This is a genomic window from Alsobacter soli (genome assembly GCF_003004785.1).
Classification (GTDB): Bacteria; Pseudomonadota; Alphaproteobacteria; order Rhizobiales; family Beijerinckiaceae; genus Alsobacter; species Alsobacter soli.
In genome coordinates this window covers 1-55,234 of the sequence record NZ_PVZS01000005.1, presented here as the reverse complement: position 1 = coordinate 55,234, position 55,234 = coordinate 1, and the positions used below count along the sequence as shown (strand labels likewise).

Genomic DNA, 55,234 nt, shown 5'->3' with positions numbered 1-55,234 from the left:
TCGATTACCCGGACAACGACCCCGGGCCGCACACGCTGACCTCCGGGGCGCAGGCATCCGAAAACCTGGACAAGCTGTTCTGGGTCATGAGCCGCTTCAGCGGCTATGTCGGCGTCATGAACCACATGGGCGCCAAGTTCACCTCCAGCGAGCAGGCGCTCACGCCGGTCCTGAAGGAACTCGCGGCCCGCGGCTTGATCGTACTCGACGACGGGTCATCCGCCCGGTCGCTTGTGCCGGCCGTGGCGGGAAGCCTGAAGCTTCCGGCCGCGCGCGCAGACGCCGTGGTGGATGCGTCTCCCAAGGCCTCTTCCATAGACGACCAATTGGCCCGCCTCGAATCGATCGCGCGTGAACGTGGCGTGGCGATCGGCGTGGCCAGCGCGTTGCCCGTCAGCATCGAGCGCATCGCCCAATGGGCGAAGACCCTGGAGGCCAGAGGCCTGGTCCTGGCGCCCCTCAGCGCCGTGGTCGCCAAACCCGGCCGGGTCTGACAAGCTCGGATGCCAACAAAGCCAGAGCGCCGCGACATGAACCTTGCCAAGTTGCCCTACCGCCCCTGCGTCGGCGTCATGTTGCTGAACCGGGAAGGGCTGGTCTTCATCGGCCGCCGCAAGAAGGACGCCGGCCCGGAGCACGTCGAGGGGGTCTACGCGTGGCAGATGCCTCAGGGCGGCATCGACAAGGGCGAGGATCCCTACCGGGCTGCCCTTCGGGAGCTGCAGGAAGAGACCAACGTCACCTCCGTGTCGCTCCTGGCCGAGGCGCCGGACTGGTTCTCCTACGACCTGCCGAACGCCGTGGTGGGCCAGGCCTGGAAAGGGAAATACCGCGGCCAGACGCAGCGCTGGTTCGCGTTGCGCTTCGAGGGCGACGAGTCGGAGATCGACATCCACGCGCCCGCCGGGGGCCACAAGGCGGAGTTCGACGCGTGGCGCTGGGAGCGCATGGAGCGCCTGCCGGAGCTGATCATTCCCTTCAAGCGCCCGGTCTACGAGCGCGTGGTGGACGCGTTCCGGCCCTACGGCGCCTGAAAGCTGGCGGCCGAAACAGCCCGTTCGCGTCAGCGGGTCCGCGGGCGGAGGTTCAGCACGGGCAGCGGCGCCGTGGGGACCAGAAGCCCGCCCCCGCCTCCGCCCTGCGCGTTCGAGGACGTCCCGGCATTCTGGCCGGAGCCGATCCCGACCATGACGTCGACGTTCACGGAGGCCGCGGGCCGTTGCCCCGGCAGGTCCGGGCATCCCGGCAGCGATTCGGCGGTGATCCGACCGCGTCCGCCCCCGGGCGGGTCCACCACCGCGAAGGAGCCGTAGTCGGGACAGGCCGGCGTGGCTGGCGCGCGCGGCGCCATGCCGTCGGCCCAAGCGGGCGAGGCGGCGAGCAGAGGCAGACAGGCCAGAACGGGCGCCAGGCGAGGAAAATGCATTCCCCAGCATCGCCCTTAAGTGCTTAACGCATGAACAACGGCGACGCCAAAAAAGGAGCCCGTCCCGGCGACGCCGGGCGGGCTCCAGAACCCACTTGGGCGCGGGCCGTCAGTCGCAGGACTGCTTCGTGGTGGTCTTCGTGTCGCCGAACTCGTTTTGCTTCTGCACCGTCTTGGTGGAGCAATTCGAGATCGTGCCGGTCTCGACGCCACGCTGCTCGACGATGACCTTGTCGCGGTTCGGCCCGGTCGCCGCGCCGCCGACAACGGCTCCGGCGCCCGCGCCGACCGCTGCGCCGACGGGGCCGCCGACCACGCCGCCGGCGATCGCACCCGTGGTGGCGCCGGCCGCCGCGCCGCTGTCGTCGGCGAAGGCGGGCTGGGCCAGGAAGGCCGCGGCCAGGGCGGCTGCTCCAAGAACAAGTTTCTGCATGGGTTGTCCTCCTTTGATGAGGCGTCAACGCGGCCCCGCCCGCGCTTGTTCCTGAACTCCGGTTCGAACGATCCCAGGGGCGGCGCGTTGCCGGGTGCGAAAGGCTCAGCATGGCGTCCTCGCTTCAAGGCACCGACCCCTCCCTCCCCCGCATGGACGAGGCCGGCTTCGCGCGCCGCGTGACCATTGCGGCCCTCATTGTCGCGGCCATCGCGGTGCTGCTCGCCGTGCTGTACGCCCTGCTGGACGTGCTCCTGCTTGGTTTCGCCGCCGCGCTCATCGCCGTGATTCTGCGCGCCATCGCCGACCCGCTGAACCGTCACACCCCGCTCACACCTGGCCTGGCCCTGCTCGCCGCCGGCCTGCTGGTGTTCGGCGCCGCAGTCGGCGCCCTCTGGCTGTTTCAGTCCCAGGTGGCGGGGCAATTGTCGACCACCGGAAAGGCCGTGACCGAAGCCCTGAACGCCTTGAGCCAGCGCCTGGGCGCGCCCGGCCTGGGCATCGACGTCGACCAGATGGCGAAGGACGTGCTGTCCGGGCAGGCCATGCTGGGCAAGGTCACCACCTACGGGGTGACCGCCCTCGGGGCCATCACCAATCTGGTCCTGGTGATCTTCGGGGGCGTGTATTTCGCCCTGGATCCCGCCGTGTATCGCCGCGGCGTGGTGATGCTGTTCCCGGCTCAGGCGCGGCCCCACGTGGAGGACACGCTGGGTGTCGCCGGCCGGGCGCTCCGGCTCTGGCTCCTCGGCCAGCTCCTGGCCATGGTGGTGACCGGGACGCTCACCTGGCTCGCCCTGATGCTGATTGGGCTGCCGAGCGCCGCGGCGTTGGGCCTGATCGCCGGCCTGCTCGAGTTCATCCCCCTCGTCGGCCCCTTCGCGGGCGCCGCGCCGGCGCTCCTCGTCGCTTCGTCGCTGGGGTGGACCACCGTGGTCTGGACCGCCGTCGCCTTCCTGGCGATCCAGCAGGTCGAATCGAACATGATTCAGCCGCTGGTCACCCGGCGCTCCGTCGCCATCCCGCCGGCGCTGCTGCTGTTCGCCGTGATCGCCTTCGGCGCCCTGTTCGGCGTGCTCGGCGTTCTACTGGCGGCCCCGCTGGCGGTGGTCGCCTTCGTGGCGATCAAGAAGCTCTATGTCCGCGAAACGCTTGGGGAATCCACGCCCGTGCCGGGCGAGAAAGGCGCCCGGACGTCCGGCGCCGCGCCGGGCGACATCGGCCAGCCCGTTGCAGGCGATTGACCTTCGACGCCCGCTCGCTATAGTCCGCGCCGCCTCCCGCGAGGGTGGGCCCCTGTGGCGGAACTGGTAGACGCGACCGACTCAAAATCGGTTTCCGCAAGGAGTGCTGGTTCGATTCCGGCCAGGGGCACCAACTTCCGCCAGCCGGGTTCGGCCTAACCTTCAGCCTTCGAAAGCTTCGCCCGTACGCGCTCGCGATGCGCCGTATAGAGGCCGCTCGCCGCGATGATGAGGCCCCCCAACACCGTCGCGGCGCCCGGAACGGAGCCGAACACCAGGAAGCCGAATGCGCTCGCGAACACGAGCTGCGTGTAGCTGAAAGGCGCGAGCACGGAAGCGGCGGCCTTACGGTAGCCCAGCACCAGCATGGAATGGCCGATGGTCGAGCCGACGCCCATCAGCAGTCCCCACAGCATCTCGGTCCCCGTGGGCGTCACCCAGCCATAGGGCACGGCCACCGTCAGGACCGCGAGTCCGACGACGCCCGACCACCCAAGGGTCACCTCGGGCTTCTCGCTGCTCATCATGCGGGTCAGGATGGCCGTCACCGCCCAGATCGCCGCCGAGGCGGCCGGCAGGAGCGCCGCGATCTGGAAGGAAGAACCGCCCGGCTGGACCACGATCACCACGCCCGCGAGTCCGACCGCGGCGGCGATCCAGCGGCGCATACCCACCTTCTCGCCCAGCATCGGGATGGACAGGGCCGTGATGAAGATCGGCGAAACGAAGTTGATGGCGGTCGCCTCGGCCGCCGGCATATGCGCCAGCGCCACGATGAACACCACGGACGAGCTCACCATGCCGAGCCCGCGCAGCGCCTGCTGGGGCAGCCTGCGAGTCGCCAGGCCCCTGGCGCCGCCCAGCCAGAACAGGGGCGGCAGCACCATGGCGCAGAACACCACGTAGCGCATCCAGGCGATCTCGACCGCCGGGATCGTCGAGGTCAGCATCTTGGCCGCGACGTCGCCCGTGGCGAAGAACAGGGTCGACCCCACGATATAGGCGATCCCGATCGCGGGATTGTCTTTCGCCGCAGCCGTCGCCTGGGAGGCGCGCGCGAGGGCGCGCGGCGCGATCGTCAGGGTGCGGGGCTCGACGGCGTCAGCGATGACGGGCGGGGGGCTCACGGCGGGCTCGTAGGTTCGAGGAGACGCTGTTCCTTTGCGCCCATCTGCAGAAGATCAGAAGCGCGATGTTGGAAGTATAGGCATGCAATGTTGCAGGACCGTTTCCAACGGCGCGCCAATTTCTCGTCCAAATGCGGCATTCCGGGCAGAATCGGCCCTAATCCCGACGCACCTGTTGCCGAAAGGTAAAGATCTGGGCCGTTTCAGGCCCCGGCGGGCAGGCCGAACGCTTCAGCCAGCAACCTGAACGAGTGCTTGCGCGCCTGATGGTCATGCACCGCCGCGGTGAGCATGATCTCGTCGGCCTGCACGCTGCCAGCCAGTTCGAGCAGCTGGTCGCGCACCGAATCGGGCGTGCCCACGAACAGCCGCGCCCGGTTGCGCCGAATAAAGGCGAGGTCCTGCGGGCCATACTCCTGCGCGGCCGCTTCCTCGGGGCTCGGCAGCGGGCCGTACACGCCCCGGCTTCGGCGCAGGGCGCTCAGGTCCGCGCTGGAGGCCAGCCGCTGCGCTTCCTCGTCCGTCTCGGCGCAGATGGCGGCCGTGGCCAGGATCGCGTGCGGCTTGGCCAGAGCGCCGGGCGCGAATCGGTTGCGGTAAGTGAGCAGCGCGTCCGCTGCGTCATGACTGGCGAAATGGTGCGCGAACGCGAAGCCGACGCCGATCTGCGCGGCCAGTTTGCCGCCATAGTCGCTGGACCCCAGCATCCAGAGCGGCGGCAGCGGGACATCCGAAGGCATCACGGTGATGCGGCTGAACGGGTGGTTCGGAGGAAACGCCCCTGCCCCGAACGCCATCAGCTCTTCCAGTCGCTGGGGAAAATCGTCCGCCTGCACGTCGCCCTGGAGCCGCCGGAGCGCATACGACGCGACCGGATCGGTGCCGGGCGCCCGGCCGATGCCCAGGTCCACCCGGCCGGGAAACAGCGCCTCCAGCATCTTGAACCGCTCGGCTACCATGAGGGGCGCGTGGTTGGGGAGCATCACCCCGCCGGACCCGACCCGGATGCGCCCGGTGACGCTTCCGATCTGGCTGATCATGATCTCGGGGGCCGGGCTCGCCACGGAGGGCAGGTTGTGGTGCTCGGCGACCCAAAAACGTGTGAACCCGATGGCGTCAGCCATGACCGCGAGGTCGATGGTGTTGCGCAACGACTGCGCGCAGGACGCTCCGGTGGTGGCGAACGAGAGATCGAGAATGGACAGGGGAAGCATGGCGGGCGCTCCAGGGCGATCAGGGTAATCTGCAGCCCGGGCGCCCGCGTTCAACCCCGGGGGCCGCAGGGCAGGCCCACGCACAAAAAAGCCCCGGACGAAGCGTCCGGGGCTTTTCGCCGAAATGAACTCAGGCGGCTTTCTTGTTCACCTGCTGCTCGGCGATCTTGGTGAGCAGGTCATCGGTCTTCTTCTCTTCCTGCAGGGTCTGCTCCAGGAGCTTGACCGCGTCCTGCATGCCGAGCTGCTGGGCCCAGGTGCGCAGGGTGCCGTAGCGGGAGATCTCGTAGTGCTCCACGGCCTGCGCGGCCGCCAGCAGCCCGGCGTCCAGGGCGTCGGACTCCTTGAAGTCCTCGATCACTTCCTGGCTCTCCTCGACGATGCCCACGATGGCTTGGCAGGTCTTGCCGCGAGCCGGCTTGCCGAGCTGCTCGAAGATCTGCTCGAGGCGTTCCACCTGGCCCTCGGTCTCTTCGCGGTGCTGCTCGAAGGCCTGCTTCAGCTCGTTAGTCTTCGCAGCCTTGGCCATCTTGGGCAGGTTCCGGAGAATCTGCTTCTCGGCGTAGTAGATGTCCTTCAGGGTCTCGAGAAAAAGGTCGTCCAAGGTCTTCTGTTTCGCGGCCATCGGCGCCTCCAAGAATTCGAACTCCGGTGGCGTCACAACCCAAGCCAGGGCCGAGAGTTCCCGAGCCTTTCAGGCTCGCGGGCCACGTCCCCGCCAGCTCTCGCTGCGCCGCTCGGCTTCTCCCAATTGCCGCAGCAGATGCTCCCAGCCTGGCGGCAGAGGCTCCAGGAGAGTGCGCCCCAGTTCGCCGCGCAAACCGCGGGCAACCCGCTCCATGGGCGAGTCTCCGCGCGCCGGCACAACTTGATGGAGGCCGCGCCGGGGTGGCCCGGCCCAGCCGTCGTCGTCCTTGAAATCCATGTCAGATGGCACCTCGCTTGGGAGTTTAATTCACGAGCGTGCTCAATGTTCTTGCTCTGGCCTCAAAAAAAGCGCGATCGGTGAGGAAGACATCCAGCCGGAACTTCGCGCAAAACGTGTATTGACCACCGGCTCGGGCAGGTCTGAGCTGACATGTCCTCCCGGGACGGGTCAGCATTGCATCAGGCGCAAAACTCGGAAGCTTTCAGGCCCCGGCCTTTTCCCATCGCGGCTGCGGCGGCGGCGCTGGGGGCCTGCGTTGTGCTTGCCCCGCCTAGCGCGACGGCTCAGCCCGCCGAATGCCGGCCGGGCGCCGGGGAACCCGTGGCGGAACTCGCCGTGACAGCGGAGGGCGACCTGGCCGCGCCAGACGGCCGGATCTGGACGCCCGCCGGAATCGCCTGGAGCGCGGCGGCTTCGGAGCCGAGCCGCCGGGCGCGGCTGTCGGACTTCAGCCGGCGGGGCCCCTTTCGGGCTGCTCCCCTGGCTGGCCGCCCGGACCGCTGGGGTCGCATGCCGGCCTGGATCACGGGCGCCGACGGAGAACTCTCGGCCATGCTCGTCGGCGAGGGACTCGCCGCCGCGCGTCCCGGGGAGGTGCCCGCCGGATGCGTCCGCAGGCTGCTCGCCCTGGAGGAGGAAGCGAGGCGCGCCGGTCGCGGCGCCTGGTCGGATCCTGGCGCGAAGCTTGACGCCGCCGAGCCCCAGGCCATCCTCGCGCAGGCTGGCCGCTACGCCCTCGTCGAGGGCCTGGTGCTCGGGACGTCCGAGCGCAAAACGCGCGCCTATCTGAATTTCGGGCCTGTGTGGAGCGAGGACTTCACCGTCACTGTTTCGAAACGAACCTTGAACAGGATCGAAGCTTCGGGCATGAGGTGGTCATCCCTGCGGGGGCGGCGCATCAGGGTCCGCGGCGTGGTCGCCGAAAGCGGCGGGCCATTGATCGAACTGAACGCCCCCGAGGACATCGAGCGGATCGACTGATGGAAGGGTCGATCCGGAATTTCGGGAGCGGCGGCTCGAAAGGGCGATTGCGGCGCCGAATGCGCCGGGGTTGCGGCCAATCGCGGGTATGTCGGCTGTGGAAGCAAGTCAGGGCGCGCAGGCCCACCGTCTAGGCCCGCTTCGGCGTTTGGCCGCGTTCGCCTGCGCCCTCGCGCTGGGCGCGGTTGTCGCGGGCTGCGCCTCCGACCGCATCGGCTTCGGGGCTGGCACGTCCCCGACCCTGCCGGCGTCGGCCCCGAAGGTCACCGGCGTCGAGCCGCTCAGCGCCCGCGAACACAAGAAACTGGTGAGCAACTTCGGCGGCGAGTATCGCTCGCCGGTGGCGGAGCGCCTCCTCAACGACGTGATGAAGCGCGTGGCGGGGGCGACCGACAGGCCCGACCAGCAGTACCAGGTCACCATCCTGAACTCGCCCGTGGTCAACGCCTTCGCGCTGCCGAGCGGCAACCTCTACGTGACCCGCGGCCTGCTCGCCCTCGCCAACGACACCTCCGAGGTGGCGGCCGTCATGGCGCACGAGGTGGCCCACGTCACCCTCAACCACGCCATGCAGCGGGCCGAGCTGGAGCGGCGCTCCGAAATCGTCAGCCGCGTGGTGGCCGAAGTCCTGAACGACTCCGACGCCCAGCAGGTGGTGCAGGCCCGCGGCAAGCTCACCCTGGCGAGCTTCTCCCGCGCCCAGGAGCTGGAGGCCGACCAGATCGGGGTGCGCACCATCGCCAAGGCCGGCTTTGACCCGTTCGGCGCCGCGCGTTTCCTGGCCTCCCTGGGCCGGCAGTCGTCGATGCGCGCCACAATGCTCGGCGAGAAGCCCAACCAAGGCCCCAACTTCCTGTCCACGCACCCGTCCACCCCCGAACGCGTCGCCCAGGCTCTGGCGGCGGCGCGCCAGATCCGGGCGCCGGGAATCGGCGAGACGGACCGCGACCACTATCTGCAGGCGATCGCCGGGATGACCTTCGGCGACGACCCGTCCGAAGGCGTCGTGCGCGGCAACCGCTTCCTCCATCCGCAGCTCGGATTCGCCTTCAGCGCGCCGGCAAGCTTCGTGCTCGAGAATTCCTCCTCCGCGGTCCTGGGCCTGGCGCCCGGAGGGGCCCAGGCCTTGCGCTTCGACAGCGTGAAGATGCCGGACGGCATGACGCTGCAGTCCTACATCGTGTCGGGCTGGATCGAGGGCGTCGAGGTCGGCCCAGTGGAGAGCATCACCGTCAACGGCCTGCCGGCCGTGACGGCCGTCGCCAAGGGCGATGAATGGACCTTCCGCCTCGCCGCCGTGCAGTCGGGCCAATCCACCTATCGCTTCATTCTGGCGGCCAAGAACTACACGCCGGATATGGACCGGCAGTTCCGGGACGCTGTCGAGAGCTTCCACCTGATGAGCTCTGGGGAGTCCGCGGCCGTGAAGCCGCTCAGGATCGGGCTCGTGACGGCCCAGGCGGGAGACACCGTCGAGACCCTGGCGGAGCGCATGGCGACGGATCGCCCGGTCGAGCGTTTCCAGCTGCTCAATGGAATCGAACGCAACGGGCCCGTGCGGCCGGGCTCGACGTACAAGGTGATCGTGGAGTAGGCCTCCGCGCCGCCGCCCGGCTCAGATCAAAACCGTGTTCGGCTCCGGGTGGCGCTCCAGGAGCGCCCGCCGAAGTTTCTCCATGGCCCGACTCTCGATCTGGCGGACGCGCTCCTTCGAGATTCCCAGGCGGTCGCCGAGGGATTCCAGCGTGGCCGATTCCTCCGACAGCCGGCGCTCCCGCAGGATGTTGAGCTCACGCTCGGACAGCACGGTCAGGGCCGAACGCAGCCACTTCACCCGCCTTTCGGAGTCGATCGCCTCGCCCACCGCCTCGTCGGGCAATGGGGCGTCGTCGACCAGGAAGTCGACCCGCTCGGCGGCGCCCGACTCGCTTTCGGTCAGGGGAGCGTTGAGCGACATGTCGGACCCGGACAGCCGCGCCTCCATCAGGGCGACGTCGCTGCGCGACACCCCCACGGCCGTCGCGATCTCCTGGTGCACGTCGATCGTCTGGTCCGCGGCGGCGCTCTGCGACAACTTCGCCCGCAGCCGGCGCAGGTTGAAGAACAGGGCCTTCTGGGCCGAGCTCGTGCCGCCGCGAACGATGGACCAGTTGCGCAGGATGTAATCCTGGATGGAGGCCCGGATCCACCACGTCGCGTAGGTGGAGAACCGCACTTCCCGTTCGGGCTCGAAGCGCGCGCCCGCCTCGAGCAGGCCCACGTGCCCTTCCTGGATCAGGTCCGCCATGGGCAGCCCATAGTGCCGGAAGCGGGCCGCGATGGCTATCACCAGGCGCATGTGCGCGGCCGCCAGCTTGTGAAGGGCGACCTGGTCCTTCTCGTCTTTCCAGCGCAGGGCGAGACCGTGCTCCTCCTCCCTCGAAAGGAAGGGAGCGTCCATGGCCGCCCTCACAAAGGTGCGTCGCACACCTGAGATCTCACCCATGCCGGCCTCCGTGTCGGAATCCTGAAACGAATACGCAGTCGTGATCGGGCCGGATCACCCGCCGCTCGCCACCCCACTTGAGATCCGATGGCCGCGTCATCACGATGACGCGCGGTTTCGCTGGGGTCCAAGGGGTCCAAGTCAACCGGAGGTCGCCGATGGCGCTCGATCAACGGATTATCGATCTCTACGACGAGTACACCCACAAGCCCCTCGCTCGCAGAACGTTCCTGGAGCGCCTGTCGGTTCTCGCTGGCTCACCGGTCGCAGTGGCCGCCGCCCTCGCCGCGTTGGAGCCGAACTACGCCCGGGCGGCTCTGGTTCCCGAGAACGACCCGAGGATCGTGACCGAACGGGTCCAAAAGGCCGTCGACAGCGTCGAAATCGCCGGATACCTGGCCTATCCGAAGGATGGCGGCCGGTGGCCGGCCGTGATCGTATTTCACGAGAACCGTGGCCTGAACCCGCACATCGAGGATGTCGCGCGGCGGCTGGCCGCATCCGGCTTTCTTGCCTTGGCCGGAGACTTTCTGCTGCCGCTCGGGGGAACGCCCCGCGACAGCGACGCGGCGCGCGAACTCGTCGCCAAGCTGCCTGGTGAGACCGTCGTCCGCCAGGCCTCCGCCATGCTCACCTTCCTGCAGGGGAACGAACACAGTAACGGCAAGGTGGGCGCGGTGGGCTTCTGTTGGGGCGGAGGGATGGTCAACATCTTCGCCGTGAGGGAGCCCCGCCTGGGGACGGGCGTCGCATTCTACGGCGTGGCGCCGCCAGTGGACGCCGTCCCCCGCATCAAGGCCCCCATGCTGCTCCACTACGCCGGCCTGGACACGCGCGTGAACGCCGGCATTTCGGCCTACGATGCGGCCTTGAGGGCAGCCGGGACGCCTCACGAGATCTACGTGTACGAAGGCGTGAACCACGCCTTCCACAACGACACCAGCGCCGAGCGCTACGACAAGGCCGCCGCCGCGCTCGCCTATGACCGGACCGTCGCCTTCCTGAACAGATACCTGGGCGGTTGAGCCCGCATCTCCGTGCGGTTGAACGAGAAAGAGCCCGGCGGAGGCCGGGCTCTTGAACTCTGGGGCGGGCTTTCTGCGCCGATCAGGCGGCCTCTTCCTGCTCCTCGTCCGCCTCGTTGGCGGCCTCGACATCGTTGGGCTTGGCGCGCTTGGGCGACTTCGCCAGCTGCGTCTCGATCAGCTTCAGGGCCTCCGTCTCATGGAGACGGTTCACAGCCGCGACCTCGCGGGCCATGCGGTCCAGGGCCGCCTCGTAGAGCTGGCGCTCGGAATAGGACTGCTCGGGCTGGGCGTCGGAGCGATGCAGGTCGCGCACGACCTCGGCGATCGCGATCAGGTCGCCCGAATTGATCTTCGCCTCGTACTCCTGGGCGCGGCGCGACCACATGGTGCGCTTGATGCGGGCGCGACCCGTGATCGTCTCGAGCGCCTTCGCGACCAGCGCGTTCTCGGCCAGCTTGCGCATGCCCACCGAAGCCGCCTTGGCTGTCGGGACGCGCAGCGTCATCTTGTCCTTCTCGAAGGAGATGACGAAGAGCTCGAGCTTGAACCCGGCGACCTCCTGCTCCTCGATCGCCATGATCTGCCCGACCCCATGCGCCGGATACACGACGAACTCACCCGTCTTGTAACCCTGGCGAATGGTATTCTTCTTAGCGGTCGTCATATTCAGGACATCTCCCTGAGGCCTGGCCGAGGCAGCCTGGCTGGATACACGCGAAGGTCGGCCAAGGCCGACTGGACACACCCCCGCGGCGCGAATGGGACACTCACGCCGTCTGATGATTTCAGCCGATTACAAAAACGCCTAGCAGTTCCCGCTCAGCCCGTAGCGGGTTTCGTTCCATTGTCATGAATTCAGAATGAGGCGAGGCGCGCCGGATGTGATCGACTTTTCACACCCTATCACAATAGGGTGGGTAAATCAAAGGTTTCGAGCCGCAGCCCGCCTGTTGCGCCTGCGACTCGTTGTGTCAGATGGGCGACATCCGCCCGATGTCAATCGCCTTGGCCGGGGTTGGGAGAGAAATATTTATCGAGCTTCCCGGCCTCGCCGTCATGCTCCTTGGCGTCCGCCGGCGGGTCGCGCTTCACCGTGATGTTGGGCCAGCTCTTGGCGTATTCCGCGTTCAGCTTGAGCCACTGGTCGAGGCCCGACTCCGTGTCCGGCTTGATCGCCTCGGCCGGGCACTCCGGTTCGCAAACGCCGCAGTCGATGCATTCGTCGGGGTGGATGACGAGCATGTTCTCGCCTTCGTAGAAGCAGTCCACCGGACACACCTCCACGCAGTCCATGTACTTGCACTTGATGCAGTTTTCGACGACGACATACGTCATTGCGAACTCCCGGGCCGGCTGCCGCCGGCGATAGGACGGGCCCGCGGCGGTCGAAGCCCGCAGGGCCGCTCCTGGTCATCTGGGGCGCCCGATGCCGGCGAAAAGGGGCGTCAGCACGGGTCCTTACCGCCGGATGCCTAGCCGAGACGCCAAGGTCTGGCAATATGGGCGGACTGCGGAGCTGGAGCGACGCTGTCGCGGCCGGCGCATGCCTCCTTGATCAGGAGACCTCCGTGTAGAGGGTCTGTGCGTCCGGAAACGAACCCCGGCGTTCCGCTACCGCCAGGACGCGCACGACGCGCGTGGCGTGCGGCAGCGCCAGGGTCAGGACGTCCCCGACCACGAGCGCCCGGGCCGGATTGGTCACCCGTGCGCCGTTGATCCGCACCCGGCCGTTCTCCACCAGCTCGGACGACACCGTCCGCGTCTTGGCGAAGCGCGCATAGACCAGCCACTTGTCGAGGCGCTGGCGCTCGGCGCCGCCATCGGGTTCGCGGTCGTCGGAGGAGGACCCGGAGCCGTGGCGGCGAGCCATGCGGCCGTCAGCCCTTCTGCTTGGACTCGAGCTCGGCCTTCAGCGCAAGCAGCTTGGCGAAGGGCGAGTTCGGATCCGGAGCCTTCTCGCGCGGCGGCCGCTCGGTCCAGCCGCCGGCGGGCTTGCCGCCGCCCTTGCCCGACCCACGGTGGGGCCCCTTGCCGTTGCCGAAGCGCTCGTCCCGGCGCGGCCCGCGGTGTTCGGCGCGTTCGCCGTCCGGCCGTCCCTCGGAGCGGCCCTCGGCCGCCGGGCGTCCGTCATTGGCCCGCATCGGGCGCGGTCCGCGCTCGTGCCGGGGGCCGCGCTCTCCCTGCGGCTGCTCGCTATGGCGTCCACGGCCCAGATGGGCGCCGCGCTCGCCGGGACGCCCGCCGCGCGCGTTGCGGTCGCGGGCGGGCCGCTGCCCGCCATGGTGCCGGTGCTGGCGCCACACCTCGATGAGCGCCGGCTCGGCCGGCGTTGTCTCGGCGGGAGCGTCGACCGGGGCGTCCGCGCCCGCGGCGTCTACCGCCGGCTGGGCGGAGAGAGCCGACTCTGAAGCCTCGGCCGTGGCAGGCTCCGCGCTGGCCTCGGCGACCGCAGCAGCGGCATTCTCCTGCTGATCCAGCTCCAGCGCGGCCGGAGCAGCCTCGGGAGCGACGCCGCCCGCGGCGAAGTCGGCCACGATGGCCTCCATCGGCGTGACTTCCATCTCTTCCCCGACCGACTCGGCCGGCGAGGCCTCGGCGGGCTGGGGCGGCTCGGCCGAGGCAGCAGCTTCCGCGGCCGGCGCCGTCGCGGCGGCGGGGACCAGTGGAACCGTGATCGCCGGTCCGGCGCGCCTGTCCATGAGGTAGCCCAGCGAGCGCAGGATGGACGCGAAGTCCTCACCGGCGCAGCCGCACAACGACGTCATGGCCGTGGTGACCACGAAGCCCTCGCCGTCGGCAGACCCCGGCGGCGGCTCGCCGGGCGTGACGCCCGGGCGGTAGTGGATGGCCGGCCGGATCAGGTCCGCCAGGCGCTCCAGGATGTCGACGCGAACGGCCCTCTCGCCGCAGACCCGGAAACCGGCGGCGCGGTAGAGGCCCTTGGCGACCTCCTTGTCCACCGGGATCGAGGTGCGGCCCGAGGCCGCCAGATGCAGGATGTCGTCGAGGCCCTTGGGCTCGGGGCCGCCATGCTTCAGCGCCCACAGCTGCGCGGCCAGGCTGCGCGGAGCCGGCTTCAGGAGGGCCGGGACGGTGAGGTGGTAGGCGCCGAAGCGGACGCCGTAGTTGCGGAGCGCCGCGCGGCCGTCCTGGTCCAGGTGCTTCATGTCGTCGGCCACCTTCGACCGCTCCAGAACGCCGAGCGCCTCGGCGATCTGGAACGCGAGGCCGCGGGCGATGCCCGTCAGCGTCTCGGCGTTCTCCAGCTTCAGCAGCGGGCCGAGCAGCTTCTCGACATGGGCCTTGATCCAGAGGTCCAGGCGCGCCTGGACCTGGTCGCGGGCCGCGCCTGTGAGCTGCTCGTCGGCGAGGAGACGCAAGCGCGGCTCCAGCAGCTTGTCCCCGGCCGTCAGCTTGGCGATCACCTCGCCCTGCCAGCGCACCGAGCCGTCATTGGCCAGCACGAAGGCGTCGTCGCCGGATCCGGCCAGCCGAGCCGCGCGGTTGTCGATTTCCGTCGACAGCGCCTTCAGGGCCGCGTTTCGCAGCGCCTTCGCTTCGGAGCCGCCGGCCTGCGGGTCCGGCGCGAACTGGAATCCGTGCAGCCGGCCGACCGGGTGGCCCTCGACGAGCACGTCGCCCGCCGCCGTGATTTCCGCCTCGAGCATCGCATTCTCTCTCAGGCGCCGCATCAGCACGCTCGTGCGGCGATCCACAAATCGTTGCGCCAGACGCTCGTGCAGAGCGTCGGACAGCCTGTCCTCTACCTGACGGGTGACCCGCTGCCAATGCTCAGGATCGCGGAGCCAGTCGGGCCGGTTGGCCACGAAGGTCCACGTGCGACCCTGGGCGATGCGGTTGGACAGGGTGTCGAGGTCGCCGTCGGTGCGGTCCACCTCCTTCACGCGGCTGGCGAACCAGTCCTCGCTGAGCCGTCCGTCACGCATCAGCTGGCGGTAGATGGTCGCGACGAGATCCGCATGCGCGGCGGGCGCGACCTTGCGGTAGTCCGGCACCTGGCACACGTCCCACAACCGCGCGACGTCGGCCGGGCTCGCCGCGTACCGCCGGATCTCGGCGTCGTGCGAAACCGTCTCGAGCGCGATCACGTCGTCGGCCGCGATGGCGCGCGTGAGGCCCTGTTCGGCCGGATTCCGCTCCAGCGAAGCGATGAGGCGCGGGACCGTGCCGAAATCGAGCTCCGGATTGCGCCACTGCAGCACCTTCACGGCGTCGAACGCGTGATCCTCGAGCGCGCGGACCAGCTCGGTGTCGAACGGCTCGCAGCGCCCCGTGGTCCCGAACGTGCCGTCGCGAAGGTGACGGCCGGCGCGCCCGGCGATCTGGCCGAACTCCGCCGGATTGAGCCGCCGATGCATGGCGCCGTCGAACTTCCGGTCCGCCGCGAAGGCGACGTGGTCCACGTCGAGGTTGAGCCCCATGCCGATCGCGTCCGTCGCGATCAGATAGTCCACGTCGCCCGACTGGTACATCTCCACCTGGGCGTTCCGGGTGCGCGGGGAGAGCGCGCCCATCACCACGGCCGCGCCGCCGCGCTGGCGCCGGATGAGTTCGGCGATGGCGTAGACCTCCTCGGCCGAGAAGGCCACGATGGCGCTGCGCCGGGGCAGTCTTGTGATTTTCTTCTCGCCCGCGAAGGTGAGCTTCGAAAGCCGCGGCCGCGACACGATGTTGGCGCCGGGCAGGAGCCGCTCGATCAGCGGCTTCATGGTGGCGGCGCCGATCAGCAACGTCTCGGCCCGCCCCCGCATGTTCAGGAGCCGGTCCGTGAAGACGTGGCCCCGGTCCCGGTCCGCCGCGAGCTGGATCTCGTCGATCGCCACGAAGGGCGTCTCGAGATCCCGCGGCATTGCCTCGACGGTCGCCACCCAGAACCGCGCGCCCGCCGGCTTGATCTTCTCCTCGCCCGTCACGAGGGCGACCGCGTCCGCGGACGTGCGCTCGACCAGGCGCTGGTACACCTCGCGCGCGAGCAGGCGCAGGGGCAGGCCGATCAGCCCGCCCCCGTGGGCGACCATGCGTTCGATCGCCAGGTGCGTCTTGCCTGTGTTTGTCGGCCCGAGCACGGCCGTGACGCCGCGCGCGCGAATGGATGGCGGAAGGGAGCGTGGCAGCATCGGACCTGGATATGGGGAAAGGTCGGGCGGCCGGCGAGCATGGACGCGGCCGTGAGCGCGGAAGGAGAAGCCGTCCGGGCCCCTTTAGCATCTCAACCAGAGGCGGGCGACATATTTCGAGGGAACGAGTCCCGAACGAATCGAGCCCGAATCGGCGACTCGCGATGAGTCTAGTTTTGTTCTCGCCAGTAATTATGCGGCCGCGGCGCAAGTCTTGCGAGTCGCCGCGTCTCCTGCGCAGCCCGCACAGGAGTCGAGCCGTTGCGTCCGGGACTCAGCGCCAGCGGATCGGCCCGGCAGATCGACTCCGCCACGGTGAACAAGATCTTTACGCGGGGCTCAAACAACTTTCCCGCGTGAAGGCCAGCCTCGCAAAGCCGTCGCTATAAGCCGGCGCCTTCCCCAGCCGGCGCCGGAGCGCCAAGGCTCTCCCGCACGTTCCGGTCAGGGACGGGCCGGCTCCGCGAACGCGTGCCGCGCGCCCCCGCCCGGCGACGCGGGCGCGCCGGCGTCCGCCGTCTTGGTGAGGTTCACCTTCGTGGCCTCGATCACGGTCGTGCCCACCATGGTGCGCACCGCGATCTTCAGCGGCACCAACGCATGCGCGCCCTCGACGGGAGCGAGCCATGCCTCCATGTCCCGGTTGTCGGCCATGAACTGCGTCGACTTCCGGCTCACGCGGTGCCCCGAAATCGGCGTGTAGCGCGCCGAACAGACAAGCACCGGCCCCTTGTAGCCTGGCACATCCACGTCCTTCCTGGCCGCGTAGCTCAGGGTCACGTCGAAGCGCCCCGCTCCGTCGAACACCGGAATGGTGCGGTCGCAGGCGGCCGGCTCCATCAGGGGGCCCCGCCCCGCCACGGGAAACAACAGGGCGCTCACCGGGTCGACGACGCCCTTTTTGTGGCTCTCGAGAACGGGCACGCGGTCGACCTTGGCGTCGAGCGGCGGCTGGATGTCGACGGCCGCCACGTCGCCGCTCTTGAGCGCCATGCGCACGGTGTAGACCTGACTTCCGCCCCCGGACGACAGCGCATAGGCGGACGGCAGCAGCTTGCCGCCCGCGTTGACGCCGGACGCGACGCCCGCGCCGCGCCCGCTGGTGAGAAGCCCGGCAAGCCCCGTCATCTTGGCCTGCACGTCCAGCTTGTAGCTTTCGCGCGTGACCGAGCCCGTCATCTGGGCCGTGCCGATCGGCAAGCCGGCCAGGGACAGCCCGTAGGTGATCGCCAGGGATTCGGCGCGCGCCGGCTCAGCCGCGACGGAAAAGAGCAGCGCAGCCCCGGCCAGGGCGCCGGTCTTCCTCAGGGTGAGACGGTTAGTCATGGCGTTCTTGCGAAAAGGGAGCCGGCTCGCGCCGATCCGGACCATCGGGCTTGTCTCGCGCGGGAAAGCGTCGGATTCGTGGCGCATAGCATGCCTGATTCGTGTGGCCGTGGGCGACCGCGCCCCACGCGCGCCGATGACGGTTGACGCTGGCGGCGCCCGCCACTATAGAGCAGCCCACCATTGATTGCTGCGTGGGTTCCGGCGGCGGCTTCGGCCGCCTTCTGCTTTTCGGCGAGACGCTCGCCGTGTGGCCCACGGACGCTCAGAACACGAAGGACGATCGACCATGGCGCGTCGGTGTGAGTTGACGGGCAAGGGTGTGCAGAGTGGCCACCTGGTGAGCCACTCGAACCGCAAGACCAAGCGGCGGTTCCTGCCCAACCTGTTCCATGTGACTTTGCAGTCGGACTCGCTGCAGCGCGCCGTGCGCCTGCGGGTGTCGGCGCATGCGCTCCGCTCGGTCGAGCACCGCGGCGGCCTCGACGCGTTCCTGGCCAAGGCCTCCGAGGAGGAGCTGTCCCAGGGCGCCCGCGAGCTGAAGCGCGAGATCGCCAAGAAGGCGGCGGTGGCGCAGTAAGCGCCACTCAGCCTTTTTTCGCTTCACGCCTGAAGCCTCGCCCCGCGGCGAGGCTTTTCGCGTTGACGACCACCCCGGACCCGGAGGCCCCCATGTCTCTCACCACCTCCTTCGACGCCGACGTTCGCTCCCTCGCGCTGCCCGTCGCCGCCATGACGCTGGTGGTGGTGGCGTCCAACATCCTGGTGCAGCATCCCTTTCCCTATTGGGGCCTACAGGACTACCTGACCTGGGGAGCCTTCACGTATCCGGTGTCGTTCCTCGTCACGGACCTGACCAACCGCCGCTACGGAGTCGGAATCGCCCGCAAGCTCGTGGGCGTGGGCTTCGTGATCGCCATCGGGCTGTCGTTCGCGCTCGCCACGCCGCGCATCGCGCTCGCATCCGGCACGGCGTACCTGGTGGGCCAGCTGCTGGACGTGACGGTCTTCAACCGCCTGCGGCGCCAGACGTGGTGGCGCGCCCCGCTGGTCGGCAGCCTGGTCGGCTCGGCGCTGGACACGGCGTTGTTCTTCTCCATCGCCTTCGCCGGAATCCCGGAGATGTCGGTCGAGATCCCCTTCCTGGGTCACCACCCGCTGCCGCTGTGGCAGAGTCTCGCCCTCAGCGACTTCGCCGTGAAGGTCGTCATCGCCCTGCTGGCCCTGCTGCCCTACGGCGCCCTGATGTCGGTGATCCTGCCCATGGAAAAGGTGGCCCCGCAGCCGGCGCGGTGAGACATGCCCGTCGTTGCAAGGACCCCGAAGGGCGACGAAGCAATCCAGGGGGCAATGACTCGCACGGGCCTCCTGGATCGCTTCGCCTTCGGCGCGCAATGACGGCCTCCGGGCAAGCGGGACGCCAATGCGGCCCGAATCTCTGCTAAGCCTCCCCCATGGCGACGGCTGACGCTCCCCTCCTCGATGACCAGACGTCCGGCGCGCTGATCGCCGAGGTGCTGACGCCGGTGGCCCTCGACCAGACCTATTCCTATGCGGCGCCGGACGGCCTCGCGCTGGAGGAGGGCAGTGTCGTCCAGATCCCCTTTGGCCCGCGCGAGACCGTCGGCGTCGTCTGGGAGCTTCGCCGTGGCGCGTCCGGGTCCAATCTGAAGAAGGTGACCGCCAAGGCGCCATGCCCGCCTTTGTCGGAAAAGCTCCGCAAGCTGGTCGACTGGGTAGCCCGCTACACGCTCGCCCCCCGCGGCATGGTGCTGCGCATGGCGCTGCGCGCCCCGGAATCCGACCAGCCCGAGCGTATGATCACCGGCGTCCGCCTCGTCGGTCAGCCGCCCAGGCGTCTGACGCCGGCCCGCGCCAAGGTTCTCGCCGCAGCCGGCGACGGAGCGCCCAAGCCGAAGCGGGAGCTCGCCGACGCCGCCGGCGTCAGCCTCGCGGTGATCGACGGCCTCGTCGACGAGGGCACGCTCGAGACGGTCGGCATCCTCCCGTCCCCCATAGCCCCCCGGCCGGATCCCGACCACGCCCATACGGCGCTGGAGGACTCTCAGGCCGAGGCTGCGGCCGTCCTGCGGGACGCCGTGCGGGCCCGCGCCTTCTCGGTGACCCTCCTGGAGGGCGTCACCGGCTCGGGCAAGACCGAGGTGTATTTCGAGGCCGTCGCCGACGCGATCCGCGGCGGTCGACAGACGCTCATCATGCTGCCCGAGATCGCCCTCACGGCGCAGTTCCTCGACCGCTTCGAAGGCCGCTTCGGCGTGCGCCCGGCCGAGTGGCACTCCGGCATGGCCGGGCGCCGCCGCGAGCGCACCCACGCCGCCGTGGCTTCGGGCGAGGCCCTGGTGGTGGCCGGCGCCCGCTCGGCCCTGTTCCTGCCCTTCCGGGATCTCGGCCTCGTCGTCGTCGACGAGGAGCACGAGCACGCCTACAAGCAGGAGGACGGCGTCCATTACCACGCGCGCGACATGGCCGTGGTGCGCGGACGCATCGAGGGCGCGCCCGTCATTCTGGCCTCCGCCACGCCTTCCATCGAAAGCCGGGTCAACGCCGAGCAGGGGCGCTACCGCCACCTGCGCCTTCCGGGCCGCTTCGGCGGCCGAGCCCTTCCGGACCTCGCGGCGATCGACATGCGCCGGGACGGCCCGCCCCGGGGCAAGTGGCTCTCCGAGAAGCTGGTCAACGCGGTCCGCGAGACCCTCGATCGCGGCGAGCAGACCCTGCTCTACCTCAACCGTCGCGGCTACGCCCCCCTCACGCTGTGCAACGCCTGCGGGCACCGCTTCCAGTGCCCGAACTGCACGGCCTGGCTTGTGGAGCACCGCTTCCGCCGAGCGCTTGTCTGCCACCATTGCGGCCATGTGGAGAGACGCCCCGACGCGTGCCCGTCCTGCGGCGCGCTCGACTGCCTCGCCGCCTGCGGGCCCGGGGTGGAGCGCCTGGCCGAGGAGGTCGCGGAAGCTTTCCCGGGCGTCCCGTCGCTGGTGCTCTCCTCCGACTTCCCGGGGGGGACCGAGCGGCTGCGACGCGAACTGGAGGCGGTCGCCGCCGGCGAGTTTCCCATCGTCATCGGCACCCAGCTGGTGGCCAAGGGCCACAATTTCCCCAGCCTCTCGCTCGTCGGCGTGGTGGACGCCGATCTCGGCCTCGCCTCCGGCGACCCGCGCGCCGGAGAGCGCACCTTCCAGGTGCTCCAGCAGGTGACCGGCCGCGCCGGCCGCGGCCACACCGCCGGCCGCGCGCTTCTGCAGACGTTCCAGCCCGACCACCCCGTGCTGAAGGCGCTGCTGTCTGGCGACGTGGAGCGCTTCTACGCCGAGGAGATCGCCATGCGCCGGGCCGCAGGCCTGCCGCCCTTCGGCCGGCTCGCGGCGGTGATCGTCTCCGCCGACGAGCGCGGGCCCGCCGAGGCCCACGCCAGGGCCCTGGCCCGCTCCGCCCCGCACCATCCGGAAGTCATGGTGCTCGGTCCCGCCGAGGCGCCCATCGCGGTTGTGCGCGGCCGCCACCGCTTCCGGATGCTGGTGAAGACGCCCCGCGAATTCCCCATGCAGGATTGGCTCCGCCACTGGTTGCGCGAAGGCCCCAAGGCGACCGGAAACACCCGCGTCCAGGTGGACGTGGACCCGATGAGCTTCCTCTAGCGGCGGGCCTTATCAACACCCTCGCGTCCTCCCCGAAAGTCTCGCACGGCAGGGCTGCCGGTCGGGTTGCGCCCCCCGGAACATCATGCTAGTTCACGCGCGCCTTTCGGACCGGCGTCGGAGCACGCCTGCGCGTATGCGCGGCTTGCCGAGTGTGCAGGTCCGTTCCACCCCAGACGTGGCGCCCACGACACCCTTCGCCGATCCCCGCGCGCAGGTCCGTGGCGCGAAGCGTCCGGACAGATGAGAGACGGCCGGTGGCTCAAGAGAACACGATCGTTTCCGGTGTGGCCGGCCGTTATGCGGCCGCGCTGTTCGAACTCGCCCAGGAGGCGAACGCCGTCGACGCCGTCGGTGGCGACCTCGACCGTTTCGACGCCCTGATCAAAGACAACCCCGACATGGAGCGCTTCGTGCGCAGCCCGGTGTTCTCCGCCGAGGAGCAGGAGAAGGCCATGGGCCCGATCCTGGACAAGGTCGGCATCACGGGCCTGTCGGCCAACTTCCTGAAGCTGGTCGCGGCCAAGCGCCGCCTCTTCGCGGTCCACGACATGGTGCGCGCCTATCGCGCCCTGGCGGACAAGTCGAAGGGCGTCGTCCGCGCGCAAGTCACCGTCGCCGAGCGGCCTTCCGAGAAGGTCATGGGCGACATCAAGCAGGCCCTGAAGGAGGTCGCGGGTGAGAAGGTCGAGTTCGACGTCAAGGTCGACCCGGCGATCATCGGCGGCATCGTCGTGAAGCTCGGCTCCAAGATGGTCGACGCTTCCCTGCGCACCAAACTCAACGGCATTCGTACCGCGATGAAAGAGGTCGGCTGATGGACATCCGCGCCGCAGAAATCTCCGCGATCCTCAAGGAGCAGATCAGGAACTTCGGCTCCGAGGCAGAGGTTACCGAGGTCGGCCAGGTGCTGTCCGTCGGTGACGGCATCGCCCGCGCCTACGGGCTCGACAACGTCCAGGCGGGCGAGATGGTCGAGTTCGAGAACGGCGTTCGCGGCATGGCGCTGAACCTCGAGACCGACAACGTCGGCATCGTGATCTTCGGCTCCGACCGCGACATCAAGGAAGGCCAGACGGTCAAGCGCACCGGCGCGATCGTGGACGCCCCCGTCGGCAAGGGCCTGCTCGGCCGCGTCGTGGACGCGCTCGGCAACCCGATCGACGGCAAGGGCCCGATCGTCGCCGACAAGCGCATGCGCGTGGACGTGAAGGCGCCCGGCATCATTCCGCGGCAGTCCGTGCACGAGCCGATGGCCACCGGCCTCAAGGCCGTGGACGCCCTGATCCCGGTCGGCCGTGGCCAGCGCGAGCTGATCATCGGCGACCGCCAGACCGGCAAGACCGCGATCGCGCTCGACACGATCCTGAACCAGAAGGCCATCAACCAGTCGGGCGACGAGAGCCAGAAGCTCTACTGCGTCTACGTGGCGGTGGGCCAGAAGCGTTCCACGGTCGCGCAGTTCGTGAAGGTGCTCGAGGAGCAGGGCGCGCTGGAGTACTCCATCGTGGTGGCCGCCACCGCGTCGGACCCGGCCCCCATGCAGTTCCTGGCGCCGTTCACCGGCTGCACCATGGGCGAGTACTTCCGCGACAACGGCATGCACGCCGTGATCATCTATGACGACCTGTCCAAGCAGGCCGTCGCCTACCGCCAGATGTCGCTGCTGCTCCGCCGTCCCCCGGGCCGCGAGGCGTACCCCGGCGACGTGTTCTACCTGCACTCCCGCCTCCTGGAGCGCGCCGCGAAGCTGAACAAGGACAACGGTTCGGGTTCGCTCACCGCGCTGCCGGTCATCGAGACGCAGGCCAACGACGTGTCGGCCTACATCCCGACCAACGTGATCTCGATCACGGACGGCCAGATCTTCCTGGAGACGGACCTGTTCTACCAGGGCATCCGCCCGGCGGTGAACGTCGGCCTCTCGGTGTCGCGCGTGGGCTCCTCGGCCCAGACCAAGGCGATGAAGAAGGTCGCGGGCAAGATCAAGGGCGAGCTCGCCCAGTACCGCGAGATGGCGGCGTTCGCCCAGTTCGGCGGCGACCTCGACGCCACCACGCAGCGCCTGCTGAACCGCGGCGCCCGCCTGACCGAGCTCCTGAAGCAGCCGCAGTTCTCGCCGCTGCAGATGGAGGAGCAGGTCGCGGTGATCTATGCCGGCGTCAACGGCTACCTGGACCGCCTGCCCGTGAACCGGGTGCGCGCCTTCCAGGACGGCCTGCTCGGCACGCTGCACACCAGCCACAAGGACGTGCTCGACGCGATCCGCGCTTCAAAGGACCTGTCGGACGACACGGCCAAGAAGCTCAAGGACGTGGTCGACACCTTCGCCAAGTCCTTCGCGTAAGCGCTTCGCTGATCTGAACACGAGGAAGGGCGGGCAATGGCTTCGCTGAAGGATCTGCGCAATCGCATCGCCTCCGTGAAGGCGACGCAGAAGATCACCAAGGCCATGCAGATGGTCGCGGCGGCGAAGCTCCGCCGCGCCCAGACGGCGGCCGAGGCCGCGCGCCCCTTCGCGGAGCGCATGTCCGCGGTGCTGGCCAACGTGGCCGGCGGCGTCTCGGGCAGCGGCGCTCCGGCGCTGCTGGCCGGCAACGGCAGGGACGACATGCACCTGCTCGTCGTCTTCACCGGCGAGCGCGGCCTCGCCGGCGCGTTCAATTCGTCGATCGCGCGCCTGGCGCGCGAACGCATCCTGGCCCTCCAGGCCCAGGGCAAGACGGTCAAGATCCTGTGCGTGGGCAAGAAGGGCTACGACGTCCTTCGCCGCCAGTTCGCCAGCCTGATCATCGACTTCATCGAGCTGCGCTCGGTCCGGGTGCTGGGCTTCGACACGGCCGACATGATCGGCAAGAAGATCATCCAGCTGTTCGAGGCCGGCGAGTTCGACGTCGCCACGATCTTCTTCTCGCGCTTCCAGTCGGTGATCGCCCAGATCCCGACGGCGCAGCAGATCATCCCTGCGGAGATCCCGGCCCAGGCGGAGGGCGGTTCGCTCGCCTCCTACGAATACGAGCCGGACGAGAGCCAGATCCTGGCGACCCTCCTGCCGCAGAACATCTCCGTGCAGGTGCTTCGCGCCCTGCTCGAGAACCAGGCTTCGTTCTACGGCGCGCAGATGAGCGCCATGGACAGCGCCACCCGCAACGCGGGCGAGATGATCAAGAAGCAGACGCTGACCTACAACAGGACGCGTCAGGCGATGATCACCAAGGAACTCATCGAAATCATCTCGGGCGCCGAGGCGCTCTGAGGCCAGACCGAGGACAGGACCATGGCTAATCCCACCGGACGCGTCACCCAGGTGATCGGCGCCGTCGTCGACGTTCAGTTCGACGGCCACCTCCCCGAGATCCTCAACGCTCTCGAGACCACCAACAACGGCGCCCGCCTCGTGCTCGAGGTTGCCCAGCATCTCGGCGAGTCGTCGGTGCGCTGCATCTCGATGGACACCACCGAGGGCCTCGTGCGCGGCCAGCCCGTGGCCGACACCGGCGCCCCGATCGCCGTGCCGGTCGGCGCCGGCACGCTTGGCCGCATCATCAACGTCATCGGCGAGCCGGTGGACGAGGCGGGCCCGGTCCCGGCCGAGGCCAAGCGCGCCATCCACCAGCCGGCCCCGAGCTACGCCGAGCAGTCCACCGAGGCCCAGATCCTCGAGACGGGCATCAAGGTCGTGGACCTGCTGGCTCCCTACGCCAAGGGCGGCAAGATCGGCCTGTTCGGCGGCGCGGGCGTGGGCAAGACCGTGCTGATCATGGAACTGATCAACAACGTCGCGAAGGCGCACGGCGGCTATTCGGTGTTCGCCGGCGTCGGCGAGCGCACCCGCGAGGGCAACGATCTCTACCATGAGATGATCGAGTCCGGCGTGAACAAGAAGGGCGGCGGCGAGGGCTCCAAGTGCGCCCTGGTGTACGGCCAGATGAACGAGCCCCCGGGCGCCCGCGCCCGCGTCGCTCTGACGGGCCTCACGGTCGCCGAGCACTTCCGCGACCAGGGCCAGGACGTGCTCTTCTTCGTGGACAACATCTTCCGCTTCACGCAGGCGGGCTCCGAGGTGTCGGCGCTCCTGGGCCGCATCCCGTCGGCGGTGGGCTACCAGCCCACGCTCGCCACGGACATGGGCGCCCTGCAGGAGCGCATCACCACGACCACCAAGGGCTCGATCACCTCGGTGCAGGCCATCTACGTGCCCGCCGACGACCTGACCGACCCGGCCCCGGCCACCTCCTTCGCCCACCTCGACGCCACGACCGTGCTGTCGCGTTCGATCGCCGAAAAGGGCATCTACCCGGCCGTGGACCCGCTCGACTCGACCTCGCGCATGCTCGACCCGCGCATCGTCGGCGAGGAGCACTACGCGGTGGCCCGCGCCGTGCAGGCGACCCTGCAGCGCTACAAGGCGCTCCAGGACATCATCGCGATCCTGGGCATGGATGAGCTCTCGGAAGAGGACAAGCTCGCCGTGGCCCGCGCCCGCAAGATCGAGCGCTTCCTGTCGCAGCCGTTCCACGTGGCCGAGGTCTTCACCGGCTCGCCTGGCAAGCTCGTGTCGCTCGCCGACACGATCAAGAGCTTCAAGGGCCTGGTGGAAGGCAAGTACGACCACCTCCCCGAGGCGGCCTTCTACATGGTCGGCTCGATCGACGAAGCCGTCGAGAAGGCCCAGCGCCTGGCCGCCGAGGCCGCGTAAGGTTCAAGCACCCCGGCGGCTCCGGCCGCCGGGTCTCGTTTTCCGCGCTCGCGCGGACCAGAAGACCCCTTCCCGCGGGCCTAAGGCCCGGACCGGTCGGAGATTTCCATGGCCACGTTCCCGTTCGAACTCGTCTCGCCCGAGCGGCTGCTGATCTCGGCTGAGGTCGAGCAGGTCGTCGTTCCCGGGACCGAGGGCGACTTCGGCGTGCTGAAGGACCATGCCCCGCTGATGTCGACGCTGCGCCCCGGCGTGGTCGTGGTCACCGGCCCGCAGAACAACACCCAGCGCCTCTTCGTCCGCGGCGGCTTCGCCGAGGTCTCCCCGCGCGGCCTGACAATCCTGGCCGAGCAGGCGATCCCGGTGGAGGAAGTCACCGACGACGTGATCGCCGCCGAGATCAAGGCCGCCGAGGCTGATTTCGAGAAGGCCGGCACGGAGGAGAGCCGCCGCGCCGCCGCCGACCGCCTGGCCCAGCTGGTGACGTTGCGCGAGACGCTGATGCATCCCGCCGCCCACTGAGGCAGCGATCAACCAAAAAGGGCCGCGCAAGCGGCCCTTTTTTCGTTTGCGGTCGCGGATTGCAGCCGATCCTTCGGAAAGTCGCGTTCCCCGAATCGGGACAGGATCAAGACGCCTTCGCCGCCGCCGATGAGCGGACATCGCGACGGCCGAACACGTCGAGGTCCTTGAAGCTCTTCAACGTGAATTCAAACCAGGATTTAACCTCGGCGAGCCCCGACGACGCGGTCCAGAGGTCCACGTCCAGCATCGCCATCAGTTCTTCCTCATCTGCACCCAACACGGCTTCGAGAGATGCGCCCTTGCGTTCGATCGCCGGCCAGATCTCGGCCTGACACGCAGGCAAGGTGAGAAAGACGAGGTCGAGTTCGCGAAACTGGTCCTTCAGGCGCGTATCGAACTGCGAGCCCTCGAATGAGCCGCCGACTTCATTTTGCACCACGAAGATCCGGTTGAACCGGAACGGCTTCTTCGAGGCAACGTCCTCGATGAGGCTGGAGATGTCGTCGAATGCATGCTTCTGCGCCTTGCAGACGCAGAAAAGATCCACCTTCGGGGCCTGCCGCTTCTCCATGAGTTCGGCGACATGGCGGTCCACACCCCAATCGACGACGCTTTGAATGACGTTCGCGCCAAGATCCACGATGGCGTTGCCGGACAGGAACAGGTTTCCGATCCGATCCCAATAACGAAGCGCCGCGTTGGCGTTGTTTTCGATCCGCGCGGCCGTTAGCGCGGCGCCGACGCCGAACTCGGTGACTCGATCTGGATACATCTTGCCAAGCTTGGACTTTGCCGAGTCATCCTGGAAATCGGCCGCGTAGAGCCCATACGTATGCCCAAGTTTCTTTGAAGAGAGATAGAGCAGTTGGGCGACGGTCGTCTTGCCCTGCCCGCCCGCGTGGGCGACGCTCAGCAGAGTATTCCCGGCTTGAGAAGAGCGCGGCGTTGAAGCCATGATCGGTATACCTCCAGCAGTGTTACAGCTGGAGATGACCTAACATCAACCGCAAACAAATCAAAAATCAAAAATTCGACGGCGTGCGCATCTCTGAATTTCTGGTTAAAGAAAAGCCGCCCGGAGGCGGCTTTCTATGAAAAGTTGTGCAGCGCCTTTACTGCACCAGCTTGGGGCCAGAGCCGTTGACACGCTCGTTCTCGTTCACGATCCCGAGCCGGCGGGCCACCTCGGTGTAGGCCTCCACGAGGCCGCCGAGGTCGCGGCGGAAGCGGTCCTTGTCGAGCTTGTCGTTGGACTTGATGTCCCACAACCGGCAGCTGTCGGGCGAGATCTCGTCCGCGACCACGATGCGCATGAGGTCGCCTTCCCAGAGGCGGCCGCATTCCATCTTGAAGTCGACCAAGCGGATGCCCACGCCCAGGAAGAGCCCGGACAGGAAGTCGTTGACCCGGATGGCCAGCGCCATGATGTCGTCGATCTCCTGGGGCGTCGCCCAGCCGAAAGCCGTGATGTGCTCTTCGGAGACCATCGGGTCGTTGAGGCCGTCGTTCTTGTAATAGAACTCGATGATGGAGCGCGGCAGCTGCGTGCCTTCCTCGATGCCGAGGCGCGTGGCGAGCGAGCCGGCCGCCACGTTGCGAACCACGACCTCGAGCGGAATGATCTCCACCTCGCGGATGAGCTGCTCGCGCATGTTCAGCCGGCGGATGAAGTGGGTGGGCACTCCGATGTCGTTGAGGTGCTGAAAGATGTACTCCGAGATCCGGTTGTTGAGCACACCCTTGCCGTCGATCACCTCGTGCTTCTTCGCGTTGAAGGCGGTCGCGTCATCCTTGAAGTGCTGGATCAGAGTACCCGGCTCGGGCCCCTCGTAGAGGACCTTGGCCTTGCCTTCGTAGATCCGACGGCGGCGGTTCATCGGCGTATACCGTGTCTTGAGAAAATCCATGGGTACGGCCGGGCTCCCCGGGGAGGCCGTCCGCGACGTGAGTGCGGGCGGGCAGGTACGGATGGGCGGACCCGCCTCGTGCTCGCGCCCGCAAACTAGCTTATCGGGGGCGCCAGCACAATCATGGGGCCTTTCGGCATCCTTTGGACGATCGCCTAATCGTTTTGCGGGGCGATCGCGGCGAGGCTGTCCGCGGTTCATGGCGTATATGGCCCTCTCGGGGCTCCAACGCAAGTCGAGGGTGCGTGCCGACTGGCGCCGCGGCGCCCGCGTAGCTATATCGGGGCGGGAGATTCCGGGCGCCGGGGCGCGCCATCAGGAGAGGGAACCGATGACGACGTTCGACAAGCGCGAGCAGGGCTTCGAGCAGAAGTTCGTTCACGACGAGGAAATCCGCTTCAAGGCCATGGCGCGCCGCAACAAGCTGCTGGGCCTCTGGGCCGCCGAGAAGCTCGGCAAGTCCGGCCCGGACGCCGAAGCCTACGCGCGCGAGGTCATGAAGGCCGACTTCGAGGAAGTCGGCGACGAGGACGTGTTCCGCAAGGTCAGCGCCGACCTCGGCGCGAAGGTCAGCGAGACGGAGATCCGCACAGCCATGAACGAGCTCTTCGCCAAGGCCGTCCAGCAGGTGAAGGACGGCGCCTGAAGCGCTGCGGACGCCATGGTTTCGGGCCGTCATCCCCGGCGGCCCGCGCCGCGCCGGTCGGGAATGACCCGGCCGCTCGGTGCCGCTGAGTTCAGCCTCGTTGCGCGGCAGCCATGCCGCCGCGCCGGGTTGCCCCGTGGCGGCCGGGCCGCCTAGTCTCCCCCATCCGCGGGCGGCGGGCGGACCGTGTCCCCCAGGCCTGCGCCAGAACGCCGGCGCAGTCCGGCCTTGGGGGAAACATCCATGCCGCTCAATCCATCCTTCGCGTCGCTCACCCGCCGGCTCGGCAAGGGCACGGGCTCTGGCCTGCTCACCGGCTGGGTCGGGCTGCCGGATCCGCTCGTCGCCGGCGTGGTCGCGACGGAGCCCTTCGACGCCGTCGTGCTCGACATGCAGCACGGGTTCGTCGACCTGCACTCGGTGGTTCAGGGCATCGCCCAGGTGGCGCTGGCCGGCAAGCCGGCCGTGGTCCGTATCCCGGTCGGTCATTTCGCGACGGCCTCGCGCATCCTCGACGCCGGCGCGGCGGGCGTGATCGCCCCCATGGTGAACTCGGCCGCAGACGCCCGGGCGCTGGTCACATACACGAAATACCCGCCGGTCGGCGCCCGCAGCTGGGGCCCGGCGATCGCCCTCAACGTGTGCGGCCTCACGGCTCCCGAATACCTCGCCCAGGCCAACGCGCTCACGGCCACCATCGCCATGGTGGAGACCCGCGAGGCCCTCGCGGCCGTGGACGAGATCCTGGCCGTGGACGGCATCGACGGCATCCTGGTCGGCCCGGGCGATCTCTCCATCGCGCTGTCCAACGGGGCCTCGGTCGACCCGATGGCCGCCGAGGTGGACGCCGCCCTCGCCCATGTGGCCCAGCGCTGCAAGGCCCACGGCAAGGCCGCCTGCACCTTCGTCACCACCGGCGCGAAGGGCGCGGACGTCATTCGCATGGGCTACGACTTCGTCGCTCTCGGCACGGACGTGATGCAGCTGCGCGCCGGCTCCAACGCCTTCATCAAGGCCTGCCGGGAAGCCTGAGGCCAGAGCCTCACCCCTCTCCCGGTTTTTCACCCGTGGGCTGCTCGCGGACGCCCAGCGCGTCCGCGAGGCGCGCCTTGGCGGAGCCCGGGCGCAGCGGCTTCTGCTGGCTCTCGTGCGGCGCCCAGCCGGACAGCCAGATGAACTCGAAGGTCGCCCGGATGCGCCCGTCCGGATCGGAGAAGCGCTCCGCGTAGATCTCCAGCGCCCGGATCAGCGTGGCGCGCCGCAACGGCGTACGCCGGCGGGCCATGAGCGTGTTCGTGGCCCCCATGGCGCGCAGGTCGCGCATCAGCGCCAGCGGATCCGAATAGCGCACCGTGAACGCGTCCGTGTCCGTGACCGGCAGCGCGAAGCCCGCCCGCTGCAGCAATGCCCCCAGGTCGCGCACATCCGCGAACGGGAACACGCGCGGGCTGGCCCCGCCCTCCATTTCGCTTTCGGCCTGCGTGAAGGCCTGCCGCAATTCCGTCAGTGTCGCGCCCCCGACCAGGCATGCGAGCAGCAGCCCGTCGGGCCGCAGCGCGCGCCGGATCTGCACCAGCGCCCCCGGAAGGTCGTTCACGCCCTGCAGGGACAGCAGCGACACCACGAGATCGACGTTTTCCGGCTCGAGCGGCAGGTTCTCCTCGTCGCCCACGATGGTCGCCCAGCGCGGATCCTCGGCCTCGGGCGCCGGCGCGATCCGGATCACCCGATCAGCCTGGGGGCTGCCGGCCAGGAAGGCCGCCGCATAGGGCAGCGCTCCGCCCAGGTCCACGGCCGTCTCGAAGCGGCGCAGGATGGCTCCCAGCCTGTCGTCGAGCTCGTCCGCCGCCCGGCGCAGCAGGAAGGCTGCTCCGTGGTCGCCGGCGCGCCTGAGCGCGCGGGCCAGCCGCTCGCGGCCGAGGCCGCGGTCGAAAAGCATGGGCGCGCCGCTCATGGGAACTCCTGCTGAAGGCCTGGCGTGGGCAGGCGCGTTATGGGGCGGCCGGCGCCTAGCGTCAAACGTGTGTGGGATTGCGTGCGGCCGCAGCGCTAGCCTGCCGCAATGAGCACGGATGAGGTCCTGACAAATCGCGTCTCGGAGGAAGCCGCGGAGGTCCGGCATGTCGCTGGCGCACGCCGCTGGGTCGCGGCCGGTCTGCGCCGCGTCGTCAATCTCGTGTACCCGCCGAGCTGCGCGTCCTGCGGGGCCGCGACCGAGGAGCCTCACGCGCTCTGCGCCGCCTGCTGGGGCGCCGCGCCCTGGATCGAGCGGCCCTATTGCGAGCGCCTCGGGACGCCGTTCGGCGTGGACATGGGGCCCGGCGTCGTTTCGCCGGCCGCCATCAGCGCCCCGCCCGTCTTCGAGCGCGCCCGGGCGGCCATGCGCTACGACGGGGTCGGCCGGGAGCTCGTGCACAGGCTGAAATACGGCGACCGCCTCGACCTTGCGCCCATGATGGGCCGCTGGATGGCCCGCGCCGGGCGGGAACTGCTGGCCGAGGCCGACCTGATCGCGCCCGTGCCGCTGCACTGGACGCGCCTGTGGCGCCGGCGCATGAACCAGGCCGCCGCCTTGGCGGCGGCCGTGTCGCGCGGCTCCGGTCCGGAGGTCGCGCTCGACGTGCTCGGCCGCCGTCGGCGCACCCGGTCCCAGGTCGGCCTGACCCGCAATGAGCGCGCCGACAATCTCCAGGGCGCGTTCGTGGTCCCGGAGGCCGGCAAGGCGCGCCTGAAGGGCCGCCGCGTGCTCCTGGTCGACGACGTGCTGACGACGGGCTCGACCGCGAACGCGGCCTCACGCGTGCTGCTGCGCGCGGGCGCGGAGGCCGTCGACGTGCTGACCTTCGCCCGCGTCTGCACGGCCTCCTGAAAAGGCGGGCCCTTTCGGCGGCGATTCACACCGCTTGCGCTTGGACCCGTCTGGCCCGAACGCCTATATATGCGCGACGTGACACTGTTCGGAGCGCCCCATGCCCGCCGTGACCATCTATACGAAATCCTATTGCCCCTACTGCCATTCTGCGAAGGACCTGCTGCGCCAGAAGGGCGTCGCCTTCGAGGAGATCGACGTCACGAACGACCGTGACGGCCAGGTCGCGATGTCCAAGCGCGCCCATGGCCGGTCGACGGTCCCGCAGGTCTTCATCGGCGAGCATCACGTCGGGGGCTGTGACGACCTCTACGCCCTGGACCGCGCCGGCAAGCTCGACCCGCTGCTGGCGGCCTGACCCCTCGAAATCGCGAGACGCCCCATGAGCCGCTCCCCTTTCATCGCCGCGTGCATCCAGATGCGCTCCGGCGTCGATCCGGCCGCCAATATCGACCAGGCCGCCGGCTTCATCCGTGAAGCGGCCGCCGCCGGAGCGTCCTACGTCCAGACGCCCGAGATGTCGAACGCGGTGAACCGCAGCCGCGAGGGGCTGTTCGCCGCCATCAGCCATGAGGAGCGCGACCCCATGCTGGCCGCCTTCCGGTCGCTGGCGCGGGAGCTGGGCGTCACCATTCATGCGGGTTCGCTCGCGATCCTCCGCCAGGACGGCAAGATCGCGAACCGCGCCTTCCTGATCACGCCCGAAGGCGCCATCCAGGCGCGCTACGACAAGATCCACCTCTTCGATGTCGACCTCCCGAACGGCGAGAGCTGGCGCGAAAGCCGCACCTACACGGGCGGCGAGACGGCGGTGCTGGCGGACCTGCCGGGCGGGCGGCTCGGGATGTCGATCTGCTACGACGTGCGCTTCCCCTATCTGTACCGCGCCATGGCGGAAGCCGGAGCGGACTTCCTTTCCGCGCCGGCCTGCTTCACCCGCCAGACCGGGGAGGCGCACTGGGTCGTGCTGCATCGCGCCCGCGCGATCGAGACCGGCTCCTTCATGATCTCCGCCGCCCAGGCCGGGCTGCACGAGGACGGCCGCGAGACCTTCGGTCATTCGATCATCGTCGACCCGTGGGGCCGCGTGCTCGCCGAGGCGGGCGACCAGCCCGGCGTGGTGATGGCCGAGATCGACCCCGCCCTGGTGGCCGACGCGCGCGGCCGCATCCCCACCCTCCAGCACACCCGGTCCTTCGGGGTCGAGGTCCTCGGCCCCGAGCCCGCGGCCAAGATCGCGTGAACGCCTGAGCCATGATCCGTTACGCCCTCGCCTGCGACGCCGGGCACGCCTTCGAGAGCTGGTTCCGCGACAGCGCGTCCTTCGACGCGCAGGCGGCGCAGGGCTTCGTGACGTGCCCGCAATGCGGCTCCGCGAAGGTCGCCAAGCAGATCATGGCTCCCAGCGTGGCCCGGACGGACCGGCCCCCCGCGCCCGAACCGGAGCACGCGTCGACGCCGGAGGCGGCCGCTCCGGCCGCGGAGGCGCCTGCCCCGGTCGCGCTGCTGTCCGATCGCGACCGCGCCTTCCGGGCCCTGCTCGTGGCCATGCGCGAGCACGTGAAGGCGAACTCCGAGCACGTCGGCCGCCGCTTCGCCGAGGAGGCGCGGCGCATGCACGAAGGCGTCAGCGAGTTTCGGTCGATCTATGGCGAGGCGACGCCCGAGGAGGCGCAGGCCCTGGCTGAAGAGGGCATCGAGGCGCACGCCATGCCCTGGTTCGCCGACGAGCGGAACTGACGCGCAAAACCGGCGCGTGCGCTTGAAATATTTTCGCGGAAAAGTATAGTTCGGTCCGCTGCGGTGAATATCCGCAAATTTAACCTTTATGGAGCACGCTGCTCCGCAATGTCTCTGGATTTTCGCCTCTTCGCCACCGCGAAATTCTTTCGCCGCCGGGCCGTTGCTTCGCCCTCTCCGGGGAGGGAAGCCGCGCAGCCTGGGACGGAGCCGCCGACTCCGAACAGCGCCTCAGAGCGGGATGGCAGCGAAACCATCCGGCTCATGCAGGCGGACGTGTTCCGCAATGTCCGCGAGGTCGGCGAGGCCAACACGGAGCTGCGCCGCAAGCTGCGCGACGCCTTCGGCCTCCTGGAGCGCCTTCGCGGGCGCGCCCAGGCCTTCGCCGGCATGGCGGAAGCGGCGCGCAACAGTTCGGAGGCGATCTCGACCTCCCTCCATGGCCTGGCCGCGGCGAGCCACACGATTGGCGCCCGCATCGGGGAATCGAGCCAGACGGTGGACGCCGCCGAGGCCCGTGCGCGGCGCGCCAGCGAGGGCGTCGGCCAGCTTCGCGATTCGGTCGCCGAGATCGGCCAGGTGGTGAGCCTGATCGCCTCCATCGCCCGCCAGACGAACCTCCTGGCCCTGAACGCCACCATCGAGGCGGCCCGGGCCGGGGAAGCGGGACGCGGCTTCGCGGTGGTCGCCTCCGAAGTGAAGGCGCTCTCGGTGGCCACCCAGGAAGCCACCACCCGCATCGCGGCCACCATCGACAAGGTGCGGGCCAGCGCCCTGACCTCCATCGAGGACGTGTCCGTGCTGGGCCAGTCCATCAGCGCGCTGCGGGATTCCTTCGCCACCGTCGTGGACGCCGTGTCCGTGCAGGTGACGACCACCACGGAGATCGGACGCAGCGCCGCCGAGGCGGCCCAGTTCGCCGAAGAGGTGAACGCGGAGGCGCTGCGCATCGACGCCCTCGGCGAAGAAGCCGTCCAGCATGCCGGGGCCGCGGACCGCGCCTCCGAGAAGACCGACCAGGCCATCGCCCAGCTGAGCGACAATGCGGCGGTCCTCGTCCGCCAGGCGGATACGCAGGAGACGGTCGCGGACCGGCTCCCGGTCGCCCTGCCCGCGCGCCTGCGCGTCGGCGAACGCGTCGTCCCGGTCGAGACGGGCAACCTGTCTCTCGACGGCGCGCTGGTGCACAGCCGCGAGGCGCTCCTGGACGCGATCGGGGCCGAAGGCGTCCTGGACGTCGAGTCCCTGGGCATCTTCGAGACGCGCGTCGCCTCGGCCCGCCGGAATGGGGTGGGCCTGCGGATCGTGCGAGCCGATCCGGACTCGCGCGCAGCCCTCCGGGCGCTGCTGTCGCAGTTGCAGGCGAGTTACGCCCCCTTGTTGGCTCGGAGCGCCACCCTGGCCGAAGCCGTCGCGAACCGCTTCGAAGTCCTGATCCTCGAAGGCTGGCTCTCAGCCGCCGACGTGTTTGACGCAGGCTACGTCCCGGCCCAGGGCGTCTCGCCGGCGCGCTTCAGCCTGTCGGGCCTGCCCGTCCTGGCGGAAGGTCTGGGCGACCTCATCGACCAGCATTGCGGCGAAGCGCCCCGCCCCCTGGCGGCGATGGTCGTGGATCGCAACGGCTTCTGCGTGGAGGCCCGCGGCGCCGCGCCGGAAGCCCGCTCGCTCGCGCGACGCATGCTGAACGACTCGCCAGGCCTGGCCGCCGCCCGCAACCTGCGGCCCAGCCTCATACATTCCTACGAAGCCGCGTTCGGCGGGTTGGTGAAGGAGGTGGCGGCCCCCGTCTTCGTGCAGGGCCGCCACTGGGGCGCGGTGCGGACAGCCTACGCCCTCGCGGAGGGCCTCTGAGCCCGGGTCGCCGCCACCATGTAGTTCACGCTCATGTCGGACGCCGCGCGCCAGCTTCCCGTGAGCGGGTTGTACACCACACCCGTCTCGTCGCTGATCCGGAAACCGCCGCCCGCCAGCGCGTCCGCGAGTTCATCCGGCGTCACGAACTTCTCCCACTGGTGCGTCCCCTTGGGCAGCCAGCCCAAGACGTATTCGGCGCCCACGATGGCCAGCGCGAAGGCCCGCAAGGTGCGGTTCAGGGTCGCCATGAACAGCATGCCTTCCGGCTTCACGGCGGCGCAGCAGGCCTCCGCGAACATCCGCACGTCGGCCACGTGCTCCACGACCTCCATGGCCAGCACCACATCGAAGCGCGCGCCCTCGGCCACGAGCGCCTCCACGGTCGCGCGGCGGTAGGTGACGGGGGCGCCCGAAGCGTCCGCATGCAGGCGCGCCACCTCCACGTTGGTGGGCGCCGGGTCGATGCCCGTCACGGTCGCGCCCAGGCGGGCCAGCGGCTCGCAGAGCAGGCCGCCGCCGCAGCCCACGTCCAGCACGGAGAGGCCCTCGAGGGGCCGCCCGTCGCGCGCGTCGCGGCCGAAATGCTCGGCCACATGGTCACGGATGTACTGGATGCGCACCGGGTTGAACCGGTGCAGCGTCTTCATGGCGCCGTTCGGGTCCCACCACGTGCGGGCGATCCGCTCGAAGCGGGCGACCTCGGCTTCGTCGATCGTTCCACCGGGGGTTGCAGCCGCCATGGACTTCATCCTTTTCTCCACCCCTGCGGACGAATTCGGCCCGGCCGCGGGCGTTGACAGCCCCAAGCGTCGCCGTCATTGAGTGTGCGCCCTTTTCCGACGGCCGGGGCCGCGGCGCAAGCCGCTCTTCGGCCAAAGCCCAAAGCGAACACCCGGACCCCGCATGGCCCGCCTCGTCATGAAGTTCGGCGGAACCTCCGTCGCCAACATCGAGCGCATCAAGAACGTTGCGCAGCACGTGAAACGCGAGGTCGACGCCGGCCATCAGGTCGCGGTGGTCGTGTCCGCCATGTCCGGCAAGACCAATGAGCTGGTCGGCTGGTGCAAGGACGCGTCCAGGCTCTACGACAATCGCGAATACGACACGGTCGTGGCCTCCGGCGAGCAGGTGACCTCGGGCCTCCTGGCGATCGCCCTGCAGGACATCGGCTACAAGGCCCGCTCCTGGCAGGGCTGGCAGATCCCCATCCTCACCTCGGACGCCCACGGCTCGGCGCGCATCGCCGGCATCGACGGCAAGAACCTCGACGAGGGTTTCGCCCACGGCGAGGTGGCGGTGATCTCGGGCTTCCAGGGCGTCCATGAGGCGACCGGCCGCATCACCACGCTCGGCCGCGGCGGCTCGGACACCAGCGCGGTCGCGATCGCGGCGGCCATCAAGGCCGAGCGCTGCGACATCTACACGGACGTGGACGGCGTCTACACCACCGACCCCCGCATCGTTCCCAAGGCGAGGCGCCTCGACAAGGTGGCCTTCGAGGAGATGCTCGAAATGGCCTCGCTCGGGGCCAAGGTTCTCCAGGTGCGCTCGGTCGAGCTCGCCATGGTTCACAACGTGCGCACCTACGTGCGCTCATCCTTTGACGACCCTGCCAACCCGCAGGCGGGCACCCTCATCTGCGACGAGGAGGAGATCGTGGAACAGCAGATCGTGACCGGCATCGCCTATTCCAAGGACGAGGCCCAGATCACCCTCCGGCGCGTGGCCGACAAGCCCGGCGTCGCCGCCGCGATCTTCGTCCCGCTGGCGGACGCCAACATCAACGTGGACATGATCATCCAGGTCGTGTCGGACGACACCACCACCACCGACATCACCTTTACGGTCCCGACCGCCGACTTCGAGCGCGCACGCGCCATCCTGGAAAGCTCGCGCGACAAGATCGCCTACCAGTCGTTGCAAGGCGCCACGGACGTGGTCAAAGTGTCGGCGATCGGCATCGGCATGCGCAGCCACGCCGGCGTCGCCGCCAAGGCGTTCAAGGCGCTGGCCGAAAAAGGCATCAACATACGGGCGATCACCACGTCGGAAATCAAGTTCTCGGTCCTCATTGATGCGGCTTACACGGAACTCGCCGTGCGCACGCTGCATTCGCTTTACGGGCTGGACCGGACCTAGGCCTGGCGGACCTGGCGGCCTGGACTTTGCATTGGGAGCCAGTGCTAGAGTAATGCAGTGAGGAACGGCGTGGCCGTTCCAAGCCCGATTCGCGGTTCCCTCGACCAGCGAACGGCCCAACGGTGAGGATGCAATGCGAGGCGCTCTCGGCGGTCCGCGCCTGTTGCTGCGACGCCTCCGCGAAGTGATGGCGGAGCCTGTCAGCGCGCAGGCTCGCCTCGACAAGATCGTCGTCCTCATCGCCAGCAACATGGTGGCTGAGGTCTGCTCGTTTTATGTGCTGCGGGCGGACGGCACCCTCGAACTCTACGCCACCGAGGGCCTGAAGCGCGAAGCCGTCCACCTCACCACCATGCGGGCCGGCGAGGGCCTTGTGGGCCTGATCGCCCAGAAGGCGCAGCCCCTCAACCTGCCCAACGCCCAGTCCCACCCGGCCTTCTCCTACAAGCCGGAGACGGGCGAGGAGATCTACCAGTCGTTCCTCGGCGTGCCCGTGCTGCGCGCCGGCAATACGCTGGGCGTCTTGGTGGTGCAGAACCGGGCGCATCGCCTCTACTCCGAGGAGGAGGTCGAGGCGCTCCAGACCACCGCGATGGTCCTGGCCGAGATCATCGCCTCCACCGAGTTCCAGTCGCTTGCCCGGCCGGGCGCCGACATCGCGCTGCGGCGACCCTTCAGCCTCATGGGCCAGCCGCTCTCCGACGGCGTGGGTCTCGGCCATGTGGTGCTCCACGAGCCGCGGGTCGTCGTCTCGAACCTCATCGCCGACGATCCGACGCGCGAGACGCGCCGCCTCGACGAGGCGGTCGCTGACCTGCGCTCCTCCATCGACAACCTGATCGACCGCGGCGACGTCGCCCATGGCGGCGAGCACCGGGAAGTCCTCGAGACGTTCCGCATGTTCGCCCACGATCAGGGCTGGATCCGCCGCTTGCGCGAGGCGGTGGCGTCTGGCCTCACCGCGGAGGCGGCGGTGGAGCGCGTGCAGTCCGACAACCGCGCCCGCATGATGCGGCAGACGGACCCCTATCTGCGCGAGCGCCTGCACGATCTGGACGAGCTCGCCAACCGCCTTCTCCACCGGCTCGTGGGCCGCGACATCGTCGGCGGCCAGACGGTCCTGCCGGAGAACGCCATCCTAGTGGCGCGCTCCATGGGCCCCGCCGCCCTGCTGGACTACGACCGCAAGCACCTGCGCGGCCTCGTGCTGGAAGAAGGCGGCCCCACCAGCCACATCGCCATCGTGGCGCGCGCGCTCGGCATTCCGGCGGTCGGCAATGTGGAGAACATCGCCGGCCTCGCCGAAACGGGCGACGCCCTCATCGTCGACGGCGGGGTCGGCCAGATCCACCTGCGGCCCCAGCCGGACGTGGAGGCCGCGTTCCGCGAGAAGGCCCGCCTGCGCGCCCGCAGGCAGGAGCAGTACCGCGCCCTGCGCGACCGCCCCGCCATCACCCGCGACGGGGTGCGCGTCGCCCTCAACCTCAACGCCGGCCTGGTCATCGACCTGCCGCACGTCGAGGAGACGGGCGCCGACGGCATCGGCCTGTTCCGCACCGAGCTGCAGTTCATGGTCGCCGAGCGCCTGCCTTCCACGGCCGAACAGCTGTCGCTCTACCGCACGGTGCTGGACGCCTTGCCCGGCAAGAGCGTGACCTTCCGCACGCTCGACATCGGCGGCGACAAGGTCCTCCCCTACATGCGCGCCATGGAGGAGGAGAACCCGGCCCTCGGCTGGCGCGCCATCCGCATCGGGCTCGACCGGCCGGGCCTGCTGCGCGCCCAGGTGCGCGCGCTCCTGAAGGCGGCCGGCGGGCGCGAGATGCGCATCATGTTCCCCATGGTGGCCACCGTGGACGAGTTCGCCCGCGCCAAGGCGATCGTGCAGCGCGAGCTGGGCCACCTGGAGCGGCATAATCACCAGCTGCCCTCCGAGGTGAAGCTCGGCGTCATGATCGAGGTGCCCTCGCTGCTGTTCCAGATCGACGAGATGGCGCGCGAGGCGGATTTCCTGTCAGTCGGCTCCAACGACCTGATGCAGTTCCTGTTCGCGGCCGACCGCGAGAACCCGCAGATGGCCGATCGCTTCGACCCGCTGCACCCGGCCTGCATGCGCGCCCTCAAGACGATCGCCGACGCCGGCGCGCGCGCGGGCATTCCGGTGACCCTGTGCGGCGAACTCGGCGGCCGGCCGCTGGAAGCCATGGCGCTGCTGTCCCTCGGCTACCGTTCCCTGTCCATGTCGCCCGCCTCCATCGGCCCCGTGAAGGCCATGCTGCTGTCGCTCGACCTGGAAAGCCTGATGGAGGCGGCCGAGGGCTGGCTGGCCGAGCGGACCGCGGGCGAGAGCCTGAGGCCCCATTACACGGCCTACGCGAAGAAGCACGGCGTGGCGTTGTAGCCGGGCCCCTCGGCCCTTATCTCCGCCCCGAGCTCCCCGCCATCTCCGAGCGCCCATGTCCCTTCCGCTGCAGAAACTCGACGCCATCGAGGCGCGCCACGCCATCATCACGGACCGGTTGGCGTCCGGCCCGGACGGCGACACCTTCGTGTCGCTGTCGCGCGAGCTGGCTGAGCTCGACCCGGTGGTCGAGGCCGTGCGCGCCTATCGGGGGGCGCAGCAGGAGCTCGCCGGGATCGACGCCATGCTGGCCGACCCGGCCACGGACCGCGAGATGCGGGAGCTCGCGGAGGCCGAACGGGACGAGGTGGCGGAGCGGCTGCAGGCTCTTGAGCGGCATGTCCAGCTGATGCTGCTGCCCAGGGACGCAGCCGACGAGCGCGGGGCAATCCTCGAAGTCCGCGCCGGAACTGGCGGCGACGAGGCCGCCCTGTTCGCCGGGGACCTTTTCCGGATGTACGGGCGTTACGCCGACCTTCACCGGTGGAAGGTCGAGATCCTCTCGGCCAGCGAGGGGACCATGGGCGGCTACAAGGAGATCGTGGCCGAGATCCACGGCCAGGGCGTCTTCGCCCGGCTGAAGTTCGAGAGCGGCGTCCACCGCGTGCAGCGCGTGCCGGATACGGAGGCGAGCGGGCGCATTCACACGTCGGCCGCGACCGTCGCCGTGCTGCCCATCGCCGAGGAGGTTGACGTCGCAATCGACGACAAGGACCTGCAGATCGACACCATGCGGGCCCAGGGCGCCGGCGGCCAGCACGTCAACAAGACCGAGAGCGCGATCCGCATCACCCACCTTCCGACCGGCATCGTCGTCATGATGCAGGAGGAGCGCTCCCAGCACCGCAACCGCGCCAAGGCCATGGAGCTGCTGCGCACCCGCATCTTCGATCTGGAGCGCCAGAAGCGCGAGAGCGAGCGCTCCGCCGACCGCAAGGCCCAGGTCGGTTCCGGCGACCGCTCCGAGCGCATCCGCACCTACAACTTCCCGCAGGGCCGGGTGACGGACCACCGCATCAACCTGACGCTCTACAAGCTGCCCCAGGTGATGGACGGGACGGCCCTCGACGAACTGGTGGACGCGCTCACCACCGAGCACCAGGCGGCCCTGCTGGCCGCCCAGGAAAGCGCCTCATGACTGGGAGCGCCGCATGACCGATCCCGCCATCACCCCCGCCATGACGCGCCTGGCCGCCCTGAAGCATCTCGGCGAGGCGTTCCGCGCCGCCGGCATCGAGACGGCCCAGCGCGACGCGCGGCTGCTCACCCTCGACGCCGCCGGCCTCAAGCACGCCGACCTCATCCGGGCGCCCCGCGAGGCTTTGGGCGAGGCCGCCGCAGGCAAGCTGCGCGAGCATGTGCGCCGCCGGCTCACCCGCGAGCCCGTGGCCCGCATTCTGGGCGAGTGGGAATTCTGGAGCCTCCCCTTCACGCTCGCGCCGGAAGTGCTTGTGCCAAGGCCCGACAGCGAGACCGTGGTGGCCGCAGCGTTGTTGGCGCTGAAGGAGCGCCGCCACGCCAGCGAGGGCCTGCGCATCCTGGACCTCGGCACGGGCTCCGGCTGCCTTCTGGTGGCCCTTCTCACGGAGCTGCCCGGCGCGACCGGGGTGGGCGTGGACCTCGCTCCGCAGGCGGTGGAGACGGCGCGCTTCAACGCGGCCCGCAACGGCGTCGGCGACCGCGCCGACTTCTTCGTCTCCAACTGGGGCGAGGCGATCCAGGGCCGCTTCGACCTCATCGTGTCGAACCCGCCCTACATCGCCGACGCGGTGATCGACGGCCTGGAGCCGGAAGTGCGCGCCCACGACCCGCGCCTGGCGCTGGCGGGCGGCCGCGACGGCCTCGAGGCCTACCGCGCGATCGCGCAGGCCATACCCGCGCTTCTGGCCGAGGGCGGCGTCGTGGCGCTCGAGATCGGCTCCGACCAGGCCGAATCCGTGCCGGCCATCTTCCTCAAGGCGGGCTTCGCGGTGGAAGGGCCCTTCGCTGACTTCGGCTCGCGGCCCCGCGCCATCGTGGTGCGCCGGGCCCCGTGAAGGGGCGGCGGGATTTGTTGACGTGCAATGATGTCACAGCCCTTGAATTTTCGCGAAAAGGCCCGATGTGAGGGTCTGAAATCGCTTGGCCCGGAGCGCCGAAGCGACTAGGGTGACGACCAATGACGTCGTCGGGCAGAGCCGCGCGTAGCGCAGGCTGGCGCCCCGTCGAGATCTCTCCCTTTGAGGATTGGCCGACAGGTTCAGCTGCGGGATAGATCTCCGGGTTTTCGGATGCGGTTCCTGAGAGCCGCGAAACGAATCGATGGCTTTTTCCGGAACCGGAAGCGTCCTCCCGCGCGCTCTTGAGCGGCGGGGAGTGAGGCGACCGAGGAGCGCGCAATGGGCGCGCAACAGCGGACGGAAGGCTTGAAGGCCTCAGCAGAACCCAGACCTCTGGCGAAGGGCGACGACCCGCACGGGCACGGTCTCGCAACGGCGGTCCGGCATGGACAAGTGACACATTTGAAGGGCGTTCGATGAGACCCAATCATCAGAACAATAACAAGCGCATGCGCGGGCGGAACCGGGGCGGCGGCAAGGGACCGAATCCCCTGTCGCGGAGCTACGAGTCGAACGGCCCGGACGTGAAGATCCGCGGTACGGCTCAGCACATCGCCGAGAAGTACCTGCAGCTCGGTCGCGACGCGAGCGCCTCCGGCGACCCCGTGCTGGCCGAGAGCTACTTTCAGCACGCCGAGCACTACCTGCGCCTGATCGCCGCCGCCCAGGAGCAGTTCCGCCAGCAGAACCCGCACTACCGCCCGTTCGAGATCGCCACGGACGGCGACGACGAGGGCGACGAGGACACGACGCCCTACGCCGGCGGTCCCCAGCCGGACGTGCGCTTCCCGCAGGCGGCGCTGGACGGCGAAGGCCAGGACTACGGGCAGCAGCAGCCGCGCCAGTTCCAGCCGCGCGAGCGCGGCGAAGGCCGTGACGGCCGGGACTTCCAGCCCCGCCGCGACCGCGAGGGCCGCGACTTCCAGCCGCGCGAGCGGCGGGAGTTCCAGCCGCGTGAGGCCGGCGATCAGGGCGATTTCCAGCCGCGCGAACGTCGCGAGCGGGATTTCCAGCCCCGGCGCGAGCGCGAGCCTCGCGAACACCGCGAGTTCCAGCCCCGCGAGGCGCAGCCGGAAGCCGCCGGCGGCGAGCAGCCGCGCGAGACGCGTGAATTCCAGCCCCGCGAGGGCCGCTTCCCGCGCCGCGGCCGCGACCGCCAGGAGCGTCAGGACCGCCAGGACCGCGCCGCCCCCGAGGGCGCCGAGCCCGCCGCCCTGCCGGCCTTCATCACCGCGCCTGTGAGGGCCGTCGCTCCGGCCGAGCCGGAGCCCGCGCCGGTCGAGGCCGCCGCGCCGACCGCGCCGGCCGAGGACAGCCTCGCGGTGCGCCCGCGTCGCCGTCGCACGACCAAGAAGGCCGAAGCCGCCCCGGCGGACGCGCCTGCCGGCGAGTAATCGCGAACCCGTCCGGGTGAAACCAGCAGCCCCGGCCCCGGCCGGGGCTGCTTGCGTTCGGAGCCGCCCCAAGTCTCACCCGATGGCTCGCCCCACGCCGCCGAAAGGTGACAGCGGCCCCCGGTTCGGCTAAGCACCCCCGCATGTTCAAGGGCCTCTATCGCTGGACGATGTCGCTGGCCGAGAGCAGGCGCGCCGAATGGGCGCTGGCTGCGATCGCGTTCGCCGAGAGCTCGTTCTTCCCCATTCCGCCGGACGTCATCCTGGCGCCCATGTCGGTGGCCAAGCCGTCCAAGGCCTGGCGCTACGCGGCCATCTGCAGCGTCGCCTCCGTGCTCGGCGGCGTGCTGGGCTACGCCATCGGGGCCCTGCTCTACGACACGGTCGGCATGTGGCTGATCAACCTCTATGGCTACGGCCCCAAGATGGACGCCGTGCGCGAGGCCTACGCGAAGTGGGGCGCGCTGCTGATCCTGGTGAAGGGCCTCACGCCGATCCCCTTCAAGCTCGTCACCATCGTGAGCGGGCTGCTGGCCTACAATTTCCCGCTCTTCGTGCTGCTCTCCCTGATCACCCGGGGCGCGCGCTTCTTCCTGCTCGCCGGCCTGCTGAACCGTTTCGGCGATCCCATCCGCGAGCTGCTGGACCGGCATTTCGCCGTGTTCATGGGGATCATCCTGTTCTTCATCGTCTTCGGCTTCTGGATCGCGGCGAGGCTGGTCTGATGAGCGTGAGCGACCTCGCAAGCCCGCCCAGCACGGCCGGCGCTGTCACGCCCGCCCAGACCGCCGCCGTGGTGGCCGTCGCGGCGGCCGCCACTGTCGGTGGAGCGCTCGTCCTCGAGCACTTCTTCGGCGTGAAGCCCTGCGAGCTCTGCCTCGTCGAGCGCATCCCCTATTACGTCGGGGCGCCCTTCGCGCTGCTCGCGGCCGTGATCGCTGCGCGCCGGCCCCGCAACCTGTTCACCACCGCCCTGCTGGCGTCCCTCGCCCTCCTGTTCCTGGTCGGGTTCGGCATGGGCGCCTATCACGCGGGCGTCGAGTGGAAGCTCTGGGCCGGCCCGCAAGGCTGCACAGGGCCCATCGCCAAGCCCGCCGCCATGGGCGATTTCCTCCAGCAGCTCCAGACCACCAAGGTGATCCGCTGCGACGAGGTCGCCATGCGGATCTTCGGCCTGTCCTTGGCCGCCTGGAACGCCGTCATCTCCCTCGGCCTGTCCGCCCTGGCCGCCTACGGCGCCTGGCGCACCCGCGCCCGCGCGGCGTAAGGCTTCGAACGCTTCACCGTCCTTGCGAGGAGCGCAGCGACGAAGCAATCCAGGGCCGCCGCGCGCCATTGCGCCGAGCCGGCGCCGGACTGCTTCGCCGCGCTCGCCATGACAGCTCAAAAAGTCCGTCATGGCCGGGCTTGTCCCGGCCATCCACGGGGTCGCGCAGGGCGTGGATCCCCGGGACAAGCCCGGGGATGACCGGCAGAGGACAACGGCTCGACTTCACGGGCGGCGTCACGCCATCTCCGCCAAGCAGCCCCTGCTCCGCCGCGCTCGCAACGGCGATCGAGCGCGCTGACGCCCTACATCCCCATTTTCTGCTTCAGCGCGTCGATCCGCTTGGACGCCTCGGCCTTGTCCAAGGTCGGGTCGAAAGCCTCCGGGTCGTGCGCTTCCTCGGACAAGGTCTTGAGGTAGGACGCCTGCGCCCCTGTCATGGGCTCCGTCCCGGAGACCCAGTCGTCCGGATCCTTGATCTGGTTGGAGTTGGGAGCGGCGTCGCTCGGCTTCTTCGGGTTCTCGCCCGAGAAAGGCTTCTGCTGCGGGTTTTCGCTGTGGGTCGCGGTGGGGGACGGCTTCTCGGCCATGGCGATCTCTCGTTCTGCTTTCGTTCGGTCTCCAACGCCTGCGCGAAAGGCCGGTTCCGGGGGCTTCCCACGGCCCTTCGCACGGGCCTAAGCTCGGGCGCGCCCCGCCAGGAGCCGCTACGTGACTGAAATACCCCGCCTGTCGGCCTCGGAACTACTCGCCCTCTATCGAGCCCGCACCTTGAGCCCCGTCGACGCGGTCGACGCCCTTGTCGCTCACATCCAGCGCCGCGAGCCGGAGCTTTGCGCGCTCTACGCCTTCGACCCAGAAGGCGCTCGCAGGGCGGCCGAGCAGTCAGCCGACCGCTGGCGCCGCGGAGACCCCATGGGCCCGCTGGACGGCGTGCCCGTGACCATCAAGGAGAACATCGCCACGCAGGGCGCGCCTGTCCCGCTCGGAACGGCCGCGACCGAACTCGCGCCCACCTTGCACGATGCCCCTCCCGCCGCCCGCCTCCGCGAGGCCGGAGCCATCCTGCTGGCCAAGACCACCATGCCCGACTACGGCATGCTCTCCTCCGGCCTTTCGAGCTTCCACAAGCCGGCCCGCAACCCCTGGGATCCGCGCCTCACCCCGGGCGGCTCCAGCGCTGGCGCCGGCGCCGCCGCGGCGGCCGGCTACGCGCCCCTCCATGTGGGCACGGACATCGGCGGCTCCGTGCGCCTGCCCGCCGGCTGGTGCGGACTTGTCGGCTTGAAGCCCAGCGCGGGGCGCGTCCCCATCGACCCGCCCTATCTGGGCCGCGTCGCAGGGCCCATGACACGCAGCGTGGAGGACGCAGCCCTCCTGATGTCCGTGCTTAGCCAGCCTGACGCGCGCGACGGCACGAGCCTGCCGCACCACCCGATCGCCTGGGACGACCTCTCGGTTGACCTGAGGGGCTTGCGCATCGGCCTGATGCTCGACAGCGGCGCTGGCATGCCCCTCGATCCGGAAATAAGGGACGCGGTGGAGCGCGCTGCGAGGCGCTTCGCCCAAGCCGGCGCAGATGTCGAGCCGGTCGGGCCCGTGCTCACACGCGCCATGCTCGACGGCCTCGATGATTTCTGGCGCGTACGCGCCTGGGACGACCTGTCCCGCCTTCCTCCCGGGCGGCGCGAGCGGGTGTTGCCCTATATTCGCGCCTGGGCGGAGGCAGGCGCCGACCGATCCGGCCTGGCGGTGATGCGCGGCTACAACCAGACCGTCGCCATGCGCCAGGGGGCGGCGGCGCTCTTCCGGGAGGTCGACTTCGTGCTGTCCCCGACAGCGCCCGCGCCCGCCTTCCCGGCCGACTGGGCCTCGCCGCTGAACGATCCCGAGCGGCCCTTCGAGCACATCGGCTACACGGTTGTCTGGAACATGGCGGGAAATCCCGCCGTCTCCGTCAACGCGGGCTTCACGAAAGGCGGCCTGCCGATCGGCCTGCAGATCGTCGGGCGCCGCTTCGACGACCGCGGCGTCCTCGCGGTGGCGCGTGCGTGGGAGGAGATGCGGGGCGAGCAGCCTGACTGGCCGATCTGAGCCCTACACGGGCAGCAGCCCGTCCGTCTTCACCTCCTCCATCACCGCATAGGTGCGGCTCTCCTTGACGCCCGGGAGCGACAGGAGGACGTCACCGAGGAAGTGCCGGTAGGCCGCCATGTCGGCCACCCGGGTCTTGACCAGATAATCGAAGCCGCCCGCCACCATGTGGCACTCGAGCACCTCCGGCGAGCGCCGGATGGCTTCGGCGAAGCGCTCGAACACGTCGGGCGTGGTCTTGTCGAGGCTGACCTCCACGAAGACCAGGAGGCCGCGCCCGAGCTTCTGGGGATCCAGGGTGGCCCGGAACCCCGTCACATAGCGTTCCCGGAACAGGCGCTTCACCCGCTCGCTCGTCGCGGTCGGGGACAGGCCGATCTTGTCGGACAGGTCCACCGTCGTGATGCGGCCGTCCTCCTGCAGCAGCTTCAGGATCTTGCGATCGATCTTGTCGAGTCCATCCATGCGTGGAATTCTCTATCTGACGGCCTTGTGCTGGTGCTTCTTACTGCCAACGTCCCCGCTTTGTCATTCAACCCCTACGGATCGTCCCCTATGATGTGAATCTCTCGACCCTCGAAGCGGATGAGCCTCCATGCCCGCCCTCCCTCCTTTCCGCGCGCCCTACGCCCCTGACGATGTGCTGATCGCGCGCGGCCTGCTGGCCGGCGCCGCGCTGTCGCCCGAGCGGGAGGACCGCATCGACGCCACCGCGCGCAAGCTGATCGAGGCGATCCGTTCCAAGGGCGGCGGACTCGGCGGGGTCGAGGAACTGCTGCGGGAGTATTCCCTGTCGAGCCGCGAGGGCCTCGCCCTGATGGTGCTGGCCGAGGCGCTGCTGCGGGTGCCGGATTCCCGCACCGCCGACAAGCTCATCGAGGACAAGCTCGGGCAGGGCGACTTCGCCCACCATGAGACGCGCTCCAACGCCCTGCTGGTGTCCGCCTCCTCCTGGGCCCTCGGGATCACGGCGCGCATCATCCAGCCGGGCGAGACGCCCGAAAGCATCCTGGGCTCGCTCACCAAGCGCATCGGCCTGCCCGCCGTGCGCACCGCTACCCGCCAGGCCATGCGCGTGCTGGGCAATCACTTCGTGCTGGGCCAGTCCATCAACGAGGCCCTGGAGCGCGCCCGCTCCGGGACGGGACGGCTGTTCCGCTACTCGTTCGACATGCTCGGCGAGGGCGCCCGGACCCAGGACGACGCCAGCCGCTACGCGGCGTCCTATGCCGACGCCATCGAGGCGATCGGCCGCGCGGCCGGCAACGAGCCCCTGCCCAACCGCCCGGGCATCTCGGTGAAGCTTTCCGCCCTGCATCCCCGATACGAGGCGCTCTCCCGCGACCGCGTCATGGCGGAGCTGGTCCCGGTGGTGATCGGCCTCGCCCGGAAGGCCAAGGCTTATGACCTGAACTTCACCGTGGACGCCGAGGAGGCCGACCGGCTCGAGCTGTCGCTGGACGTGATCGAGGCGGTTCTCGCCGACGAAAGCCTCGCCGGCTGGGACGGCTTCGGCCTCGCCATCCAGGCCTACCAGAAGCGCGCCCCCGAGGTGATCGACTGGATCGCGGCGCTCGCCGACAAGCTCGGCCGCCGCCTCATGGTGCGCCTGGTGAAGGGCGCCTACTGGGACACGGAAGTGAAGCGCGCCCAGGAGCGTGGGCTGCCCGACTACCCGGTCTTCACCCGCAAGGCCATGACCGACCTGAACTACGTGGCCTGCGCCGAGCGGCTGCTCGCGGCCCGCCCTGTCATCTACCCGCAGTTCGCCACCCACAACGCGCTGACCGTCGCCACCATCCTGGAGCGGGCCGGAAACACGGAAGGCTTCGAGTTCCAGCGCCTGCACGGCATGGGCGACGCGCTCTACCAGAAGCTGCTGGAAGGGGCGCCGGGCCTCGCCTGCCGCACCTATGCCCCGGTCGGCGGCCATCGCGACCTGCTGGCCTACCTGGTCCGCCGCCTGCTGGAGAACGGCGCCAACTCCTCATTCGTGTCCGTCGCCGCCGACCCGAACGTGCCCGTGGAAGAGCTCCTGAAGCGACCCGCCAGCGTCATCGGCCGCCCCGAGGCGGCCCGCAACCCGCGGCTGCCGCTCCCGGCCGACCTCTATGGCGCCGGTCGGCGCAACTCGGCCGGCGTTGAACTCGGCCACGAGGCGAGCCTGCACGGGCTCCTGGAGGAGATCCGCGCCGGGCGCGCCGCCGACCGCGTCGCGGCGCCGCTGGTCGACGGCGTCGCCCAGCCGGGCGTCGAGCGCCCCTTGCTCGCCCCCGCCGACGCGGCGACCATTGTCGGCCGCGTGCGCGAAGCGGACGAGGCCACGGCCGACCGCGCCGTCGAGGCGGCCCGGCGCGGCTTCCGCGCCTGGGAGCGCACCCCCGCCGCCGCCCGCGCGGCGGCGTTGGAGAAGGCCTCGGACCTGCTGGAAGCCCGCCGCGGCCGCCTCCTCGGCCTCCTCCAGGCGGAGGCCGGCAAGACCCTGGACGACGCTCTCGCCGAGCTGCGCGAGGCCGTCGACTTCCTGCGCTACTACGCCGCCCAGGCCCGGAGCCTCTTCGGAGAGGGCGAGCCCATGCCTGGCCCGACCGGCGAAGACAACCGCCTCGTCCACCGCGGCCGCGGCGTGTTCCTGTGCATCAGCCCCTGGAATTTCCCGCTGGCGATCTTCCTCGGCCAGGTCTCCGCCGCCCTCGCGGCCGGAAACGCCGTGGTGGCGAAGCCTGCCGAGCAGACCCCGCTCGTCGCCGTCGAGGCCGTGCGCGCCCTCCACGAGGCCGGCGTCCCTGCTTCCGCCCTGCAGTTCGTCACCGGCGACGGTCGCGTGGGCGCGCGGCTGGTCGCGCACCGCCACATCGCGGGCGTGGCCTTCACGGGCTCCACGGAGACGGCCCGGCGCATCAACCAGACCCTGGCCGCCAAGGACGGCCCCATCGTGCCGCTGATCGCCGAGACCGGTGGCATCAACGCCATGATCGTGGACGCCACCGCGCTGCCCGAGCAGGTGTCCGACGACGTCGTGACCTCCGCCTTCCGCTCCGCCGGCCAGCGCTGCTCGGCCCTGCGCCTGCTCTGTGTCCAGGAGGACGTGGCGGACAAGATGATCGGGATGATCGTCGGCGCCGCCCGCGAACTGAAGCTGGGCGACCCGCAGGACCTCAGCGTCCAGGTCGGCCCCGTCATCGACGCCGAGGCCAAGCAGCGGCTGGACGCGCATATCGCCCGCCTGAAGGGCTCCGCCCGCGTCCACCTGGCCGAAGAAGCGCCCGCGCAGGGCTACTTCGTCGGCCCGCACGTGTTCGAGCTGAAGAGGCAGGCCGACCTCACCGAGGAAATCTTTGGCCCGGTGCTGCACGTGGTGCGCTGGAAGGCCGGCGAACTGCCGGCCCTGCTCGACGGCATCGAGGCCACGGGCTACGGCCTCACGCTGGGCGTCCATTCGCGCATCGACGCCACCATCGCGCAGGTGATCTCGCGGCTCGACGTGGGCAACTGCTACGTGAACCGCAACATGATCGGCGCCGTGGTCGGCACCCAGCCCTTCGGCGGCTCCGGCCTCTCCGGCACGGGCCCCAAGGCAGGCGGCCCGAACTACCTGAAGCGCTTCGCCGTGGAGCAGACCGTCACGGTCAACACCGCCGCCGCCGGCGGCAACGCCTCCCTGATCGCCATGGGCGAGTAGGCGCCGGCCGGGCTGCTCAGGCTGCGCCCAAACAAAAATCCCCGCCGAAGCGGGGATTTTTCGTTCGTACAGACACGCCGGTCAGAACTGGCGCGTCACCATCATCTTCTTGATCTCCGCGATGGCCTTGGCCGGGTTCAGCCCCTTCGGGCAGACCTTCGCGCAGTTCATGATGGTATGGCAGCGATAAAGCCGGAACGGATCCTCGAGGTTGTCGAGGCGCTCGCCCGTCGCCTCGTCGCGCGAGTCGATGAGCCAGCGATAGGCCTGCAGCAGCGCGGCCGGGCCCAGGTAGCGATCGCCGTTCCACCAGTAGCTCGGGCACGAGGTCGAGCAGCAGGCGCACAGGATGCACTCGTAGAGGCCGTCCAGCTTGTGCCGGTCGTCCGGCGACTGGCGCCACTCCTTCTCGGGCTCCGGGCTCGTCGTCTGCAGCCAGGGCTGGATGGAGGCGTGCTGGGCGTAGAAGCCCGACAGGTCCGGCACCAGGTCCTTCACCACCGGCATGTGCGGCAGCGGGTAGATGCGCACCACGCCCTTGATGTCGTCCGTCGCCTTGGTGCAGGCCAGCGTGTTCGTGCCGTCGATGTTCATCGCGCACGAGCCGCAGATGCCCTCGCGGCAGGAGCGGCGGAAGGTCAGCGTCGGATCGACCTTGTTCTTGATCCACAGGATGGCGTCGAGAACCATCGGCCCGCAGTCGTCGCGGTCGACCCAGTAGGTGTCGATGCGCGGATTGCTCTCGCCGTCCGGGTCGTAGCGATAGATGCGGAACTCGGTGAGCCGGTTGGCTCCGGCCGGCTTCGGCCAGGCCTTGCCGTCGACCGGCCGGGAGTTCTTGGGAAGGGCGAGCTGTACCATGTGACGCGCTGCCTCCTTAGTACACGCGAGCCTTGGGCTCGATGTACTGGACGTCGTTTGTCATCGTGTAGGTGTGCACGGGCCGGTAATCGAGCGTGACCGTGTGGTTCATCTCGTCAACCCAGGCCAGGGTGTGCTTCATCCAGTTCTTGTCATCGCGATCCGGGAAGTCCTCACGGGCCTGGGCGCCGCGCGATTCCTGGCGGTTCAGCGCGCCTTCCATGGTGACGACGGCCTGGGTGATGAGGTTCTCGAACTCGAGCGTCTCGATCAGGTCCGAGTTCCAGATCAGCGAGCGGTCGGTCACTCGGATGTCCGCGGCCCCGCGCCAGACCTCGCCGATGAGCTTCTTGCCCTCGGCCAGGACCTCGCCGGTGCGGTACACCGCGCAGTTGTTCTGCATGGTGCGCTGCATCCGGTCGCGAAGCTCCGCCGTCGAGGTGGAGCCGTTGGCGTAGCGGGCCTTGTCCAGCCGCGACAGGGAGAAGTCGGCCGAGTTCTTAGGCAGCTCGGCGTGCTTCTCGCCGGGCGTCACCAGTTCGGCGGCCCGCAGGCCGGCCGCGCGGCCGAACACCACGAGGTCGATCAGCGAGTTCGAGCCCAGGCGGTTCGCGCCGTGGACGGACACGCAGGCCGCCTCGCCCAGCGCCATCAGGCCGGGGACGACGTGGTCCGGATTGCCGTCCTTCAGGGTCAGCACCTCGCCGTGGTAGTTCGTCGGAATGCCGCCCATGTTGTAGTGCACGGTCGGCAGCACCGGAATCGGCTCCCGGGTCACGTCCACGCCGGCGAAGATCTTCGCGCTCTCCGAGATGCCGGGCAGGCGCTCGTGGAGGATCTTCGGATCCAGGTGGTCGAGGTGCAGGTAGATGTGATCCTTGCTCTTGCCGACGCCGCGGCCGGCCCGGATCTCCATCGTCATGGCGCGGCTCACCACGTCGCGGGACGCGAGGTCCTTCGCGGACGGCGCATAGCGCTCCATGAAGCGCTCGCCCTCGGAGTTGGTGAGGTAGCCGCCCTCGCCGCGCGCGCCCTCGGTGATGAGGCAGCCCGCGCCGTAGATGCCGGTCGGGTGGAACTGCACGAACTCCATGTCCTGCAGCGGCAGGCCGGCGCGCAGCGCCATGGCGTTGCCGTCGCCCGTGCAGGTGTGGGCCGAGGTGGCCGAGAAGTAGGCGCGGCCGTAGCCGCCCGTCGCCAGGATGACGAGGTGCGAGCGGAAGCGGTGGATGGTGCCGTCGTCCATCTTGATCGCCACGACGCCGACGCAGCGGCCCTCGTCGTTCATGATCAGGTCGATGGCGAAGTACTCGATGAAGAACTCGGTCGAGTTGCGCAGCGCCTGGCCATACAGCGTGTGCAGGATGGCGTGGCCCGTGCGGTCGGCCGCCGCGCAGGTGCGCTGGGCGGTGCCCTTGCCGTATTCGGTGGTCATGCCGCCGAACGGCCGCTGGTAGATCTTGCCCTCTTCCGTGCGGGAGAACGGCACGCCCCAGTGCTCGAGTTCGTAAACGGCCGCCGGCGCGTTCCGGCACAGGTACTCGATGGCGTCCTGGTCGCCCAGCCAGTCCGACCCCTTCACGGTGTCGTACATGTGCCAGCGCCAGTCGTCCGGGCCCATGTTGCCGAGCGAAGCCGAGATGCCGCCCTGGGCCGCCACCGTGTGCGAGCGGGTCGGGAACACCTTTGTGATGCAGGCCGTGCGCAGCCCCGCCTGGGAGCAGCCCACCGTGGCGCGCAGGCCCGCGCCGCCAGCGCCGACAACAACGACGTCGAAGGTGTGGTCCGTGATCGGGTAGGCCTTGCCGTTCAGCGAGGGAGCGGCGGCGCCGTTCTGGGGTCCGGCCATGTTAGCCTCCGAAGCTCAGCTTGAGGATCGCATACGCGCAGGCGAGCCCGCACGCGATCGAGAAGAAGGTGTTGAGCAGCAGCAGCGCGATTTTCGGCACGTCCTCGTGGACGTAGTCCTCGATGATCACCTGCATGCCGATGCGCATGTGGGAGATGCCCGCGCCCACGAAGAGCAGCATGCTGAGCGCCACGAACGGGTTGCCAAGCAGCCGTCGCGCCGCGTCGTAGTCCTTGCCGGTGGCCAGGATCACCACCACCACGAACACGAGCGTCAGCGGGATCAGCGCCACGGCGGTGACGCGCTGGCGCCAGAAGTGCTCCGTGCCCGCGCCGGCGCTGCCGAGGCCATGGACGCGCTTGTACGCCGTCTGGATGGAGAATTTTCCGAAGGCCGACATGCGGATCTCCTCAGCGCACGGCGTAGGCCACGATCCAGATCAGGATCGTCAGCACCACGGAGCCGATGATGTTCAGGCGGGCCATGTTCTCGCGGGCTTCCGGCCCGAAGCCGAGGCCCACGTCCCAGACGAGGTGGCGTACGCCGCCGATCAGGTGGTGGATCAGCGCCCAGGTGTAGCCGAGCAGGATGAGGCGGCCGATGATGCTGCCCATGAACCACTGGACATGCTCGTAGCCCGAGCGGCCGGTGGCCGCCGCCAGCAGCCAGACCACCAGCAGGAGCGTGCCGACATACAGCGCGCCGCCTGTGATGCGGTGCGTGATCGACATCATCATCGTGAGGTAGGGCCGGAAGATCTGGATATGGGGGGACAGCGGACGCTGGGTCCGGACCTGGGAGTCGGCCATGGCCTTCTCTTTCGTGGCGAAAACGGGGCGTGGTTTCAGTAACGCGTGTCCCCCCCTTTCGCAATGCAGTACGATACGCGACGTTTGGCGGACGTGGGGCGATTCGAACGCATGGCGAGGGCCCGTTCTTCGAGGGCTGGAGAGGCTTTGACTCGGCCGGGACACGCCGTCAACGCGGCCGGGCGCCGCGCCCGCGCGCCGCGCAAGTCGGCCCTGGAGCGCCGCGAGGAGATCCTGCTCGCCGCCATTGACTTCTTCGCCGAGCACGGCTTTTCGGGCTCCACCCACGTGCTCGCCGCCGCCATCGGCGTGCGCCAGGCGCTGCTCTACCGCTATTATGAATCCAAGGACGCGCTGGTCGAGGCGGTGTTCGGCCGCGTCGCGGGAAACCGCTGGACCCACGACCTGCCAGCGATCCTGGGGGACCGCTCCCGTCCGCTGGCGGACCGCCTCGCCGACGTCTACCGCGCCTACGCCAGCCAGGACGACGGGCCCGCCATCCGCCTGCTGATGCGCGCAGCCCTCGACGGCCTGCCCTTGCCCAGCCGCCGTGGCGGGGCGCTCACCGACCAGATCTTCGCGCCCCTGCTGGACCAACTGCGCCACGAGGCCGGCCTGCCGACCACGGACGCGCGCCCCATGAGCCCGCCGGAGCGCGACATGCTCATGCTCCTGCACGGCGCGGTGGTCTTCCAGGGGGTGCGCGAGCACATCTACCGCGCCCCGGTCCCCGACCGCGACGCGGTGATCGGGCTTTACGTCGAGACCTTCCTGGCCGGCGCCCGGCACATGATGCGCGCGCTGCATCCCCGCCCATCCGCCCGCGGTGCGGAGCCGCCCGCGCCCGAGCGGGACCGCCCTGCCCGCCAACCCGGCAGCGCCCTGGAGCGCCTCGCCGCCCGCCGCGCCGCCCGGGCGTCGTGACGGTTGGGGTCAGGGAATCAATTCGGAACAGGGTGGCGCAACTGGGGCTTGGAGTGATCGCTGAATCACTCTCCCGCGCCTTGCGCGGGGGCGAAATCGTGAGTCGCCAGAATCGCTTGTGACATGTGGCCAGTCAGGCAGGCAAAGCGGATTCGCCCCCGGAACGGTCACTGAATCAATTCCGATTCGATCTGCAGATGATCGGGCTTGGAGTGATCGGGGAATCACAGCGTCGTGGTCCCGGAATCATTTCGCACGCGCACACCCCTCTCCCGCGCGAGTGGAGAAGGGAGGCGGCGCCTTGCCCATCTCACCGCCCGGAACGACGTCCAGAAGCCCGCAACGGTCGTGCGCCCCACGCCTCTCCCACGCGAGTGGGAGAGGGGGGCCGTGGCCCCTGGATCCCCTTCCCGCGCCTCCGGCGCGCCGGGGATGACGGCGGAGGCGCTCCATCATGCTTGACAATATTCCTATTTTGTGCACCAT

Annotated in this window: 52 protein-coding genes and 1 tRNA gene (1 of these 53 cut by a window edge); 32 read left to right on the top strand and 21 right to left on the bottom strand. The window is 69.4% G+C overall.

Going from position 1 to position 55,234, the window contains the following annotated elements:
• Both SLNSH_RS05775 and SLNSH_RS05770 read left to right on the top strand, forming a co-directional pair.
• Window positions 1-494 carry the 3' end of a divergent polysaccharide deacetylase family protein gene (locus SLNSH_RS05775; RefSeq protein ID WP_245422081.1) on the top strand. It extends 649 nt beyond the left edge of the window, so 494 of the gene's 1,143 nt are visible here — the last part of the coding sequence; its start codon lies beyond the left edge, outside the window; its stop codon occupies window positions 492-494.
• Between the two features lie 36 nt (window positions 495-530).
• Window positions 531-1,034 (top strand): RNA pyrophosphohydrolase, encoded by a 504-nt coding sequence (locus tag SLNSH_RS05770; protein ID WP_245422079.1) that lies wholly within the window; start codon window positions 531-533, stop codon window positions 1,032-1,034.
• Between the two features lie 29 nt (window positions 1,035-1,063).
• Here SLNSH_RS05770 and SLNSH_RS05765 read toward each other — a convergent pair whose 3' ends face one another.
• Window positions 1,064-1,426 (bottom strand): hypothetical protein, encoded by a 363-nt coding sequence (locus SLNSH_RS05765; RefSeq protein ID WP_106335728.1) that lies wholly within the window; start codon window positions 1,424-1,426, stop codon window positions 1,064-1,066.
• A gap of 109 nt (window positions 1,427-1,535) precedes the next feature.
• On the bottom strand, window positions 1,536-1,859 hold the full coding sequence (locus SLNSH_RS05760; RefSeq protein ID WP_106335727.1) for a hypothetical protein: 324 nt from the start codon (window positions 1,857-1,859) through the stop codon (window positions 1,536-1,538).
• A gap of 110 nt (window positions 1,860-1,969) precedes the next feature.
• Here SLNSH_RS05760 and SLNSH_RS05755 point away from each other — a divergent pair, with 110 nt between their 5' ends.
• Both SLNSH_RS05755 and SLNSH_RS05750 read left to right on the top strand, forming a co-directional pair.
• A complete protein-coding gene (locus SLNSH_RS05755; RefSeq protein WP_106335726.1) occupies window positions 1,970-3,103 on the top strand; it encodes an AI-2E family transporter in 1,134 nt (377 codons plus the stop codon).
• A gap of 48 nt (window positions 3,104-3,151) precedes the next feature.
• Window positions 3,152-3,236, top strand: a tRNA-Leu gene (locus SLNSH_RS05750).
• A gap of 22 nt (window positions 3,237-3,258) precedes the next feature.
• On the opposite strand, the gene SLNSH_RS05745 is transcribed toward SLNSH_RS05750, so the two are convergent.
• The 3 genes from SLNSH_RS05745 to SLNSH_RS05735 all read right to left on the bottom strand — a co-directional run bounded on the left by SLNSH_RS05745 (window position 3,259) and on the right by SLNSH_RS05735 (window position 6,069).
• Window positions 3,259-4,230 carry a DMT family transporter gene (locus tag SLNSH_RS05745; protein ID WP_245422077.1) on the bottom strand — a complete coding sequence of 324 codons (972 nt, stop codon included), beginning with the start codon at window positions 4,228-4,230 and terminating at the stop codon, window positions 3,259-3,261.
• A 203-nt stretch (window positions 4,231-4,433) separates the two neighbouring features.
• Entirely contained in the window at window positions 4,434-5,444 is a 1,011-nt protein-coding gene (locus SLNSH_RS05740) for an LLM class flavin-dependent oxidoreductase (protein ID WP_106335725.1), read from the bottom strand.
• 130 nt (window positions 5,445-5,574) lie between these two features.
• On the bottom strand, window positions 5,575-6,069 hold the full coding sequence (locus SLNSH_RS05735; RefSeq protein ID WP_106335724.1) for a YciE/YciF ferroxidase family protein: 495 nt from the start codon (window positions 6,067-6,069) through the stop codon (window positions 5,575-5,577).
• 624 nt (window positions 6,070-6,693) lie between these two features.
• On the opposite strand from SLNSH_RS05735, the gene SLNSH_RS05730 reads away from it, so the two are divergent.
• Both SLNSH_RS05730 and SLNSH_RS05725 read left to right on the top strand, forming a co-directional pair.
• A complete protein-coding gene (locus SLNSH_RS05730) occupies window positions 6,694-7,353 on the top strand; it encodes a thermonuclease family protein (RefSeq protein WP_106335723.1) in 660 nt (219 codons plus the stop codon).
• 148 nt (window positions 7,354-7,501) lie between these two features.
• Entirely contained in the window at window positions 7,502-8,947 is a 1,446-nt protein-coding gene (locus SLNSH_RS05725; protein ID WP_245422075.1) for a M48 family metalloprotease, read from the top strand.
• A 21-nt stretch (window positions 8,948-8,968) separates the two neighbouring features.
• Here SLNSH_RS05725 and SLNSH_RS05720 read toward each other — a convergent pair whose 3' ends face one another.
• Window positions 8,969-9,838: an RNA polymerase factor sigma-32 gene (locus SLNSH_RS05720; RefSeq protein ID WP_106335721.1), complete on the bottom strand. Its 870-nt coding sequence runs from the start codon at window positions 9,836-9,838 to the stop codon at window positions 8,969-8,971.
• A gap of 158 nt (window positions 9,839-9,996) precedes the next feature.
• Between SLNSH_RS05720 and SLNSH_RS05715 the strand changes: the two genes are divergently transcribed.
• Entirely contained in the window at window positions 9,997-10,863 is an 867-nt protein-coding gene (locus tag SLNSH_RS05715) for a dienelactone hydrolase family protein (protein WP_106335720.1), read from the top strand.
• 82 nt (window positions 10,864-10,945) lie between these two features.
• On the opposite strand, the gene SLNSH_RS05710 is transcribed toward SLNSH_RS05715, so the two are convergent.
• The 5 genes from SLNSH_RS05710 to SLNSH_RS05690 all read right to left on the bottom strand — a co-directional run bounded on the left by SLNSH_RS05710 (window position 10,946) and on the right by SLNSH_RS05690 (window position 17,330).
• Entirely contained in the window at window positions 10,946-11,530 is a 585-nt protein-coding gene (locus tag SLNSH_RS05710) for a CarD family transcriptional regulator (protein WP_106335719.1), read from the bottom strand.
• Between the two features lie 332 nt (window positions 11,531-11,862).
• Window positions 11,863-12,201: a ferredoxin FdxA gene (gene fdxA / locus SLNSH_RS05705; RefSeq protein ID WP_106335718.1), complete on the bottom strand. Its 339-nt coding sequence runs from the start codon at window positions 12,199-12,201 to the stop codon at window positions 11,863-11,865.
• A 220-nt stretch (window positions 12,202-12,421) separates the two neighbouring features.
• A complete protein-coding gene (locus SLNSH_RS05700; protein ID WP_106335717.1) occupies window positions 12,422-12,736 on the bottom strand; it encodes an RNA-binding S4 domain-containing protein in 315 nt (104 codons plus the stop codon).
• A gap of 7 nt (window positions 12,737-12,743) precedes the next feature.
• On the bottom strand, window positions 12,744-16,004 hold the full coding sequence (locus SLNSH_RS05695; RefSeq protein ID WP_106335716.1) for a helicase-related protein: 3,261 nt from the start codon (window positions 16,002-16,004) through the stop codon (window positions 12,744-12,746).
• 444 nt (window positions 16,005-16,448) lie between these two features.
• A complete protein-coding gene (locus SLNSH_RS05690) occupies window positions 16,449-17,330 on the bottom strand; it encodes a DUF3108 domain-containing protein (protein WP_158266689.1) in 882 nt (293 codons plus the stop codon).
• A gap of 289 nt (window positions 17,331-17,619) precedes the next feature.
• On the opposite strand from SLNSH_RS05690, the gene rpmB reads away from it, so the two are divergent.
• The 8 genes from rpmB (at window position 17,620) to SLNSH_RS05650 (ending at window position 26,210) form a co-directional block, all read left to right on the top strand.
• Entirely contained in the window at window positions 17,620-17,910 is a 291-nt protein-coding gene (gene rpmB / locus SLNSH_RS05685) for a 50S ribosomal protein L28 (protein WP_106335714.1), read from the top strand.
• Window positions 17,911-18,002: 92 nt separating this feature from the next.
• Window positions 18,003-18,626, top strand: a complete 624-nt coding sequence (locus SLNSH_RS05680; RefSeq protein WP_106335713.1) for a queuosine precursor transporter — start codon at window positions 18,003-18,005, stop codon at window positions 18,624-18,626.
• 158 nt (window positions 18,627-18,784) lie between these two features.
• On the top strand, window positions 18,785-20,989 hold the full coding sequence (locus SLNSH_RS05675) for a primosomal protein N' (protein WP_106335712.1): 2,205 nt from the start codon (window positions 18,785-18,787) through the stop codon (window positions 20,987-20,989).
• 257 nt (window positions 20,990-21,246) lie between these two features.
• Entirely contained in the window at window positions 21,247-21,807 is a 561-nt protein-coding gene (locus SLNSH_RS05670; RefSeq protein WP_106335711.1) for a F0F1 ATP synthase subunit delta, read from the top strand.
• Entirely contained in the window at window positions 21,807-23,336 is a 1,530-nt protein-coding gene (gene atpA, locus SLNSH_RS05665) for a F0F1 ATP synthase subunit alpha (protein WP_106335710.1), read from the top strand. Before SLNSH_RS05670 ends, atpA begins: the two co-directional genes overlap by 1 nt.
• 36 nt (window positions 23,337-23,372) lie before the next feature.
• The gene (locus SLNSH_RS05660) at window positions 23,373-24,245 is read left to right on the top strand and encodes a F0F1 ATP synthase subunit gamma (RefSeq protein WP_106335709.1); all 873 of its coding nucleotides are present in this window, start codon (window positions 23,373-23,375) and stop codon (window positions 24,243-24,245) included.
• 21 nt (window positions 24,246-24,266) lie between these two features.
• On the top strand, window positions 24,267-25,688 hold the full coding sequence (gene atpD / locus SLNSH_RS05655; protein WP_106335708.1) for a F0F1 ATP synthase subunit beta: 1,422 nt from the start codon (window positions 24,267-24,269) through the stop codon (window positions 25,686-25,688).
• Window positions 25,689-25,796: 108 nt separating this feature from the next.
• A complete protein-coding gene (locus SLNSH_RS05650; protein WP_106335707.1) occupies window positions 25,797-26,210 on the top strand; it encodes a F0F1 ATP synthase subunit epsilon in 414 nt (137 codons plus the stop codon).
• Window positions 26,211-26,316: 106 nt separating this feature from the next.
• On the opposite strand, the gene SLNSH_RS05645 is transcribed toward SLNSH_RS05650, so the two are convergent.
• On the bottom strand, window positions 26,317-27,168 hold the full coding sequence (locus SLNSH_RS05645; protein WP_106335706.1) for a hypothetical protein: 852 nt from the start codon (window positions 27,166-27,168) through the stop codon (window positions 26,317-26,319).
• A 157-nt stretch (window positions 27,169-27,325) separates the two neighbouring features.
• Window positions 27,326-28,120, bottom strand: coding sequence for a phosphoribosylaminoimidazolesuccinocarboxamide synthase (purC, locus tag SLNSH_RS05640; RefSeq protein WP_106335705.1), 795 nt, complete (start codon window positions 28,118-28,120; stop codon window positions 27,326-27,328).
• Window positions 28,121-28,451: 331 nt separating this feature from the next.
• Between purC and SLNSH_RS05635 the strand changes: the two genes are divergently transcribed.
• The gene (locus SLNSH_RS05635; RefSeq protein ID WP_106335704.1) at window positions 28,452-28,766 is read left to right on the top strand and encodes a DUF1476 domain-containing protein; all 315 of its coding nucleotides are present in this window, start codon (window positions 28,452-28,454) and stop codon (window positions 28,764-28,766) included.
• 243 nt (window positions 28,767-29,009) lie between these two features.
• Window positions 29,010-29,798: an HpcH/HpaI aldolase family protein gene (locus SLNSH_RS05630; RefSeq protein ID WP_106335703.1), complete on the top strand. Its 789-nt coding sequence runs from the start codon at window positions 29,010-29,012 to the stop codon at window positions 29,796-29,798.
• A 10-nt stretch (window positions 29,799-29,808) separates the two neighbouring features.
• Here SLNSH_RS05630 and SLNSH_RS05625 read toward each other — a convergent pair whose 3' ends face one another.
• Entirely contained in the window at window positions 29,809-30,720 is a 912-nt protein-coding gene (locus SLNSH_RS05625) for a methyltransferase domain-containing protein (RefSeq protein ID WP_106335702.1), read from the bottom strand.
• Between the two features lie 108 nt (window positions 30,721-30,828).
• On the opposite strand from SLNSH_RS05625, the gene SLNSH_RS05620 reads away from it, so the two are divergent.
• The 5 genes from SLNSH_RS05620 to SLNSH_RS05600 all read left to right on the top strand — a co-directional run bounded on the left by SLNSH_RS05620 (window position 30,829) and on the right by SLNSH_RS05600 (window position 35,226).
• A complete protein-coding gene (locus SLNSH_RS05620; protein WP_106335701.1) occupies window positions 30,829-31,635 on the top strand; it encodes a ComF family protein in 807 nt (268 codons plus the stop codon).
• 100 nt (window positions 31,636-31,735) lie between these two features.
• Window positions 31,736-31,993: a glutaredoxin 3 gene (grxC, locus tag SLNSH_RS05615; protein WP_106335700.1), complete on the top strand. Its 258-nt coding sequence runs from the start codon at window positions 31,736-31,738 to the stop codon at window positions 31,991-31,993.
• A gap of 24 nt (window positions 31,994-32,017) precedes the next feature.
• Window positions 32,018-32,878, top strand: coding sequence for a carbon-nitrogen hydrolase family protein (locus tag SLNSH_RS05610; RefSeq protein ID WP_106335699.1), 861 nt, complete (start codon window positions 32,018-32,020; stop codon window positions 32,876-32,878).
• Between the two features lie 11 nt (window positions 32,879-32,889).
• Window positions 32,890-33,375, top strand: coding sequence for a DUF1178 family protein (locus tag SLNSH_RS05605; RefSeq protein WP_106335698.1), 486 nt, complete (start codon window positions 32,890-32,892; stop codon window positions 33,373-33,375).
• Window positions 33,376-33,639: 264 nt separating this feature from the next.
• Entirely contained in the window at window positions 33,640-35,226 is a 1,587-nt protein-coding gene (locus SLNSH_RS05600) for a methyl-accepting chemotaxis protein (RefSeq protein WP_158266688.1), read from the top strand.
• On the opposite strand, the gene ubiG is transcribed toward SLNSH_RS05600, so the two are convergent.
• On the bottom strand, window positions 35,202-35,969 hold the full coding sequence (gene ubiG / locus SLNSH_RS05595) for a bifunctional 2-polyprenyl-6-hydroxyphenol methylase/3-demethylubiquinol 3-O-methyltransferase UbiG (RefSeq protein WP_106335871.1): 768 nt from the start codon (window positions 35,967-35,969) through the stop codon (window positions 35,202-35,204). The two genes, SLNSH_RS05600 and ubiG, sit on opposite strands and share 25 nt — an antisense overlap.
• Before the next feature lie 163 nt (window positions 35,970-36,132).
• Here ubiG and SLNSH_RS05590 point away from each other — a divergent pair, with 163 nt between their 5' ends.
• The 7 genes from SLNSH_RS05590 (at window position 36,133) to SLNSH_RS05560 (ending at window position 44,529) form a co-directional block, all read left to right on the top strand.
• Complete coding sequence (locus SLNSH_RS05590) at window positions 36,133-37,368, top strand: aspartate kinase (RefSeq protein ID WP_106335696.1); 1,236 nt, start codon at window positions 36,133-36,135, stop codon at window positions 37,366-37,368.
• A 133-nt stretch (window positions 37,369-37,501) separates the two neighbouring features.
• Window positions 37,502-39,769: a phosphoenolpyruvate--protein phosphotransferase gene (ptsP, locus tag SLNSH_RS05585; protein WP_106335695.1), complete on the top strand. Its 2,268-nt coding sequence runs from the start codon at window positions 37,502-37,504 to the stop codon at window positions 39,767-39,769.
• A gap of 55 nt (window positions 39,770-39,824) precedes the next feature.
• Window positions 39,825-40,907: a peptide chain release factor 1 gene (gene prfA / locus SLNSH_RS05580; protein WP_106335694.1), complete on the top strand. Its 1,083-nt coding sequence runs from the start codon at window positions 39,825-39,827 to the stop codon at window positions 40,905-40,907.
• A gap of 13 nt (window positions 40,908-40,920) precedes the next feature.
• A complete protein-coding gene (prmC, locus tag SLNSH_RS05575) occupies window positions 40,921-41,805 on the top strand; it encodes a peptide chain release factor N(5)-glutamine methyltransferase (protein ID WP_196240214.1) in 885 nt (294 codons plus the stop codon).
• A 479-nt stretch (window positions 41,806-42,284) separates the two neighbouring features.
• The gene (locus SLNSH_RS05570; protein WP_106335693.1) at window positions 42,285-43,262 is read left to right on the top strand and encodes a DUF4167 domain-containing protein; all 978 of its coding nucleotides are present in this window, start codon (window positions 42,285-42,287) and stop codon (window positions 43,260-43,262) included.
• A 143-nt stretch (window positions 43,263-43,405) separates the two neighbouring features.
• Window positions 43,406-43,987 (top strand): YqaA family protein, encoded by a 582-nt coding sequence (locus SLNSH_RS05565; RefSeq protein WP_106335692.1) that lies wholly within the window; start codon window positions 43,406-43,408, stop codon window positions 43,985-43,987.
• Window positions 43,987-44,529, top strand: a complete 543-nt coding sequence (locus SLNSH_RS05560) for a disulfide bond formation protein B (RefSeq protein ID WP_106335691.1) — start codon at window positions 43,987-43,989, stop codon at window positions 44,527-44,529. The genes SLNSH_RS05565 and SLNSH_RS05560 overlap by 1 nt, the downstream gene beginning before the upstream one ends.
• A 305-nt stretch (window positions 44,530-44,834) precedes the next feature.
• Here SLNSH_RS05560 and SLNSH_RS05555 read toward each other — a convergent pair whose 3' ends face one another.
• Window positions 44,835-45,119 (bottom strand): DUF3072 domain-containing protein, encoded by a 285-nt coding sequence (locus tag SLNSH_RS05555; protein ID WP_106335690.1) that lies wholly within the window; start codon window positions 45,117-45,119, stop codon window positions 44,835-44,837.
• 121 nt (window positions 45,120-45,240) lie between these two features.
• Between SLNSH_RS05555 and SLNSH_RS05550 the strand changes: the two genes are divergently transcribed.
• Window positions 45,241-46,623 carry an amidase gene (locus SLNSH_RS05550; RefSeq protein ID WP_106335689.1) on the top strand — a complete coding sequence of 461 codons (1,383 nt, stop codon included), beginning with the start codon at window positions 45,241-45,243 and terminating at the stop codon, window positions 46,621-46,623.
• 3 nt (window positions 46,624-46,626) lie between these two features.
• On the opposite strand, the gene SLNSH_RS05545 is transcribed toward SLNSH_RS05550, so the two are convergent.
• Window positions 46,627-47,088: an Lrp/AsnC ligand binding domain-containing protein gene (locus SLNSH_RS05545; RefSeq protein ID WP_106335688.1), complete on the bottom strand. Its 462-nt coding sequence runs from the start codon at window positions 47,086-47,088 to the stop codon at window positions 46,627-46,629.
• 130 nt (window positions 47,089-47,218) lie between these two features.
• On the opposite strand from SLNSH_RS05545, the gene putA reads away from it, so the two are divergent.
• On the top strand, window positions 47,219-50,305 hold the full coding sequence (putA, locus tag SLNSH_RS05540) for a bifunctional proline dehydrogenase/L-glutamate gamma-semialdehyde dehydrogenase PutA (protein ID WP_106335687.1): 3,087 nt from the start codon (window positions 47,219-47,221) through the stop codon (window positions 50,303-50,305).
• Between the two features lie 81 nt (window positions 50,306-50,386).
• Here the strand turns inward: putA and SLNSH_RS05535 are convergent, their stop codons facing one another.
• The 4 genes from SLNSH_RS05535 to sdhC are packed head-to-tail and all read right to left on the bottom strand — an operon-like array spanning window position 50,387 to window position 53,824.
• Window positions 50,387-51,166: a succinate dehydrogenase iron-sulfur subunit gene (locus tag SLNSH_RS05535; RefSeq protein WP_106335686.1), complete on the bottom strand. Its 780-nt coding sequence runs from the start codon at window positions 51,164-51,166 to the stop codon at window positions 50,387-50,389.
• Between the two features lie 16 nt (window positions 51,167-51,182).
• Window positions 51,183-53,015, bottom strand: a complete 1,833-nt coding sequence (sdhA, locus tag SLNSH_RS05530) for a succinate dehydrogenase flavoprotein subunit (protein WP_106335685.1) — start codon at window positions 53,013-53,015, stop codon at window positions 51,183-51,185.
• A 1-nt stretch (window position 53,016) separates the two neighbouring features.
• Window positions 53,017-53,415 carry a succinate dehydrogenase, hydrophobic membrane anchor protein gene (sdhD, locus tag SLNSH_RS05525; RefSeq protein ID WP_106335684.1) on the bottom strand — a complete coding sequence of 133 codons (399 nt, stop codon included), beginning with the start codon at window positions 53,413-53,415 and terminating at the stop codon, window positions 53,017-53,019.
• A gap of 10 nt (window positions 53,416-53,425) precedes the next feature.
• Window positions 53,426-53,824, bottom strand: coding sequence for a succinate dehydrogenase, cytochrome b556 subunit (sdhC, locus tag SLNSH_RS05520; RefSeq protein ID WP_106335683.1), 399 nt, complete (start codon window positions 53,822-53,824; stop codon window positions 53,426-53,428).
• A gap of 147 nt (window positions 53,825-53,971) precedes the next feature.
• Between sdhC and SLNSH_RS05515 the strand changes: the two genes are divergently transcribed.
• Window positions 53,972-54,748, top strand: coding sequence for a TetR/AcrR family transcriptional regulator (locus SLNSH_RS05515; RefSeq protein WP_158266687.1), 777 nt, complete (start codon window positions 53,972-53,974; stop codon window positions 54,746-54,748).
• Window positions 54,749-55,234 lie beyond the last annotated feature (486 nt).

What these genes read in the sequence shown, in the direction of transcription:
- ubiG (WP_106335871.1), bottom strand. Translation starts at nt 35,969, where the DNA reads ATGGCGGCTGCAACCCCCGGTGGAACGATCGACGAAGCCGAGGTCGCC.
- SLNSH_RS05680 (WP_106335713.1), top strand. Translation starts at nt 18,003, where the DNA reads ATGTCTCTCACCACCTCCTTCGACGCCGACGTTCGCTCCCTCGCGCTG.
- SLNSH_RS05645 (WP_106335706.1), bottom strand. Translation starts at nt 27,168, where the DNA reads ATGGCTTCAACGCCGCGCTCTTCTCAAGCCGGGAATACTCTGCTGAGC.
- SLNSH_RS05625 (WP_106335702.1), bottom strand. Translation starts at nt 30,720, where the DNA reads ATGAGCGGCGCGCCCATGCTTTTCGACCGCGGCCTCGGCCGCGAGCGG.
- SLNSH_RS05755 (WP_106335726.1), top strand. Translation starts at nt 1,970, where the DNA reads ATGGCGTCCTCGCTTCAAGGCACCGACCCCTCCCTCCCCCGCATGGAC.
- SLNSH_RS05570 (WP_106335693.1), top strand. Translation starts at nt 42,285, where the DNA reads ATGAGACCCAATCATCAGAACAATAACAAGCGCATGCGCGGGCGGAAC.
- SLNSH_RS05535 (WP_106335686.1), bottom strand. Translation starts at nt 51,166, where the DNA reads ATGGTACAGCTCGCCCTTCCCAAGAACTCCCGGCCGGTCGACGGCAAG.
- SLNSH_RS05620 (WP_106335701.1), top strand. Translation starts at nt 30,829, where the DNA reads ATGAGCACGGATGAGGTCCTGACAAATCGCGTCTCGGAGGAAGCCGCG.
- SLNSH_RS05740 (WP_106335725.1), bottom strand. Translation starts at nt 5,444, where the DNA reads ATGCTTCCCCTGTCCATTCTCGATCTCTCGTTCGCCACCACCGGAGCG.
- rpmB (WP_106335714.1), top strand. Translation starts at nt 17,620, where the DNA reads ATGGCGCGTCGGTGTGAGTTGACGGGCAAGGGTGTGCAGAGTGGCCAC.
- atpD (WP_106335708.1), top strand. Translation starts at nt 24,267, where the DNA reads ATGGCTAATCCCACCGGACGCGTCACCCAGGTGATCGGCGCCGTCGTC.
- purC (WP_106335705.1), bottom strand. Translation starts at nt 28,120, where the DNA reads ATGGATTTTCTCAAGACACGGTATACGCCGATGAACCGCCGCCGTCGG.
- SLNSH_RS05600 (WP_158266688.1), top strand. Translation starts at nt 33,640, where the DNA reads ATGCAGGCGGACGTGTTCCGCAATGTCCGCGAGGTCGGCGAGGCCAAC.
- sdhA (WP_106335685.1), bottom strand. Translation starts at nt 53,015, where the DNA reads ATGGCCGGACCCCAGAACGGCGCCGCCGCTCCCTCGCTGAACGGCAAG.
- SLNSH_RS05695 (WP_106335716.1), bottom strand. Translation starts at nt 16,004, where the DNA reads ATGCTGCCACGCTCCCTTCCGCCATCCATTCGCGCGCGCGGCGTCACG.
- SLNSH_RS05660 (WP_106335709.1), top strand. Translation starts at nt 23,373, where the DNA reads ATGGCTTCGCTGAAGGATCTGCGCAATCGCATCGCCTCCGTGAAGGCG.
- SLNSH_RS05590 (WP_106335696.1), top strand. Translation starts at nt 36,133, where the DNA reads ATGGCCCGCCTCGTCATGAAGTTCGGCGGAACCTCCGTCGCCAACATC.
- SLNSH_RS05710 (WP_106335719.1), bottom strand. Translation starts at nt 11,530, where the DNA reads ATGACGACCGCTAAGAAGAATACCATTCGCCAGGGTTACAAGACGGGT.
- grxC (WP_106335700.1), top strand. Translation starts at nt 31,736, where the DNA reads ATGCCCGCCGTGACCATCTATACGAAATCCTATTGCCCCTACTGCCAT.
- atpA (WP_106335710.1), top strand. Translation starts at nt 21,807, where the DNA reads ATGGACATCCGCGCCGCAGAAATCTCCGCGATCCTCAAGGAGCAGATC.
- SLNSH_RS05610 (WP_106335699.1), top strand. Translation starts at nt 32,018, where the DNA reads ATGAGCCGCTCCCCTTTCATCGCCGCGTGCATCCAGATGCGCTCCGGC.
- prfA (WP_106335694.1), top strand. Translation starts at nt 39,825, where the DNA reads ATGTCCCTTCCGCTGCAGAAACTCGACGCCATCGAGGCGCGCCACGCC.
- SLNSH_RS05770 (WP_245422079.1), top strand. Translation starts at nt 531, where the DNA reads ATGAACCTTGCCAAGTTGCCCTACCGCCCCTGCGTCGGCGTCATGTTG.
- SLNSH_RS05700 (WP_106335717.1), bottom strand. Translation starts at nt 12,736, where the DNA reads ATGGCTCGCCGCCACGGCTCCGGGTCCTCCTCCGACGACCGCGAACCC.
- SLNSH_RS05675 (WP_106335712.1), top strand. Translation starts at nt 18,785, where the DNA reads ATGGCGACGGCTGACGCTCCCCTCCTCGATGACCAGACGTCCGGCGCG.
- fdxA (WP_106335718.1), bottom strand. Translation starts at nt 12,201, where the DNA reads ATGACGTATGTCGTCGTCGAAAACTGCATCAAGTGCAAGTACATGGAC.
- ptsP (WP_106335695.1), top strand. Translation starts at nt 37,502, where the DNA reads ATGCGAGGCGCTCTCGGCGGTCCGCGCCTGTTGCTGCGACGCCTCCGC.
- putA (WP_106335687.1), top strand. Translation starts at nt 47,219, where the DNA reads ATGCCCGCCCTCCCTCCTTTCCGCGCGCCCTACGCCCCTGACGATGTG.
- SLNSH_RS05735 (WP_106335724.1), bottom strand. Translation starts at nt 6,069, where the DNA reads ATGGCCGCGAAACAGAAGACCTTGGACGACCTTTTTCTCGAGACCCTG.
- sdhD (WP_106335684.1), bottom strand. Translation starts at nt 53,415, where the DNA reads ATGTCGGCCTTCGGAAAATTCTCCATCCAGACGGCGTACAAGCGCGTC.
- SLNSH_RS05720 (WP_106335721.1), bottom strand. Translation starts at nt 9,838, where the DNA reads ATGGGTGAGATCTCAGGTGTGCGACGCACCTTTGTGAGGGCGGCCATG.
- SLNSH_RS05565 (WP_106335692.1), top strand. Translation starts at nt 43,406, where the DNA reads ATGTTCAAGGGCCTCTATCGCTGGACGATGTCGCTGGCCGAGAGCAGG.
- sdhC (WP_106335683.1), bottom strand. Translation starts at nt 53,824, where the DNA reads ATGGCCGACTCCCAGGTCCGGACCCAGCGTCCGCTGTCCCCCCATATC.
- SLNSH_RS05650 (WP_106335707.1), top strand. Translation starts at nt 25,797, where the DNA reads ATGGCCACGTTCCCGTTCGAACTCGTCTCGCCCGAGCGGCTGCTGATC.
- SLNSH_RS05555 (WP_106335690.1), bottom strand. Translation starts at nt 45,119, where the DNA reads ATGGCCGAGAAGCCGTCCCCCACCGCGACCCACAGCGAAAACCCGCAG.
- prmC (WP_196240214.1), top strand. Translation starts at nt 40,921, where the DNA reads ATGACCGATCCCGCCATCACCCCCGCCATGACGCGCCTGGCCGCCCTG.
- SLNSH_RS05760 (WP_106335727.1), bottom strand. Translation starts at nt 1,859, where the DNA reads ATGCAGAAACTTGTTCTTGGAGCAGCCGCCCTGGCCGCGGCCTTCCTG.
- SLNSH_RS05635 (WP_106335704.1), top strand. Translation starts at nt 28,452, where the DNA reads ATGACGACGTTCGACAAGCGCGAGCAGGGCTTCGAGCAGAAGTTCGTT.
- SLNSH_RS05605 (WP_106335698.1), top strand. Translation starts at nt 32,890, where the DNA reads ATGATCCGTTACGCCCTCGCCTGCGACGCCGGGCACGCCTTCGAGAGC.
- SLNSH_RS05765 (WP_106335728.1), bottom strand. Translation starts at nt 1,426, where the DNA reads ATGCATTTTCCTCGCCTGGCGCCCGTTCTGGCCTGTCTGCCTCTGCTC.
- SLNSH_RS05560 (WP_106335691.1), top strand. Translation starts at nt 43,987, where the DNA reads ATGAGCGTGAGCGACCTCGCAAGCCCGCCCAGCACGGCCGGCGCTGTC.
- SLNSH_RS05715 (WP_106335720.1), top strand. Translation starts at nt 9,997, where the DNA reads ATGGCGCTCGATCAACGGATTATCGATCTCTACGACGAGTACACCCAC.
- SLNSH_RS05630 (WP_106335703.1), top strand. Translation starts at nt 29,010, where the DNA reads ATGCCGCTCAATCCATCCTTCGCGTCGCTCACCCGCCGGCTCGGCAAG.
- SLNSH_RS05545 (WP_106335688.1), bottom strand. Translation starts at nt 47,088, where the DNA reads ATGGATGGACTCGACAAGATCGATCGCAAGATCCTGAAGCTGCTGCAG.
- SLNSH_RS05690 (WP_158266689.1), bottom strand. Translation starts at nt 17,330, where the DNA reads ATGACTAACCGTCTCACCCTGAGGAAGACCGGCGCCCTGGCCGGGGCT.